This is a genomic window from Micromonospora costi (genome assembly GCF_003626655.1).
GTDB classification, from domain to species: Bacteria; Actinomycetota; Actinomycetes; order Mycobacteriales; family Micromonosporaceae; genus Micromonospora; species Micromonospora costi.
In genome coordinates this window covers 1-56,212 of record NZ_RBAN01000003.1, presented here as the reverse complement: position 1 = coordinate 56,212, position 56,212 = coordinate 1, and the positions used below count along the sequence as shown (strand labels likewise).

Annotated in this window: 53 protein-coding genes, 2 tRNA genes and 1 rRNA gene (1 of these 56 cut by a window edge); 38 read left to right on the top strand and 18 right to left on the bottom strand. The window is 72.8% G+C overall.

The window, feature by feature from the left end:
* Positions 1 to 456 carry the 3' portion of a GNAT family N-acetyltransferase gene (locus D7193_RS16805; protein WP_120780481.1) on the top strand. Its footprint begins 114 nt before the window's first position, so 456 of the gene's 570 nt are visible here — the last part of the coding sequence; its start codon lies beyond the left edge, outside the window; it ends in the stop codon at positions 454 to 456.
* Between the two features lie 115 nt (positions 457 to 571).
* Here D7193_RS16805 and D7193_RS16800 read toward each other — a convergent pair whose 3' ends face one another.
* A complete protein-coding gene (locus tag D7193_RS16800) occupies positions 572 to 2,704 on the bottom strand; it encodes a transglycosylase domain-containing protein (RefSeq protein WP_120780480.1) in 2,133 nt (710 codons plus the stop codon).
* Positions 2,705 to 2,836: 132 nt separating this feature from the next.
* On the opposite strand from D7193_RS16800, the gene cobC reads away from it, so the two are divergent.
* The 3 genes from cobC to cobA are packed head-to-tail and all read left to right on the top strand — an operon-like array spanning position 2,837 to position 6,319.
* Positions 2,837 to 3,940: an Rv2231c family histidinol phosphate aminotransferase CobC gene (gene cobC / locus D7193_RS16795; protein ID WP_120780479.1), complete on the top strand. Its 1,104-nt coding sequence runs from the start codon at positions 2,837 to 2,839 to the stop codon at positions 3,938 to 3,940.
* Positions 3,940 to 5,031 carry a nicotinate-nucleotide--dimethylbenzimidazole phosphoribosyltransferase gene (gene cobT, locus D7193_RS16790; protein WP_120780478.1) on the top strand — a complete coding sequence of 364 codons (1,092 nt, stop codon included), beginning with the start codon at positions 3,940 to 3,942 and terminating at the stop codon, positions 5,029 to 5,031. Before cobC ends, cobT begins: the two co-directional genes overlap by 1 nt.
* 52 nt (positions 5,032 to 5,083) lie before the next feature.
* Positions 5,084 to 6,319, top strand: a complete 1,236-nt coding sequence (gene cobA / locus D7193_RS16785) for a uroporphyrinogen-III C-methyltransferase (RefSeq protein WP_120780477.1) — start codon at positions 5,084 to 5,086, stop codon at positions 6,317 to 6,319.
* Positions 6,320 to 6,383: 64 nt separating this feature from the next.
* Here cobA and otsB read toward each other — a convergent pair whose 3' ends face one another.
* Together otsB and D7193_RS16775 are read right to left on the bottom strand one after the other, a co-directional pair.
* Positions 6,384 to 8,945, bottom strand: coding sequence for a trehalose-phosphatase (otsB, locus tag D7193_RS16780; RefSeq protein ID WP_120781329.1), 2,562 nt, complete (start codon positions 8,943 to 8,945; stop codon positions 6,384 to 6,386).
* A gap of 41 nt (positions 8,946 to 8,986) precedes the next feature.
* Complete coding sequence (locus tag D7193_RS16775; protein WP_120780476.1) at positions 8,987 to 10,387, bottom strand: alpha,alpha-trehalose-phosphate synthase (UDP-forming); 1,401 nt, start codon at positions 10,385 to 10,387, stop codon at positions 8,987 to 8,989.
* Between the two features lie 325 nt (positions 10,388 to 10,712).
* Between D7193_RS16775 and ettA the strand changes: the two genes are divergently transcribed.
* The 4 genes from ettA (at position 10,713) to D7193_RS16755 (ending at position 14,435) form a co-directional block, all read left to right on the top strand.
* Positions 10,713 to 12,389: an energy-dependent translational throttle protein EttA gene (ettA, locus tag D7193_RS16770; RefSeq protein ID WP_120780475.1), complete on the top strand. Its 1,677-nt coding sequence runs from the start codon at positions 10,713 to 10,715 to the stop codon at positions 12,387 to 12,389.
* A 23-nt stretch (positions 12,390 to 12,412) separates the two neighbouring features.
* On the top strand, positions 12,413 to 12,859 hold the full coding sequence (locus D7193_RS16765) for an acyl-CoA thioesterase (protein ID WP_120780474.1): 447 nt from the start codon (positions 12,413 to 12,415) through the stop codon (positions 12,857 to 12,859).
* Positions 12,860 to 13,059: 200 nt separating this feature from the next.
* Positions 13,060 to 13,719: a DUF8185 domain-containing protein gene (locus D7193_RS16760; protein ID WP_241563150.1), complete on the top strand. Its 660-nt coding sequence runs from the start codon at positions 13,060 to 13,062 to the stop codon at positions 13,717 to 13,719.
* 131 nt (positions 13,720 to 13,850) lie between these two features.
* A complete protein-coding gene (locus tag D7193_RS16755; RefSeq protein ID WP_120780473.1) occupies positions 13,851 to 14,435 on the top strand; it encodes a type III secretion system chaperone family protein in 585 nt (194 codons plus the stop codon).
* Between the two features lie 61 nt (positions 14,436 to 14,496).
* Here the strand turns inward: D7193_RS16755 and D7193_RS16750 are convergent, their stop codons facing one another.
* From D7193_RS16750 to D7193_RS16740, 3 genes are all read right to left on the bottom strand, one after another.
* A complete protein-coding gene (locus D7193_RS16750) occupies positions 14,497 to 14,916 on the bottom strand; it encodes a globin (protein WP_120780472.1) in 420 nt (139 codons plus the stop codon).
* 106 nt (positions 14,917 to 15,022) lie between these two features.
* Positions 15,023 to 16,438 carry an MFS transporter gene (locus D7193_RS16745; protein WP_120781327.1) on the bottom strand — a complete coding sequence of 472 codons (1,416 nt, stop codon included), beginning with the start codon at positions 16,436 to 16,438 and terminating at the stop codon, positions 15,023 to 15,025.
* Between the two features lie 234 nt (positions 16,439 to 16,672).
* Positions 16,673 to 17,722, bottom strand: coding sequence for a mechanosensitive ion channel family protein (locus D7193_RS16740; protein WP_120781326.1), 1,050 nt, complete (start codon positions 17,720 to 17,722; stop codon positions 16,673 to 16,675).
* 313 nt (positions 17,723 to 18,035) lie between these two features.
* Between D7193_RS16740 and D7193_RS16735 the strand changes: the two genes are divergently transcribed.
* A complete protein-coding gene (locus D7193_RS16735) occupies positions 18,036 to 18,569 on the top strand; it encodes an HNH endonuclease (RefSeq protein WP_120781325.1) in 534 nt (177 codons plus the stop codon).
* Positions 18,570 to 18,580: 11 nt separating this feature from the next.
* Here D7193_RS16735 and D7193_RS16730 read toward each other — a convergent pair whose 3' ends face one another.
* The 3 genes from D7193_RS16730 to D7193_RS16720 all read right to left on the bottom strand — a co-directional run bounded on the left by D7193_RS16730 (position 18,581) and on the right by D7193_RS16720 (position 20,550).
* Complete coding sequence (locus tag D7193_RS16730; RefSeq protein WP_377456125.1) at positions 18,581 to 19,354, bottom strand: class F sortase; 774 nt, start codon at positions 19,352 to 19,354, stop codon at positions 18,581 to 18,583.
* 84 nt (positions 19,355 to 19,438) lie between these two features.
* Entirely contained in the window at positions 19,439 to 19,978 is a 540-nt protein-coding gene (locus tag D7193_RS16725) for a hypothetical protein (protein ID WP_241563148.1), read from the bottom strand.
* Between the two features lie 92 nt (positions 19,979 to 20,070).
* Positions 20,071 to 20,550, bottom strand: coding sequence for an Lrp/AsnC family transcriptional regulator (locus tag D7193_RS16720; protein WP_120780470.1), 480 nt, complete (start codon positions 20,548 to 20,550; stop codon positions 20,071 to 20,073).
* 145 nt (positions 20,551 to 20,695) lie between these two features.
* Between D7193_RS16720 and D7193_RS16715 the strand changes: the two genes are divergently transcribed.
* The 14 genes from D7193_RS16715 to D7193_RS16650 are packed head-to-tail and all read left to right on the top strand — an operon-like array spanning position 20,696 to position 33,666.
* Positions 20,696 to 21,598, top strand: a complete 903-nt coding sequence (locus D7193_RS16715) for a tryptophan 2,3-dioxygenase (protein ID WP_120781323.1) — start codon at positions 20,696 to 20,698, stop codon at positions 21,596 to 21,598.
* A 19-nt stretch (positions 21,599 to 21,617) separates the two neighbouring features.
* The gene (gene kynU / locus D7193_RS16710) at positions 21,618 to 22,925 is read left to right on the top strand and encodes a kynureninase (protein ID WP_120780469.1); all 1,308 of its coding nucleotides are present in this window, start codon (positions 21,618 to 21,620) and stop codon (positions 22,923 to 22,925) included.
* Positions 22,922 to 24,259 (top strand): FAD-dependent oxidoreductase, encoded by a 1,338-nt coding sequence (locus tag D7193_RS16705; RefSeq protein ID WP_120780468.1) that lies wholly within the window; start codon positions 22,922 to 22,924, stop codon positions 24,257 to 24,259. Before kynU ends, D7193_RS16705 begins: the two co-directional genes overlap by 4 nt.
* Positions 24,260 to 24,282: 23 nt before the next feature.
* Positions 24,283 to 25,764 carry a 2-hydroxymuconic semialdehyde dehydrogenase gene (locus D7193_RS16700; RefSeq protein WP_120781322.1) on the top strand — a complete coding sequence of 494 codons (1,482 nt, stop codon included), beginning with the start codon at positions 24,283 to 24,285 and terminating at the stop codon, positions 25,762 to 25,764.
* A 58-nt stretch (positions 25,765 to 25,822) separates the two neighbouring features.
* On the top strand, positions 25,823 to 26,617 hold the full coding sequence (locus tag D7193_RS16695; protein ID WP_120781321.1) for a 2-keto-4-pentenoate hydratase: 795 nt from the start codon (positions 25,823 to 25,825) through the stop codon (positions 26,615 to 26,617).
* Positions 26,614 to 27,546, top strand: a complete 933-nt coding sequence (locus D7193_RS16690) for an acetaldehyde dehydrogenase (acetylating) (protein WP_120780467.1) — start codon at positions 26,614 to 26,616, stop codon at positions 27,544 to 27,546. Before D7193_RS16695 ends, D7193_RS16690 begins: the two co-directional genes overlap by 4 nt.
* Positions 27,543 to 28,604: a 4-hydroxy-2-oxovalerate aldolase gene (dmpG, locus tag D7193_RS16685; RefSeq protein WP_120780466.1), complete on the top strand. Its 1,062-nt coding sequence runs from the start codon at positions 27,543 to 27,545 to the stop codon at positions 28,602 to 28,604. The genes D7193_RS16690 and dmpG overlap by 4 nt, the downstream gene beginning before the upstream one ends.
* On the top strand, positions 28,601 to 29,374 hold the full coding sequence (locus tag D7193_RS16680; RefSeq protein ID WP_120780465.1) for a 2-keto-4-pentenoate hydratase: 774 nt from the start codon (positions 28,601 to 28,603) through the stop codon (positions 29,372 to 29,374). Before dmpG ends, D7193_RS16680 begins: the two co-directional genes overlap by 4 nt.
* 41 nt (positions 29,375 to 29,415) lie before the next feature.
* Positions 29,416 to 29,844 carry a RidA family protein gene (locus tag D7193_RS16675; protein WP_120781320.1) on the top strand — a complete coding sequence of 143 codons (429 nt, stop codon included), beginning with the start codon at positions 29,416 to 29,418 and terminating at the stop codon, positions 29,842 to 29,844.
* Positions 29,841 to 30,365, top strand: coding sequence for a 3-hydroxyanthranilate 3,4-dioxygenase (locus tag D7193_RS16670; protein WP_120780464.1), 525 nt, complete (start codon positions 29,841 to 29,843; stop codon positions 30,363 to 30,365). The genes D7193_RS16675 and D7193_RS16670 overlap by 4 nt, the downstream gene beginning before the upstream one ends.
* On the top strand, positions 30,365 to 31,393 hold the full coding sequence (locus D7193_RS16665; RefSeq protein WP_120780463.1) for an amidohydrolase family protein: 1,029 nt from the start codon (positions 30,365 to 30,367) through the stop codon (positions 31,391 to 31,393). Before D7193_RS16670 ends, D7193_RS16665 begins: the two co-directional genes overlap by 1 nt.
* A gap of 49 nt (positions 31,394 to 31,442) precedes the next feature.
* Entirely contained in the window at positions 31,443 to 32,906 is a 1,464-nt protein-coding gene (locus D7193_RS16660; RefSeq protein ID WP_120780462.1) for an amidase, read from the top strand.
* Between the two features lie 57 nt (positions 32,907 to 32,963).
* Positions 32,964 to 33,269 (top strand): aa3-type cytochrome oxidase subunit CtaJ, encoded by a 306-nt coding sequence (gene ctaJ, locus D7193_RS16655; RefSeq protein ID WP_446686215.1) that lies wholly within the window; start codon positions 32,964 to 32,966, stop codon positions 33,267 to 33,269.
* Positions 33,256 to 33,666, top strand: a complete 411-nt coding sequence (locus D7193_RS16650) for a DUF5130 family protein (protein ID WP_120780460.1) — start codon at positions 33,256 to 33,258, stop codon at positions 33,664 to 33,666. The genes ctaJ and D7193_RS16650 overlap by 14 nt, the downstream gene beginning before the upstream one ends.
* 131 nt (positions 33,667 to 33,797) lie before the next feature.
* Here D7193_RS16650 and pepN read toward each other — a convergent pair whose 3' ends face one another.
* Positions 33,798 to 36,347, bottom strand: a complete 2,550-nt coding sequence (pepN, locus tag D7193_RS16645) for an aminopeptidase N (protein WP_120780459.1) — start codon at positions 36,345 to 36,347, stop codon at positions 33,798 to 33,800.
* Positions 36,348 to 36,567: 220 nt separating this feature from the next.
* Between pepN and D7193_RS16640 the strand changes: the two genes are divergently transcribed.
* The 4 genes from D7193_RS16640 (at position 36,568) to D7193_RS16625 (ending at position 39,884) form a co-directional block, all read left to right on the top strand.
* Complete coding sequence (locus D7193_RS16640; protein WP_120780458.1) at positions 36,568 to 37,194, top strand: mycothiol-dependent nitroreductase Rv2466c family protein; 627 nt, start codon at positions 36,568 to 36,570, stop codon at positions 37,192 to 37,194.
* Positions 37,195 to 37,457: 263 nt separating this feature from the next.
* Entirely contained in the window at positions 37,458 to 38,042 is a 585-nt protein-coding gene (locus D7193_RS16635) for a hypothetical protein (RefSeq protein WP_120780457.1), read from the top strand.
* 103 nt (positions 38,043 to 38,145) lie between these two features.
* Positions 38,146 to 39,345 (top strand): DUF1015 family protein, encoded by a 1,200-nt coding sequence (locus D7193_RS16630; protein WP_120780456.1) that lies wholly within the window; start codon positions 38,146 to 38,148, stop codon positions 39,343 to 39,345.
* 71 nt (positions 39,346 to 39,416) lie between these two features.
* The gene (locus D7193_RS16625) at positions 39,417 to 39,884 is read left to right on the top strand and encodes a ribose-5-phosphate isomerase (protein WP_120780455.1); all 468 of its coding nucleotides are present in this window, start codon (positions 39,417 to 39,419) and stop codon (positions 39,882 to 39,884) included.
* 169 nt (positions 39,885 to 40,053) lie between these two features.
* On the opposite strand, the gene D7193_RS16620 is transcribed toward D7193_RS16625, so the two are convergent.
* The gene (locus D7193_RS16620) at positions 40,054 to 40,407 is read right to left on the bottom strand and encodes a hypothetical protein (RefSeq protein ID WP_120780454.1); all 354 of its coding nucleotides are present in this window, start codon (positions 40,405 to 40,407) and stop codon (positions 40,054 to 40,056) included.
* Positions 40,408 to 40,597: 190 nt separating this feature from the next.
* On the opposite strand from D7193_RS16620, the gene D7193_RS16615 reads away from it, so the two are divergent.
* Positions 40,598 to 41,140 (top strand): hypothetical protein, encoded by a 543-nt coding sequence (locus tag D7193_RS16615; protein ID WP_120780453.1) that lies wholly within the window; start codon positions 40,598 to 40,600, stop codon positions 41,138 to 41,140.
* A 157-nt stretch (positions 41,141 to 41,297) separates the two neighbouring features.
* Here D7193_RS16615 and D7193_RS16610 read toward each other — a convergent pair whose 3' ends face one another.
* Both D7193_RS16610 and D7193_RS16605 read right to left on the bottom strand, forming a co-directional pair.
* The gene (locus tag D7193_RS16610; protein ID WP_120780452.1) at positions 41,298 to 41,564 is read right to left on the bottom strand and encodes a hypothetical protein; all 267 of its coding nucleotides are present in this window, start codon (positions 41,562 to 41,564) and stop codon (positions 41,298 to 41,300) included.
* Positions 41,565 to 41,662: 98 nt separating this feature from the next.
* The gene (locus tag D7193_RS16605) at positions 41,663 to 43,810 is read right to left on the bottom strand and encodes a M14 family zinc carboxypeptidase (RefSeq protein ID WP_120780451.1); all 2,148 of its coding nucleotides are present in this window, start codon (positions 43,808 to 43,810) and stop codon (positions 41,663 to 41,665) included.
* Positions 43,811 to 44,049: 239 nt separating this feature from the next.
* On the opposite strand from D7193_RS16605, the gene D7193_RS16600 reads away from it, so the two are divergent.
* A complete protein-coding gene (locus D7193_RS16600) occupies positions 44,050 to 45,090 on the top strand; it encodes an L-dopachrome tautomerase-related protein (RefSeq protein ID WP_120780450.1) in 1,041 nt (346 codons plus the stop codon).
* A 25-nt stretch (positions 45,091 to 45,115) separates the two neighbouring features.
* On the opposite strand, the gene D7193_RS16595 is transcribed toward D7193_RS16600, so the two are convergent.
* On the bottom strand, positions 45,116 to 45,700 hold the full coding sequence (locus D7193_RS16595; protein WP_120780449.1) for a GNAT family N-acetyltransferase: 585 nt from the start codon (positions 45,698 to 45,700) through the stop codon (positions 45,116 to 45,118).
* A gap of 55 nt (positions 45,701 to 45,755) precedes the next feature.
* Positions 45,756 to 46,439 (bottom strand): hypothetical protein, encoded by a 684-nt coding sequence (locus D7193_RS16590; protein ID WP_120780448.1) that lies wholly within the window; start codon positions 46,437 to 46,439, stop codon positions 45,756 to 45,758.
* Between the two features lie 204 nt (positions 46,440 to 46,643).
* Between D7193_RS16590 and D7193_RS16585 the strand changes: the two genes are divergently transcribed.
* Positions 46,644 to 47,093 carry an SRPBCC family protein gene (locus D7193_RS16585; protein WP_120780447.1) on the top strand — a complete coding sequence of 150 codons (450 nt, stop codon included), beginning with the start codon at positions 46,644 to 46,646 and terminating at the stop codon, positions 47,091 to 47,093.
* A 379-nt stretch (positions 47,094 to 47,472) separates the two neighbouring features.
* Here the strand turns inward: D7193_RS16585 and D7193_RS33270 are convergent, their stop codons facing one another.
* A complete protein-coding gene (locus D7193_RS33270) occupies positions 47,473 to 48,189 on the bottom strand; it encodes a hypothetical protein (RefSeq protein ID WP_147434417.1) in 717 nt (238 codons plus the stop codon).
* Between the two features lie 169 nt (positions 48,190 to 48,358).
* On the opposite strand from D7193_RS33270, the gene D7193_RS33940 reads away from it, so the two are divergent.
* Positions 48,359 to 48,910 (top strand): tyrosine-type recombinase/integrase, encoded by a 552-nt coding sequence (locus D7193_RS33940; protein WP_338324090.1) that lies wholly within the window; start codon positions 48,359 to 48,361, stop codon positions 48,908 to 48,910.
* Between the two features lie 89 nt (positions 48,911 to 48,999).
* On the opposite strand, the gene D7193_RS16575 is transcribed toward D7193_RS33940, so the two are convergent.
* A tRNA-Gly gene (locus D7193_RS16575) sits at positions 49,000 to 49,073 on the bottom strand.
* 290 nt (positions 49,074 to 49,363) lie between these two features.
* On the opposite strand from D7193_RS16575, the gene D7193_RS16570 reads away from it, so the two are divergent.
* The 6 genes from D7193_RS16570 (at position 49,364) to D7193_RS16545 (ending at position 54,810) form a co-directional block, all read left to right on the top strand.
* Positions 49,364 to 49,437, top strand: a tRNA-Pro gene (locus D7193_RS16570).
* Between the two features lie 145 nt (positions 49,438 to 49,582).
* A complete protein-coding gene (gene tig, locus D7193_RS16565) occupies positions 49,583 to 50,935 on the top strand; it encodes a trigger factor (protein WP_120780445.1) in 1,353 nt (450 codons plus the stop codon).
* 172 nt (positions 50,936 to 51,107) lie between these two features.
* Positions 51,108 to 51,749, top strand: coding sequence for a ClpP family protease (locus D7193_RS16560; RefSeq protein ID WP_120780444.1), 642 nt, complete (start codon positions 51,108 to 51,110; stop codon positions 51,747 to 51,749).
* Between the two features lie 10 nt (positions 51,750 to 51,759).
* Positions 51,760 to 52,422 carry an ATP-dependent Clp protease proteolytic subunit gene (locus D7193_RS16555; RefSeq protein WP_120780443.1) on the top strand — a complete coding sequence of 221 codons (663 nt, stop codon included), beginning with the start codon at positions 51,760 to 51,762 and terminating at the stop codon, positions 52,420 to 52,422.
* A gap of 208 nt (positions 52,423 to 52,630) precedes the next feature.
* Positions 52,631 to 53,923: an ATP-dependent Clp protease ATP-binding subunit ClpX gene (clpX, locus tag D7193_RS16550; protein WP_120780442.1), complete on the top strand. Its 1,293-nt coding sequence runs from the start codon at positions 52,631 to 52,633 to the stop codon at positions 53,921 to 53,923.
* An 89-nt stretch (positions 53,924 to 54,012) separates the two neighbouring features.
* On the top strand, positions 54,013 to 54,810 hold the full coding sequence (locus tag D7193_RS16545; RefSeq protein WP_120780441.1) for a carbon-nitrogen hydrolase family protein: 798 nt from the start codon (positions 54,013 to 54,015) through the stop codon (positions 54,808 to 54,810).
* A 112-nt stretch (positions 54,811 to 54,922) separates the two neighbouring features.
* Here the strand turns inward: D7193_RS16545 and D7193_RS16540 are convergent, their stop codons facing one another.
* Positions 54,923 to 55,150 (bottom strand): hypothetical protein, encoded by a 228-nt coding sequence (locus tag D7193_RS16540; protein ID WP_120780440.1) that lies wholly within the window; start codon positions 55,148 to 55,150, stop codon positions 54,923 to 54,925.
* 965 nt (positions 55,151 to 56,115) lie between these two features.
* On the opposite strand from D7193_RS16540, the gene D7193_RS16535 reads away from it, so the two are divergent.
* Positions 56,116 to 56,212, top strand: a 16S ribosomal RNA gene (locus tag D7193_RS16535); the annotation flags it as partial.

Sequence of the window (56,212 nt, the reverse complement as noted above, 5' to 3'; positions counted from 1 at the left end):
GACAAGCTGACCCGGCGCTGGCTGCCGCTCGCAGACGACTCCGGCCCGATCGACGGCCACGCCTGGTGCACGGACCTCGCCCGGCAGCGGCGGGACAGCGGCGACGGCGACCACTACGGGGTGGTCCGCCGGGAGGACGCGCGGCTCGTGGGCTGCCTCTGGACCCGGCGCACCGACTGGGGCGCCCGGCTCACCGAGATCTCGTACGCCATCGCGCCGGACGCCCGGGGTTTCGGCCTCGCCGCGGAGGCGGTGGACGCCGTGGCCATCGCGCTGATCCTCGAACACGGCTTCCAGCGGGTCGAGCTGCGCGTGGCGCCGGGGAACACCGCGTCGCGCCGGGTGGCCGAGAAGGCCGGCTTCAGCTACGAGGGGCTGCTCCGCAACGCCGGCTACGCCCGGGGCGCCCGCGTCGACCTGGAACTCTGGTCGTTCGTGGCGGCCGACCTCCGCTGACCCCCGTTCCCACCCGGTGATCAAGAGGTTCGCGTCAGGATCGGCCCGGATCCTGACGCGAACCTCTTGATCACCACCGGCGGACCGGGCGGGCAGGGCCGGGTCCGCCGGGGCGTCAGCCGACTATGGCGTCGGAGGGTGGGGTGAACTCACGGGTGGGTTTGCCCTTCAGGGCGTCGCGCAGGGTCTCCGCCACCGCCGCGATCGGCACCTGGGACTGCCCGTCACCGACCGCGTTGAACGGGTTGTCCGGGTCGGAGATGAAGCTCGCCGCGGCCAGCTCCGGCGTGTAGCCGACGAACCAGGCCGACCGGGTGCTGTCCGTGGTACCGGTCTTGCCGGCCACCGGCCGCCCGACGGTGCCGCGGACGCTGTCCGCCGTCGACCAGCCGCCGCAGCCACCCTTGGCGGGGGTGTCCCCGGTGGGGCAGCGGGCCGCGTCGGTGGCCGCCCGGGCCGCGTCCGCGCTCACCACCTGCCGGCAGCGCGGCTTCGCGACCTCCCGGGTGATCCCGCCGGCGGTGGCGTACGTCGCCGGCGTCCCGTCCCGGTTGTAGATCGCCTGCACGGGGATCGCCTCGCAGTACCGGCCGTCGGCGGCGACCGCCGCGTACGCGTTGGCCATCTCCAGCGGTGTGGCGTCCGAGACGCCCAGGGTGAAGGCGCCCCACTTCTTCGCCTTCGCGGGGGAGGCCTGGTCGCGGTCGACGTCGGTACGCCAGCGCAGCCCGAGCTGCTCGGCGAGCCGGATGCCCGCCTCGGAGCCGATCTGCTCCTCCAGCCACACGAAGTACGTGTTGACCGACTTGCCGAATCCGGACCACATCGTCTGCTGGCCGGTCATGGCGCCGCTCGCGTTGGTCGGCGCCCACCCGTCGAAGACCTTCGACTGGTAGCGGTACGGGGCGTTGAACGAGGTGGAGAGGGGCAGCCCGGCGTTGAGCGCGGCGAGCATCGGGAACATCTTGAACGTCGACCCGGCCTGGTACCCGGGCAGGTCACCGCCGCCGAGCAGTGGCGCCACGGTGTTCGGGTAGCTGGCCTTCACCTTCGGCCCCGCCTCGGGGTTGGAGCTGAGCGGGTTGTCGCTGAGGTCCAGCGAGTACGTCCGGTTCACGGCCATGGCCTTGACCCGCCCGGTGCCCGGTTCGGAGACCACGATGCCGTTGGCGAACGGGCTACCGGTGGCGTCCTTGGCACCCACGTTGTTCTCCGCCGCCTGCTGGATCTTCGGGTCGAGGCTCAGCACGATCCGGTAGCCGCCGCGGCGCAGCTTGTCCATCCGCTCCAGCCGGTTCTCGCCGAACGCGGGCTGCGAGCTCCACCAGTTCTTCAGGTAGTCGCAGGCGAAGCCCCAGCTGTTGAACTTCTCCGGGATGGCGGCGCAGTCGTTCGGCGGGTTGGTCAGCTTCAGCCGGATCGGTTCGGCCTTGGCGGCCGCGACCGCGTCCGGTGACAGGTAGCCGAGCTGGGCCATCCGGTCCAGGACGTAGTTGCGCCGGCCGGTGGCGTCCTTCTGGTCGGACGACGCCGGGTCGTACTCGCTGGGGGACTTCACCAGCCCGGCGAGCGTCGCCGCCTCGACGGGGCTGAGGTCCTTCGGCGTCTTCGAGAAGAAGATCTCGCTGGCCGCGTAGATGCCGTACGCGCGGTGGCCGAAGTACGCGGAGTTCAGGTAGCGCTCGAGGATGTCCTCCTTGCTCAGCTCCTTCTCCAGGTCCAGCGCCAGCCGCATCTCTTTGATCTTGCGCAGGCTGGTCTGCTGGGTGGCCTCCTGGACCTCCTTGGGGGTCGTCGCGCTGTCCCGCAGGGCCATCCGGACGTACTGCATGGTCAGCGTGGAGGCACCCTGGGACACCCCGCTGGACCGGGCGTTGGCCACGAACGCGCGTGCCACGCCCTTCGGGTCGACGCCCTTGTGCTGGTAGAAGCGCGAATCCTCCGCGGCCACGATGGCCTGCTGGATGTTCGGCGACATGTCCTCGATCTTGGTGTACTGCCGGTACTCCTCGTAGAACATCGTCAGCACGGTGCGCCCGTCGGGGGCGTACAGGTAGGACGTCTCGGCCGGCAGGGCCTTGGTCAACAGCTTCGTCTTGTGCTCCGTGGCGTGCGCGGTGGCCTTCGTGCCCAGCCCGGTGAACGCGACCACGGGGTAGGCGACGGCGGCGATCACGATCCCGGCGATCAGCCCGATGCGAAGGAGAGGAATAGCACGACCAGCGGCGGCAAGGGGTCGGTTGCTCACACGGTCAAGCTATGACATTTCCGATTCGGAAATGAGAAGAATTCATAAACACCCGGATGGTGTACCGGTGGTGACGCGTCCCACGCCGTGATCCGCTGTCCCGCGCGCCGCGTTCCCGGCAGGATCGCGGGCATGCGTGGACGGCCGGGCGAGGTGCGGGCGGGCGCCGGTGCACCGGAGGCGCCCGCCGGCGAGCCCGACCTCGGCCATCACGGCGACGCGGAGGTGGCGGAGGGGCTCGTCGATCTCGCCGTCAACGTCCGCCGGGCGCCGCTGCCGCCGTGGCTGGCCGGGCCGATCGCCGCCACGCTGACCGACCTGGCCCGCTACCCCGACCCGGCGGCGGCCCGGGAGGCGCTCGCCGCCCGGCACGGCCGTCCCCCGGACGAGGTGCTGCTCACCGCCGGCGCCGCCGAGGGCTTCGTGCTGCTCGCCCAGGCCCTGCGCGGGGTACGCCGGCCGGTGGTGGTGCACCCGCAGTTCACCGAGCCCGAGGCCGCGTTGCGGGCGGCCGGCCACCGGGTCGAGCGGGTGCTGCTCGACGACGCCGACGGCTTCCGCCTCGACCCCGCCCGGGTGCCCGCCGACGCCGACCTCGTGATGATCGGCAACCCGACCAACCCCACGTCGGTGCTGCACCCGGCGCGGACCGTCGCCGCGCTCGCCCGTCCCGGCCGCGTGCTGGTGGTCGACGAGGCGTTCGCCGACACCACCGCCGTCCCCGGCCGGGCCGGCGAGCCGGAGTCCCTCGCCGGCCGCCGGGACCTGCCCGGCCTGCTCGTGGTGCGCAGCCTCACCAAGACCTGGGGGCTGGCCGGGCTGCGGGTGGGCTACCTGCTCGGCGCGCCGGAGCTGCTGGCCCGGCTCGCGGCGGTCCAGCCGCTCTGGGCGGTGTCCACCCCGGCGCTCGCGGCGGCCACGGCCTGCGCCGGCCCCGTCGCGGTCGAGGCCGAGCGCGCCATCGCCGCGCAGCTCGCGGCCGACCGCGACCACCTGGTGGCGCGCCTGGCCGCCCTGCCCGGCGTACGCGTCGCCGGCCGGCCCGCGAGCGCGTTCGTGCTGATCCACCTGCCCGGCGCCGCGGCCGTCCGCGCCGCGCTGCGTGAGCGCGGCTGGGCGGTACGCCGCGGCGACACCTTCCCCGGCCTCGGGCCGGACTGGCTCCGGGTCGCGGTGCGCGACCGGGCCACCACCGACGCGTTCACCCGGGTACTGGGCGAGATCCTGGAGGCATGATGCTGGAGACGACCATCGCGGAGATCGGGCCGCTGGACGAGGCCGCCATGGCGGCGGCACGGGAACTGCACGGCCGGCTCACCAAGCCGGCCGGTTCGCTCGGCGCCCTGGAGGAGCTGTCCGTACGCCTCGCCGGCCTCGCGGGCGCCTGCCCGCCCCCGCTGCCCGAGCCGGCGGCCGTGGCGATCTTCGCGGGTGACCACGGCGTGCACGCCCAGGGCGTGAGTCCCTGGCCGCAGGAGGTCACGGCGCAGATGATCGGCAACTTCCTGGCCGGCGGCGCGGTGGTCAACGCGTTCGCCCGGCAGGCGGGCGCCGCGGTCACCGTGGTCGACGTCGGCGTGGCCACCGCGCTGCCCGCGGGCGACGCGCCGGCCGGTGACGGCCCCGTCCTCGACCCCGGCGTGCCGCGGCTGGTCGACGCGCGGGTCCGCCCCGGCACCCGGGACCTCGCGGTGACCGCGGCGCTCACCCGGGACGAGGCCCGGGCCGCCGTCGAGGTCGGCATCCGGGTCGCCCACGAGCTGGTCGATGCCGGCGCCGGGATCCTGCTCACCGGCGACATGGGCATCGGCAACACGACGCCCGCGGCGGCGCTCGTCGCCGCCTTCACGGGCACCGACCCGGCCGGGACGACGGGCCGGGGCACGGGCGTGGACGACCCCACCTACCGGCGGAAGGTGGAGGTCGTACGGGCCGCGCTGGAGCGGCACCGACCCGACCCGGCCGACCCGCTGGGCGTGCTGGCCGCGGTCGGCGGACTGGAGCACGCGGCGCTGGCCGGGCTGATCCTCGGTGCCGCCGCGCGCCGCGTCCCGGTGCTGCTCGACGGGGTGATCGCCTGCTCCGCCGCGCTCGCCGCCGCCGCGTTCGCGCCGGACGCGGTGGGCGCCATGGTGGCGGGTCACCGGTCCGCCGAGCCGGGCGCCACGCTCGCGCTGCGCCGGCTCGGGCTCGACCCGCTCATCGACCTCGGGCTGCGCCTCGGCGAGGGCACCGGCGCGCTGCTCGCGCTGCCCGTGGTCACCGGCGCCGTCCGGGTGCTGCACGAGGTCGCCACGTTCGACGCCGCCGGGGTGTCCGAGAAGTGACCGGGCACGGCGGGGCGGCGGCGTGAGCGGGCGGACCGGTGGGCCGGAGGACGTGCCGGGCGGCAACCCGTACCCGGTGGGGCTGCGCCTGCACGGGCGGCGGGTGGTCGTGGTCGGCGGTGGAACCGTGGCGACGCGGCGGGTGCCGGCGCTGCTGGACGCTGGCGCGGACGTCCTGCTGGTCGCCCCGGAGCTGACCCCGGCGCTGCACGCGCACGTCGACGCCGGCCGGCTGCGCTGGGAGCGGCGCCGGTTCACGCCCGCCGACCTGGACGGGGCGTGGCTCGTGCAGGTGGCGGTGGACGACCCGGCCGCGGCCGCGGCCGTGAGCGCCGCCGCCGCGGAGCGGCGCGTGTTCTGCGTACGCGCCGACGACCGGAACGCGGCGACGGCCTGGACGCCGGCGGTGACCCGGCACGGGCCGGTGACCGTGGCGGTGCTCGGCGGTGGCGACCCCCGGCGGGCGATGGGCGTGCGCGACGCGGTCCGGGACCTCCTGGCGGGCCGGCCGGGCCCGTCGGCGGCGCGCCCGGCGGCGCCGGAGCCCTCGGCCGTCGCGCCGGGTGGGCGGGTCGCCCTGGTGGGTGCCGGCCCGGGTGACCCGGAGCTGATCACCGTGAAGGGGTGGCGGCTGCTCACCGGGGCGGACGTGGTGGTGGCCGACCGGCTGGTGCCCGGCCTGCTCCTGGACGAGCTGCGCGCCGACGTGGAACTGGTCGACGCTTCCAAGATCCCGTACGGGCCGGCCCGGGCCCAGGAGGAGATCAACCGGATCCTCGTCGACCGGGCGCTCGCGGGGCGGTTCGTGGTGCGGCTCAAGGGCGGCGACCCGTACGTCTTCGGTCGGGGTGGGGAGGAGCTGCTGGCCTGCGCGGCGGCCGGCGTGCCGGTGACCGTGGTGCCCGGGGTGACGAGCGCGGTCGCGGTGCCCGCGGCGGCCGGCATCCCGGTCACCCACCGTGCGGTGGCGCACGAGTTCACCGTGGTGTCCGGGCACGTGGCGCCCGACTCACCGGCCTCGCTGGTGCGCTGGGAGGCTTTGGCCGCCCTGCGCGGCACGCTGGTGGTGCTGATGGGGCTGAAGAACCTCGCGGCGATCGCCGGGACCCTCGTGGCGCACGGGCGGCCGGCGGCGACGCCGGTGGCCGTGGTGCAGGAGGGCACCACGGACGGCCAGCGCGTGCTCCGCTCGACGCTGGAGGCGGTCGCCGCCGACGTGGTGGCCGCCGGACTGCGGCCACCCGCCACCGTCGTGATCGGGGACGTGGTGGACGCCCTCGCCCCCTGACCGCCGCCCCCCGTCGATCATGAAGGTGTCGGCACCTTCATGATCGACGGCTGGGGTCGCCGGCTTACTGCTTGAGCATGTTGTCCAGGAGGAGCGCGCAGCGGACGAGGCCGAGGTGGCTGTAGGCCTGCGGGTGGTTGCCCAGGCCGCGCTCGGCGAGCGGGTCGTACTGCTCGGGGAGCAGACCGGTCGGGCCGGCGGTGTCGATCATCTGGGCGAACAGCTCCTCGGCGTCCACGCGCCGTCCCGTGCGCAGGTACGCCTCGATGAGCCACGCCGTGCAGATGTGGAAGCCGCCCTCCCGGCCGGGGAGCCCGTCGTCCCAGTGGTAGCGGTAGACCACGGGGCCGCTGCGCAGGTCCGCCTCGATCTTGAGGACGGTGGAGAGGAAGCGCGGGTCGTCACCGGGGAGCAGCCCCGAGAGGCCGATCCAGAGCGACGAGGCGTCCATGTCCTCGTCGCCATATGCGACGCTGTACGCCTCGGCGTGCTCGTGCCAGCCGTGCTCGAGCACGTTGGCGGCGATCCGGTCGCGCAGGTCGACCCACTCGGGCCGGTCCTCGCCGCCGTGCTGGCGCATGACGTGCAGCGCCCGGTCCACGGTCATCCAGCACATCACCTTCGAGAAGATGTGGTGCCGCGGCGGGAGACGGGCCTCCCAGATCCCGTGGTCGGGCTCGTGCCAGCGGCGCTGGACGGCCTCGACCATGTTCTCCAGCACCCGCCACTCGGTCTCCCGTACCGAGCCGCGCAGGTCGGCCACGGCGGCGATGAGGTCGGCGACCGGGCCGAACACGTCCAGCTGGAGCTGGTGGTTGGCGAGGTTGCCGACCCGCACCGGCCGGGAGCCCGCGTAGCCGGGCAGGGTGTCGATGACGGCCTCGGCGCCCAGTTCGTAGCCGTCGACGGTGTAGAGCGGGTGCAGCCGCTCGGGGTGGCCGCCGGTGCGCTCGACGACGCCGTCGATCCACCGCAGCAGACCCTCGGCCTCCTCGGTCGAACCGAGGTCGACCAGGGCCCGGGCGGTCAGCGCGGCGTCACGCAGCCAGCAGTACCGGTAGTCCCAGTTGCGGACGCCGCCCAGCTCCTCGGGGAGCGAGGTGGTCGCGGCGGCCAGGATCGAGCCGGTCGGCTCGTGGCAGAGCCCGCGCAGCGTGAGCGCGCTGCGGACCACGAGGTCGCGGGCGGTGGTGGGGAGCCGGAGCGTGGCCACCCAGTCCTTCCACGGCTGCTCCGCCGCGGCCTGCCGCTCGTGCACCGGGAGCTGGTGGTGCTCCAGGCTGTGGGTGCCGAAGCGCAGCTCCAGCACGACCTGCCCGCCCGCGGCCCGCAGGTCGACGACCGCCTTGGCGCTCTCGTAGACGCCGTCGCTCGTGACCTCCCACTCGACGCCGGGGGAGTAGAGGGCGACCGGTTCGTTCGAGCCGAGCACAAGCAGGCCGTCGTCGAGCGGTTGCAGCTGCACCGCCACCTGACCGAACTCGGGGCGCGGCGCGAACTCGATCCGGGCCCGGCCGGTGCCGGTGAGCACCCGGACGAGGGTGGAGTCGCCACTCATCACCGCCGGCCCGTCCGGGGTGGTCTCGTGCGCCGGCAGGTCCAGCCAGTCGGTGACGGTGAGACCGGACCACCGCGTCTCCACGGTCATGGTGCCGGTGCGGTAGCGCTGCCCCAGCGGGATGCCGCCGCGCTCGGCGGACACGCTGAAGTGCCCGGCCGGGCTGCCGCCCACGAGGTCGGCGAAGATCGCCGCCGAGTCCGGCTTGGGGTGGCAGAGCCAGGTGACCTTGGCTTCGGGGGTGAGCAGGGCGACCGTACGGCCGTTGGCCAGCATCGAGTGGCGCTCGATGGGCACCGCCCGCTCGCCGAAGAGCCAGTGCCGCCGGGTCTCCAGCAGCAGGCCGAGCGCCCGCGCGGCCTCGATGGGCTCGGCGACCCGGTAGTCGGCCCGGGTGTCCCCGGGGCCGATCTTGATGCCGACGTCCGGCCCGTGGAGGTTGCCGAAGCCGTTCTCGTCGGTGACGTCGTCGCCGATGAAGAGCACCGCGCTCGCGGAGAGCTGGGTGCGCAGCTGGTCGATGGCGATGCCCTTGTGCGTGGCGACCACCGACAGCTCGATGACCTCCTTGCCCTGGGTGACGGTGACGCCGTCCCAGGTGGCGGGGCCGCTGCGCACCGCCTCGATGGCGGCGGCCGCGATCTGCGGGTCGACCCCGCGGGTGTGCACCGCCACGCTCGCCGGCTTGCGCTCCAGCCGGATGCCCGGGTGCTCCGCCGCGATCTCCCGCAGCGCGTCGCGCAGGCGGGTGCGCACCGCGATCAGCTCGGGGGACAGGCGCTCGACGAAACCGATGTCGAACTCGGAGCCGTGGCTGCCGACCAGGTGCACCTCGCTGGGCAGCCGGGAGAGCGCGGCCAGGTCACGCAACGCCCGGCCGGAGATCACCGCCACGGTGGTCTGCGGCAGGGCGGCCAGCGCGCGGATCGCGGCCACCGACTCGGGCAGCGGCACGGCCTTGCTCGGGTCCTCGACGATCGGCGCCAGGGTGCCGTCGTAGTCGCAGGCCACGAGGAGCTGCGGGACCCGCGCGATCCGGCCGATGGCCGCACGCAGCTCGGGGTCCATCACGTCGGTGGCGACGGAGACGCCACCGGAAACGGGGGTGGTCACGCGGCCTCCGCCTCCGGCACGCCGAGCTCGGTGAGGAACGACTTGGCCCAGTGGCCGACGTCGTTGGTACGTAGGTGGCGTTGCATTGTCCGCATGCGGCGGCGAGCCTCCGGCTTCTCGACGTGCACGGCCCTCAGCAGGGCGTCCTTGACCGCGTCGGGGTCGTGCGGGTTGCACAGGAACGCCTGGCGCAGCTCGGTGGCGGCGCCGGCGAACTCACTGAGCACGAGGGCGCCACCCTGGTCGGTGCGCGAAGCCACGTACTCCTTGGCCACCAGATTCATTCCGTCTCGCAGCGGGGTCACCATCATTACGTCGGCAGCGACGTACATCGCGGCCAGCTCGCTGCGACTGTACGACTGATGCAGATAATGCACTGCGGGCACGCCCACCCTGCCGAATTCGCCATTAATCCGACCAACCTCGCGCTCGACCTTGACCCGGAGCGCCTGGTAGTGCTCGACCCGCTCCCGGCTCGGCGTGGCGACCTGCACCATGACCGCGTCGGGCACGGTCAGCTTGCCGTCGGCCAGCAGCTCGCGGAAGGCCTTGAGGCGGAGTTCGATGCCCTTGGTGTAGTCCAGCCGGTCGACGCCCAGGATGATCGTCCGGGGGTTGCCCAGCTCCTCGCGGATCTCCTTGGCCCGGGCCTGGACCGCCGGGTCGGCGGCCATCCGCTCCATCTCCCGGGTGTCGATCGAGATCGGGAACGCCCCGGCCTTCACCCGCCGGCCGTCGACCTGGATCATCTGCCCCTCGTAGCGCAGGCCGAGCAGGTGTCGGGCCAGCCGGACGAAGTTCTGCGCGGCGAGCCGCTGCTGGAACCCGACCAGGTCGGCGCCGAGCAGGCCCCGCAGGATCTCGGTGCGGAACGGCATCTGCATGAACAGCTCGATCGGCGGGAACGGGATGTGCAGGAAGAAGCCGATCCGCAGGTCCGGCCGCAGCTCGCGGAGCATCGCGGGCACCAGCTGGAGCTGGTAGTCCTGCACCCAGACCGTCGCGCCCTCGGCCGCCACGTCCGCGGCGGCCTCCGCGAAGCGGGCGTTGACCAGGCGGTACGTCTCCCGCCAGCGGCGCTTGTAGACCGGGGTCTCGACCGCGTCGTGGTAGAGCGGCCAGATCGTCGCGTTCGACTGCCCCTCGTAGTAGCGCTCCAGCTCCTCGGCGCTGAGCGGGACCGGGTGCAGCCGGATCCCCTCCAGGTCGAACGGCTCGGGAGCGGCGCCGGTGCCACCGGCCCAGCCGACCCAGGTGCCCTTGTGCTCGGCGAGGACGGGGTGCAGAGCGGTCACCAGCCCTCCCGGGCTGCGCCGCCACTGCCGCCCTTCGGGTGTGCTCACCTCGTCGACCGGCAGGCGGTTCGCCACTACGACAAAGGAGCTGCGGACGGTCACGTTCGGCCACCTCCGGTGCTGACGGGTCAACCGCATGAGCGTACTGAGCGTAGCTGCGGCCTCTGGGCCCCCGTGCCGGAGTTCCCTACCCGTCCCACGCTCGCCGAATCCCCATGGTGATCTTGTCAACACGGGTCCGGCCCCGTGCCCCGTTTCCGCGACGCGGACGCACGTGGGCGGGGTGATGTGGGCGAGACGCCGCGTACCTGTCAGGATTGACGACGGCGTGCGTGCGGCCGGCACCTGGCCGGCGCCGCGGAGGCACCCGCCGCCCGCGCCCCCGCCCGCCGGCTCCCAGTCGCAATCTACGGAGGTAGCCCGCACCGTGGCCCAGTTCATCTACGTCCTGGAAAAGGCGCGCAAGGCGCACGGCGACAAGGTCGTGCTGGACAACGTGACGCTGAACTTCCTGCCAGGGGTCAAGATCGGTGTGGTCGGGCCGAACGGTGCGGGTAAGTCCAGCCTCCTCAAGATCATGGCAGGGCTGGACCGGCCGAGCAACGGCGAGGCCCGGCTCATGCCCGGCTACACCGTGGGCATGCTCGCCCAGGAGCCCCCGCTCAACGACGCCAAGACGGTGCTCGGCAACGTCGAGGAGGCGGTCGCCGAGACCAAGGCCAAGCTGGAGCGGTTCAACAAGATCGCCGAGCAGATGGCGACCGACTACTCCGACGAGCTGATGGAGGAGATGGGCAAGCTCCAGGAGGAGCTGGACAACGTCGACGCCTGGGACATCGACTCCAAGCTCGAGCTGGCCATGGACGCGCTGCGCTGCCCGCCGCCGGACGCCGACGTCACCCAGCTCTCCGGTGGTGAGCGCCGCCGGGTGGCGCTCTGCAAGCTGCTGCTGGAGGCGCCCGACCTGCTGCTGCTCGACGAGCCCACCAACCACCTGGACGCGGAGAGCGTGCAGTGGCTGGAGCAGCACCTGGCCAAGTACGCCGGCACCGTCATCGCCATCACCCACGACCGGTACTTCCTCGACAACGTGGCCAACTGGATCCTCGAGCTGGACCGTGGCCGGGCCTACCCGTACGAGGGCAACTACTCCACGTACCTGGAGAAGAAGGCGGCGCGGCTCTCCGTCGAGGGCCGGCGCGACGCCAAGATGAAGAAGCGGCTCGCCGACGAACTGGAGTGGGTGCGCTCCAACGCCAAGGCGCGGCAGACCAAGTCCAAGGCCCGGCTCGACCGGTACGACGAGATGGCCGCGGAGGCGGAGAAGACCCGCAAGCTGGACTTCGAGGAGATCCAGATCCCGCCGGGCCCCCGCCTGGGCAACACGGTCATCGAGGCGCACAGCCTCACCAAGGCCTTCGGCGACCGGGTGTTGATCGACAACCTGTCCTTCTCGCTGCCGCGCAACGGCATCGTCGGCATCATCGGCCCGAACGGCGTCGGCAAGACGACCCTGTTCAAGACCATCGTCGGGCTGGAGAAGCCGACCGGCGGCGACGTCCGGGTCGGCGAGACCGTCTCCCTGTCGTACGTCGACCAGAACCGGCAGGGCCTGGCCGGCGACAAGACGGTCTGGGAGACCGTCTCCGACGGGCTGGACCACCTCATGGTGGGCAAGGTCGAGATGCCGTCGCGGGCGTACATCGCGGCGTTCGGCTTCAAGGGGCCGGACCAGCAGAAGCCGACCAAGGTGCTCTCCGGTGGCGAGCGCAACCGGCTCAACCTGGCGCTGACCCTGAAGATCGGCGGCAACGTCATCCTGCTCGACGAGCCGACCAACGACCTGGACGTGGAGACCCTCTCCAGCCTGGAGAACGCGCTGCTGGACTTTCCCGGCTGCGCCGTGGTCATCTCCCACGACCGGATGTTCCTCGACCGGGTCGCCACGCACATCCTGGCGTGGGAGGGCGACGACCAGAACCCGGCCAAGTGGTTCTGGTTCGAGGGCAACTTCGAGGCGTACGAGAAGAACAAGATCGACCGGCTCGGGGCGGAGGCGGCCCGGCCGCACCGGGTGACGTACCGCAAGCTCACCCGTGACTGAGAGCCCACGACCGGTGCCCGACCATGAGTGACCGTTTCGTGTACCACTGCACGCTGCGGTGGTCGGACCTGGACGCCTACGGTCACGTCAACAACTCGCGCTTCCTCACCCTCTACGAGGAGGCCCGGGTGGCGTTGATGTTCGCCGGCGGCCGGGCGTGGGGTGTCGACTCGTTCGCCGAGGGTGTCGTGATCCGCCGGCACGAGGTCGATTACCTGCGCCCGGTCGACTACTCCCTCGACCGGGCGAGCAGCGAGGCGGCGCCGACCGTCCGCATCGAGCTGTGGGTGGAGGAGATCCGGGCGTCCCGGTTCACAGTGGCCTACGAGCTGTACGACGGCGACGTGCTGGCCGGGCGGGCCCGTTCGGTGCTGGTGCCGTTCGACCTGGGCCGGCAGGTGCCCCGGCGGCTCACCGCGGGGGAGCGGGAGTTCCTGCTGAACTATGCGCCGACGGGCGGAACGCCGTGACCCGGCCGGGTCCGGCCCGCCCGGAGGCGGCGCTGACGCCGTCCGAGGGCGCGCGCCCGCCCGGTCGGGCCGTACCGCCGCCCGAGTCGCCCGCTCCGGCGGTGTCGCGGGCCGAGGGTGGGTCGGCGGAGGCCCCCGGCCCGGCGGGCTCTCCTGAACGGTCCGGGGGGCCGGTGCCGCCCGCCGCCGGGGGGCACGGGATGGTGGCGGTCGCCGACGCCGGGGCCTTCCTGGCCCGGCTGGTCCGGCTGGATCCGGGCGCGCCCGTGCGGCTCCGGCCGGCCGGGTCGGACCGGACCGCGCTCTGGGCGCGGCTGCCCTGGAACGTCCTGGTGGTGCGGACCGTGACCGGACGGGGCCCGGGCGACGTCGCGGTGGCGGCCGCCGAGCTGCTGGCCGAGCTGGAGCGGTCCGGCGCGGGGTTGCCGCCCCGGCGGGACGCCCAGTGGCGCTGGCCGCTGCCGCCGGCGGCGAGCCGGCCGGTGGAGACGCTGCCCGCCGACGAGCTGTGGCGGATCAGCCGGGCCGCGGCGGGCACCCTGCGTACGGCCAGCGAGCACGGCGTGGGTGGCCGGGCGGTGGGGCAACGGGCCCTGCGTGATGCCCTCCTGGACCACGTGGCGGTCGTCGTCACCCCGGACGACCCGCCCGGGCCGCCGGTCGAGGTGCCGCAGCGGCTGGTGCAGGGGCTGGTCCGCATGGGCTTCCTGGGCCCACCGGACGGCCCCCGGACGGCCACCGACGTCCAGGTGCGCGTCGCCGGCCGATGGGTCGGTCTTGTGGGGCCGTACGGGGCGGCCTGGCTGCAGAAGGGCAGTGATCTTGGCTTGACGCCCCTCATGAGTCGTCCGAAAGTATGACCCTCACTCATCCTTCTAGCCTGGGGCGGTCGTTGGGGGGATGCTTCAACCCGGCTGTCCGGGTACCGTCCATGCTCGGATCCAACGCACGGTAGGCGGCTGGATCCGCTGGGGAGTGAGGTGCGCGAGCGATGCCGTGGTGGTCATGGCGCCCGGGTCCCGCCAACGGCGGCGATCAGGAAACCCGAACCGGGATCACAGTGGAAGGCACCGTCCGGGTCGGACCCCCGACCCCGCGCCAGCCAGGCGACGACTGCACGGCCAACGAACGGCCCGTGCTCGCCGAGATGCCGGCCACGGTCGCGCCGGTCACGCTCGGCCGGGTCTGCGACGCGCTCGATCTGCTCGACGTGCGCTACCTGGCCGACGGCGACGGGAACCTGCTGGCCATGTGGGAACGGCATGCCGTGCTGGTCACGCTCGAAGGGCCGGAGGACGAGATCCTCGTGATGCGGGCGCGTCCACACGCGACGGTGCCGCCCGACTGGGCCGACCGGGCCTACCGGGTGGTCAACGAGTGGAACCACACCCGCCGGTTCTGCAAGGCGTACATCGGTGACCCGACCGAGCGCGGGCAGCTGCCGATCTACGCCGAGCTGCAGGTGCCGCTGGGCGCCGGGACGCACGACGCGCTCCTGGTCGAGATGCTCGACTGCGGCGCGGCCGTGGCCACCAGCTTCGTCGACTGGCTGCACGACGAGGGCGCGCTGCTCTGAGCGCGCGACCGGTGCCCAGGGGGTCGTCGCCCAGGCCGCGGCGTACGCCCCCCGCCGGCCGTCAGGCCGGGTCCTCCATGACGTTGACCATGAAGAACGCGGCCCGCTCCAGGTAGGCCCACAGCGCGGTGGCGTGTTCCTGCGGCAGGTCGAGCCGGTCGACGGCCCGACGCATGTGGCGCAGCCACGCGTCGCGCTCGGCCACCCCGATCCGGAACGGCGCGTGCCGCATCCGCAGACGAGGGTGCCCACGCTGCGCCGAGTACGTGTTCGGCCCGCCCCAGTACTGGATCAGGAAGAGCGTCAGCCGGTCGGCCGCGGGCCCCAGATCCTCCTCGGGATACATGGGCCGCAGCAGGGGGTCGGTGGCGACACCGGCGTAGAACTCGTCCACGAGCTTGCGGAACGTGGGTTCGCCGCCGATCGCGTCGAAGAGGGTCGCCGACGGCCGGGAACGGTCGGATTCGCCTGCGGGGTTCACCGCTCCATCCTGCCAGGTGCCCGTGGCGCCGACGGTACGGAGGACGCCGTGATGGCTGTGCGCCCGGTCACGGCCGGCCCGGCCCGGCCCCTGGGCCCCGCGGCTCTCAGGTGACCGCGTGGCGGCGCCGCCCGCCGTCCGCGGGCGGCCTGCCCGCCGTCCCGGCGGCCGGGTCCGGCTGCTCGCCGGCCGGGGCGCCCGGGGCCGCCTGCTCGGGGACCACGCTCCGTACCGCCCCGCCGGTGGCGCCGGCGGCAGCCGCCGCGACGGCCGCCTCGACCGTCCGCGGGGCCGGCCAGCTCAGGGCGACGAGCAGCATCAGCAGCACGCCCGCGAGGCTCCACACGCCGACCACCGACGGGATGGCGAAACGCTCGGCGAGAAGGCCGGTGACCAGCACCGCCGACCCCTGGATCACCTGGACGCCGGTGCCCATCACGCCGAACGCGCGGGCCCGGAACGCGTCCGGCAGCGCCTGGACGAACAGCCCGTTCGCCGTCGGCAGCATGCCCGCCACCGCGAAGCCGCAGGCGGCCGCGAGGAGCGCCACCACCAGCGGCGACGGATCGAGGAGAGCGGGCACGAGCGTCAGCGGGGCGAGTACGGCCAGCGGCCGCATGAGCGCCAGCCGCCGGGACGGGCCGAAGGCGCGCCCGATCAGCAGCCCGCCGAGGATGAAACCGACCGGGTTGGCGGCCATGATGACCGCCTGCGCCACGCCCGTGTCGAGGGTGTCGCCGGCGCTCTCCTTGGCCCAGGCGGCCGCGAGGCCCTCGGGCACGATCGAGAAGAGCATAGCGCTGAACACGAGCACGGCGATCGACCGCAGCACCGGGGTGCCGAAGACGATCTGGAACCCCTGTGCGGTCTCCCGGAGCAGGTGGGTCTGGTGTCCCGGGGCCAGCGCCGCGGGGCGCTCACGGACGCCGAAGCGCACCAGGACCGCCGACACGGCGAAGGTGGCCGCGTTGATGAGCAGGGCGATGACCGGGTCGATGCCCGCGATGGCGGCCCCGATGAGGTAGCCGACGACCTGCGCGGCCTGGGCGACGCTGGAGTGCAGGGACAGCCCGACGACGAGCCGGTCACCGGTGAGGATCTTCGGGATGAGCGCGGACTTGGCGGCCTGGCTCGGCGGATTGGCCAGCGTGGTGAGGAAGAGCAGGCCCAGCACGGCCGGGGCGGGCAGGCTCGGGATGGCGATGAGCAGCATCAGCACCATCCGGATGAGGTCGCAAAAGACCATCACCCGCCGGTAGGGGTGCCGCTCGGCGACGGCGGCGAGCAGCGGGCCGCCGACCAGCCACGGCAGGTAGCTGACCGCGAAGGCGGCGGCGGAGAGCGCGACCGACTCGGTCTGCTCGTAGATCAGGAGGGTGACCGCGGCCTTGGCGAGATAGTCGCCGACCCAGGACAGCGCGCTCGCCGTGAAGACCGCCCCGAACTCCCGCTGGGCGAAGACCTCGCGGAAGGTCGCTGGACCTTCCGGTGAGGGTCGCTCGTCGGACACCGTCGCCTCCATCGTTCCCCAGGCGGCCACTGGTGGCGGCGCCGGCCCGGGAACTCTCGTCAGATCTGCGGATCAGCGAGGACGCAGCACGCTTCTGGCGGGAACGCGTGCCCCGGATTCTGCCCGATCGTCTGACAACTGGCTAGGGCGAACGGATAGATCGTCGCATCTCCGACTGAACGAACGGACGATACCTGAGGGGCCGGGCGGCCGCGACCCCCCGGATCGATGGACAGTCGGACGCCGTCAGGTGGCGCCGCTCTGGCCCGTCTCGCCGCCCGCCGGTGGGCGGGTCGGCGCGGTGAAGAGGCGCGCGGCGGCGATCTGCGCGGTGATCCCGGAGTTCTCCAGCGCCTCGGCCAGCCGGCGGCGCAGCTCCCGGCCGACCGCGAACTGGCCTTCGGCCGTCGTCTTCACCACCGTACGGATCACGGCGCCGTCGACGGTCATCTGTTCCACGCCCAGCACCTCGGGCGCCTCGACGATCTCCGGCGACAGCTCCGGATCGACCGCCACCGAGGCGGCCGCCGTACGCAGCACCGCCGTCGCCTCCTCCGTGCCGGCGAACCCGATCGGCAGGTCGACCACGACCAGCGCCCAGCCCTGGCTCTTGTTGCCGACGCGGACGATCTCGCCGTTGCGGATGTACCAGAGCACGCCGCGCCCGTCCCGGACGGTGGTGACGCGCAGCCCGACCGACTCGACCACACCCGTGGCCTCGCCCAGATCGACGGTGTCGCCGACGCCGTACTGGTCCTCGATGAGCATGAACAGGCCGGCGAGGAGGTCCTTCACGAGGCTCTGCGCGCCGAAGCCCAGCGCCACGCCGGCGATCCCCGCGCTGGCCAGCAGCGGGGCGAGGTCGAAGCTGAACTCCCGCAGGATCATCAGCAGCGCTATGCCGAAGACGAACGCGGTGGTGAGGCTGCGCAGGACCGAGCCGATGGCCTCGGCCCGCTGCCGTCGCCGTTCCGGCACGAACTCGCCGGGCTCGACCGCCGCCGTCGGGATCCGCTCGCGCAGCGGGCGCAGCATGGTCGGCACGCCCGCGTCGCTCGTCGTGCGGACCAGCCGGTTGATGGTGCGGTGGACGGCCCAGCGGGCGAACACCGCGAGCAGCAGGATCAGGACGACCCGCAGCGGCTTGACGAGAATCCAGTAGCTGCCCTCGGCGAACCAGACCGAGTGGGTGAGCTTCCAGACGGCGTTGCACACCGCCTCGTTCAGGCAGTCCGGGCTCGGCGTGTCCTCCTGGCCGGAGGGCGGGGCGGCGGACGCGGTCGCGAGAAGCGTCAGGGCGGTGGCACTCACCCTGTCTTCGTACCGCAACCACCCTGGGAGGCCGCTGTCGACCCACCGCCGGGTGACGTGCGCGGGAGCCGTGTCCGGCGGGCGGGTGAACGGACGGGTGCGAAACCGGTCATCTTGCCATGGGCGGAAAATGCTTCATGAGGGACCCCGGATTAGTACGTGCAATCCGGGGTCCGATCAGGGACTATTGGCGCAACGGACGTCGGTGATCCGACCGGCGTCGACCGTGGTGGCCCTGTGCCCCGGTCCGGTCGGCGGCGCGCGCGGAGGTGGCCGCTGAACCGGGAGGGTGATCGCGATGCCTGACATACGACCCACGGTGGGCTCCGGTGCGCTGGTCCTCAACGCCACCTACGAGCCGCTGTGTGTCGTGTCGGTGCGTCGTGCCGCGATCCTCGTCCTGTCCGCCAAGGCGGTCTGCGTCGCCGACGGCGACGGAATCCTGCACAGCGCCCGGGATGCGCTCCCGGTGCCCTCCGTCGTCCGGCTCACCCGGTACGTCCGGGTGCCCTACCGCACCCACGTGGGGCTGTCCCGCCGGGCGATCTTCGCGCGGGACGGCTGGCGCTGCGCCTACTGCCGGGGCCCGGCCGAGACCATCGACCACGTGTTCCCCCGCAGCCGGGGCGGCCGGCACGCGTGGGAGAACGTGGTGGCCGCCTGCGCCCGGTGCAACCACACCAAGGGTGACAAGACCCCGGCCGAGCTGGGCTGGCGGCTGCACGCGCTGCCGGCGGCGCCGAAGGGCACCGCGTGGCGGGTGCTCGGCCACCGGGCGCCCGATCCGCGCTGGGCCGACTGGCTCGACCTGCGCGAGCCCGAGGCGGCCTGACCCGCGGACGGTCACGTCCGGTGCGTCTTGACCAGGGAGGCGAAGACCACCACGTTGTCGGCGTAGCCGGTCTCCCCGCCGACCCAGCGTCCGCCGCAGGTGATCAGGCGCAGGTTGGGCCGGCTGAAGTCGCCGAACACCTCGCCCGCCGGCAGTTCCGACTTGTCGAACCGCTGCACCTGGTTCACCTCGAAGACGGCCACCGTGCCGTCCTCGCGGGTGACCTCCACCCGATCGCCCGCGCGAAGGTCCTTCAGCTCGTGAAAGACCGCCGGTCCGGTGGTGGTGTCGACGTGTCCCACGATCACCGCCGGTCCGTACTGCCCGGGGGTGGGCCCCTGGTCGTACCAGCCGGCCTCCTGCGCCCGGCCGGCGTCGGGTACGCCGATGCTGCCGTCGGCCGCGATGCCCACGCTGTGCACGGGGGCCCGCAGGTCGATGGTGCGGATGGTCAGCTCGACCGGCTCGCTGGCCGGCAGGACCGGGAACTTCTTCGGCGGTGGCCGCAGCCCGGCGGTGATCTGGTCCGGCAGGACGCTGATCCCCGTGACCCGCTCGACGCCGAGCATCGCGATGATCGCCACCATCAGTCCGGCGATGGCGAGCACCGGCAGCCCGGGGCCGGCGCCGGGGGCGAACCGGCGGCGTACCCGGGGCCGCGCCGGCCGCGCGGGCAGCGGCGGGGCCGTCGGGTCGGTGGTCGCCACGCTCGCCCGGAACGTCTGCCGGGCGACGCGGCCCAGCCGGCGGGTGGACCGGGCCGCCAGCCGGCCGGACGCGCGCAGCGTGGAGCGGGTGGCCGCACGGAGCCGGCCCCGATCCGGGCGCCTCCGGCGTGCGGATGTGCGGGCCATGGTGCTGCTCCCGTTTCAGGAACCGGCCCCGGTCCGCCGGCGGCTGCCGGCCATCCCGATGGCCACCGCGGCGCCCGCCGCGGCGAGCCCGCCGACCAGCAGCAGCATGCCGGTGCCCCGCCCGGCGGCGGTGCCACCGCCCCCGGTCGCCGGGCCCTTGCTCGGCTGGGCCATGTTCAGCACGGTCAGCGTGGTGGACGCCGTGTTGCCGTTCTGGCAGCGCAGGTTGACCGGGAAGTCACCGGGTTCCTTGTTTCCGGGCACGGTCGCCGAGCCGGTCAGAAAGCCGTTGTCGGGCCGCAGGGTCACCCGGCCGAACGCGTCCGAGTCGACCTGCGCCTGACGGTTGTTGTTGTTCTCGCAGCTGGCCCGGAGGTGCACCCGGCTGCCGGCCTGGACGCTGTTCGGCGTCACCTCGATGAAGACGTTCTCACCCGCGCGGGCGGGCGCGGCGCCGATCAGGACGAACGCCGCGAACAGCGCGAACGCACCGAGCAGCTTGACGATGGTCGACGGGGCGGGAAAAACGCCACCGTCCGGTCGCAGACCCCGCATGATCCTCCCTCCCGGCACCGGTGTACCGGTCCTGCTGGGGCGACCCGCGGTGTTTTCCCCCTCGGCTGCCGGCAAACCCGGCGGCCCTCCGGTCAGCGGCGGCGGCTGCCGGCGCCCGCGTCGGGATCGGCGCGCCGGGGGAGCGGGGTGACGGGGTGCCAGTCCAGCGGGGTGGAGAGCACCATGGTGCTGGACGGCTGGCCGTACGGGGCGAGCCGGTCGATCACCCGCTCGAACTCGTCGATCGACCCGGCCGCCACCTTCAGCATGCTGCACGCGTCCCCGGTGATCCGGTGGATCTCCAGGATCTCCGGCCAGGTGGGCACCGCGGGGTCGTAGAGGATGCACCGCGACCCGTAACAGGACATCCGGATCAGCGCGACCACACTGCGCCCGGCCCGGCTCAGGTCGACATGGGCGTGGTAGCCGGTGATCACTCCCGACTCCTCCAGCCGGCGTACGCGCTCCGCGACGGCGGGCGGCGACAGGTGCACCCGGCGGGAGAGCTCGCTGAAGGAGAGGCGGGCGTCGGCCTGCAGCTCGCGCAGCAACGCCCAGTCCATGTCGTCCATGAGGCGACCTTACTTTCCTGAACCGGAATGGCCCTCATGCCTTCGGTCCGGCAGGCCGGCGCCGCTCAGTCCCGTTGATCGGGCATTCCGTCGGGCGATCCGCGCGCGACATCATGGCGGGACCCGGCTCATGGAGGAGACGACGGTGAAGCAGACGGAGCTGCGGGGGCACACGCTGACCGCGGCGGTGCGCCCGGTCACGCCCACGCAGCGTGAGGCCAGGGCGGCAAGCACCGGCGGCGAGCCCACCCTGGAGTTCGACGACCGCGTGCCGTACGACGTCTACACGCACGCGAGCACGCTGCACCAGCTGCAGCAGCCACTCAGCGACGATCCCGGCGAGATGTCCTTCCTCATGGTCAGCCAGATCATGGAGCTCTACTTCGGGCTGACCCGCTACGAGCTGCTCCAGGCCCAACGGCTGATCCGGGCCGACCGGGTGTGGGACGCGTTGGCGCCGTTGCGCCGGGCCGGCCTGCACCTGGAGGCGCTCAACGCGGCGTGGCGGGGCCTGCGCTGGATGACCCCGGCCGACTTCAACCGGTTCCGCGACCTGCTCGGTGAGGCGTCCGGGTTCCAGTCGGCCATGTACCGGCAGCTCGAATTCCTCCTCGGGCTCCGCGACGCGGCGTTGATCCGGCCGTTCCGGCGGCAGACCGACGTGTACGCGGAGCTGCGCGACACGTTGGCCGCACCGAGTCTCTGGGACGACGTGGTCGCCCTGCTCGCCCGCCAGGGCTTCGACATCCCCGCCGAGGTCCTGGAGCGGGACGTCTCCGAGGAGCACGAGGCGCACCCCGGGATCGAGGCGGCCTGGGTGCGGGTCTACGCCGACAGCGGCCCCGAGAACCACCTCCGGATGCTCGGGGACGCGCTCACCGAGGTGGCCGAGCAGTTCGGCGACTGGCGGTGGGAGCACGTCAAGGCGGTGCAGCGCACCATGGGCGCGAAGGTCGGCAGCGGCGGCTCCGCCGGTTTGGCATGGTTGCAGCGCAGCATGGCCCGGGTGGTCTTCCCGGAGCTGTGGTCGGCCCGCACCAGCATGTGACCGGAAGCGAGACACCCCGATGAACGCCCCGCACCCCGCCCGACCCCGCCTGTCCGCCCCCGAGGACGAGGCCCACCGGCGCGACGCCGACGACCCCGGGCACCGCCACCTGTTCCACGTGCCGCCGGCCGACGGCGGCCGCTACCCCGAGGCCGCGTACCTGGCCGGCAACTCGCTCGGCCTGCAACCGCGGGCCACCCGCGACGAACTCCTCGCCGACCTGGACGCCTGGAGCCGGCTCGGCGTCGAGGGGCACCTGGAGGCCGAACGGCCCTGGCTGCCGTACCACGAGCCGCTCACCGCGCCGGCCGCGCGACTGGTCGGCGCCCTGCCGGCGGAGACCGTGGTGATGAACTCGCTCACGGTGAACCTGCACCTGCTGATGGTCAGCTTCTACCGCCCGGCCGGCCCGCGTACCCGCATCGTCATCGAGGACAGCGCGTTCCCCTCCGACAGCTACGCCGTGCGCAGCCAGGCCCGGTTCCACGGGCTCGACCCCGACGAGACCGTCGTGCGGCTACGGCCGCGCCCGGGCGAGGACACGCTGCGCACCGAGGACGTGACGGGCTACCTCGCCGCCGAGGGTGACCGCGTGGCGCTCGTGCTGCTCGGCGGCGTCAACTACCTCACCGGCGAGCTGCTGGACATCCCGGCCATCACGGCAGCCGGCCGCGCGGCGGGCGCCGTCGTCGGCTGGGATCTCGCGCACGCCGCCGGCAACGTGCCGCTCCAGCTCCACGAGTGGGGCGTGGACTTCGCCGCGTGGTGTTCGTACAAGTACCTCAACTCGGGGCCGGGCGCGCTGGCCGGGGCCTTCGTGCACGAGCGGCACCTCGGCGACCCGTCGCTGCCGCGCTTCGAGGGGTGGTGGAGCACCGAGGCGGCCACCCGGTTCGAGATGACCCCGGTGTCCCGGCCACCGGCCACGGTGGACGCCTGGCAGATCTCCAACCCGCCGATCTTCTCGATGGGCCCGGTGCGCACCTCGCTGGAGCTGTTCGACGCGGTCGGCATGCCGGCGCTGCGCGAGCGCAGCCTGCGCCTGACCGCGTACCTGGAGCGGCTTCTCGACGAGGTGACCGCGGACCGGCCGCTGGCCGTGGTCACCCCGCGCGACCCGCACCGCCGTGGCTGCCAGCTCTCGCTGCGGATCGGCGCCGGCAGCGCCGCCGAACTGGCCAAGCGGCTGCGTCACGAGCACGGGGTGGTGGCCGACGCCCGGGAACCGGACATCGTCCGGTTCGCCCCGGTGCCGCTCTACTCCACGTACCACGACTGCTGGCGGGTGGCCGACGCGCTGGCCGCGACGGTGGAGGCCACCTCATGAGCACCGAACGTGACGAGATCGCGGTGGTGGGCGCGGGCCTCGCCGGTTGCCTGCTCGCCTGTTTCCTGGCCCGGCGCGGCTACCGGGTGGCGCTCTACGAGCGGCGGCCCGATCCGCGTACCGGGCGGGTCGAGCGGGGCCGCTCCATCAACCTGGCCCTCTCCGAGCGCGGCCTCGACGCGCTGCGCCGGATCGGCCTGGACACGCAGGTGATGAGCGACGCGCTGCCGATGCGCGGCCGGATGATCCACCCGGTCGCGGGGCAGCCGCAGTTCCAGTCGTACAGCGCCTCCGGCGACCGGGCGATCAACTCGATCAGCCGGGGCGCGCTGAACAACGCCCTGCTGGACGCGGCCACCGCGCTGCCCGGCGTGCGCATCGCCTTCGACCACCGGCTGGTCGGTCTCGACCCGGCCTCCGGCGAGATGACGTTCGAGACCCCGCAGGGCAAGGTCACCGAAACCGCGCCGGTGGTCCTCGGCACCGACGGCGCCGGCTCGGCGGTACGCGGGCAGCTGCTCGCCCACGGGCTGCTCACCGAGAGCCTGGACTTCCTCGACTACGGCTACAAGGAGCTGACCATCCCGCCGCTGGGCGGCGATTTCGCGCTGGAGCCGGACGCCCTGCACATCTGGCCGCGCGGCACCTCGATGATGATCGCCCTGCCCAACCCGGACCGCTCCTTCACGTGCACGCTCTTCTGGCCCACCCACGGCACCGCGGCCTTCGCGTCGCTGGGCAGCCCGGCGGCGATCGAGCGGCACTTCGCCGAGCACTACCCGGACCTGATCCCGCTCGCGCCGAACCTCGTCGACGACTACCAGCACAATCCGGTCGGGGTGCTCGGCACGGTCCGTTGCACGCCGTGGCAGGTGGACGGCCGGGTCGGCCTGCTCGGCGACGCGGCGCACGCGATCGTCCCGTTCTACGGCCAGGGCGCGAACTGCGCGTTCGAGGACGTGGTCGAGCTGGACCGCTGCCTGGACGAGAGCGACGACGACTGGGCGGTGGCGCTGCCGCTGTTCCAGCGGCGCCGGCAGGACAACGTCGAGGCGATCGCCCGGATGGCGCTGGCCAACTTCGTGGAGATGCGCGACAAGGTCGCCTCGCCGCTGTTCCAGCTCGGCCGCCGCGTCGAACACGCTCTGGAGCGGGCGCTGCCCGGGCGGTACGTTTCCCGGTACGAGATGGTCTCGTTCTCCACCACCCCGTACGCCGAGGTGGTCCACCGGGTCCGCCGGCAGCACCAGGTGCTCGGTGCGGTCGCCGCGGGCGCGGCGGCGCTGCTGGCCGGCGTGGCCGGCGCGGTGCTCAGCCGAGGGAGGCGTCGATGACGGTCACCTGGGATCCGCGGCTGATGGCCGGTCGGGCCCCGGCCGGGCCCCACCTGCTGCGCAATTTCGTGGGCGGCGAGTTCGTGGCCGCCGGGCGGCGGTTCACCAAGGCCAGCCCGGTGACCGGCGAACCGGTCTTCGAGGTCGTCGAGGCCGACGCGTCCTGTGTGGACGACGCGGTGGCGGCCGCCCGGGCGGCGATGCGCGGCCCGTGGGGGCGGACGGGGGAGCGGGAGCGCGCCGAGGTGCTGCGCCGGATCGCCGACGAGCTGGAGCGCCGCTTCGACGACCTGGTGGCCGCCGAGGTGGCCGACACCGGGAAGTCCATCTCGCAGGCCCGTACGCTCGACATCCCGCGCGGCGCCGCGAACTTCCGGGCGTTCGCCGAGATCGTCGCCACGGCGCCCACCGAGTCGTTCACCACCGTCACGCCGACGGGCGGGCGGGCCCTGAACTACGCCGTCCGCAAGCCGGTCGGCGTGGTGGCCGTCATCGTCCCGTGGAACCTCCCGCTGCTGCTGCTCACCTGGAAGGTCGCGCCGGCGCTGGCCTGCGGCAACGCCGTGGTGGTCAAGCCCAGCGAGGAGACGCCCGCCTCGGCGACGCTGCTCGCCGAGGTGATGGAGGCCGCCGGCGTGCCGGCCGGGGTGTTCAACCTCGTCCACGGCTTCGGGCCGGGCTCGGCGGGGGAGTTCCTCACCCGGCACCCCGGGGTCGACGCCATCACCTTCACCGGCGAGTCGGCCACCGGCAGCGCCATCATGCGCGCCGCCGCCGACGGGGTGAAGGCTGTCAGCTTCGAACTGGGCGGCAAGAACGCGGGGCTGGTCTTCGCGGACGCCGACCTGGACGCCGCGGTGGCCGGCTCGGTGCGGTCCAGCTTCACCAACGGCGGCCAGGTCTGCCTCTGCACCGAGCGCATCTACGTGCAGCGGCCGGTGTTCGAGGAGTTCACGGCCCGGCTCGCGAAGCGGGCCGGCGAGCTGGCGTACGGCTGGCCGACCGACGAGGCCACCGCGACCATGCCGCTCATCTCGCACGGCCACCGGGCCAAGGTGCTCGGCCACTACGACCTGGCCCGGGCCGAGGGCGCGCAGGTGCTCGCCGGTGGTGGCACACCGGCGTTCGGCGACGCCCGCGACGGCGGCGCGTACGTGGAGCCGACCGTGCTCACCGGGCTCGGTCCGGACGCCCGGACCAACCGCGAGGAGATCTTCGGCCCGGTGGTGCACGTCGCGCCCTTCGACGACGAGGAGGAGGCGTACGCCCTCGCCAACGGCACCGAGTACGGGCTCGCGGCGACCGTGTGGACCCGGGACGTGGGCGTGGCGCACCGGGCCGGCGCCCGGCTGGACGCCGGCATCGTCTGGGTGAACACGTGGTTCCTGCGGGACCTGCGGACGCCGTTCGGCGGTGTGAAGGCGTCCGGGATCGGCCGGGAGGGCGGCGTGCACTCCCTGGACTTCTACTCCGAACTCACCAACGTCTGCGTGGACCTCTCATGAGCGCGCGCAGCGGGGAGCCGGCATGAGCGAACGGAGCGAGCAGGGTGGCGGGCAGAGCGTGAACGTGGACCTGGAAGCCGCGAACCGGGAGCTGGCCGAGGCCCGCCGCACGGGGAAACCCTGCCCGCCGCTGCGCGGTCGGCTGCTGCGGGAGGGGGACGTCGAGTCGGCGTACCGCGTGCAGCAGCTCCAGGCGCGGGCCTGGCAGGGGCGCGGCGAGCGCCGCGTGGGCGCGAAGATCGGGCTGACCTCGCGGGCCGTGCAGGAGAGCCTCGGCGTCTTCCAGCCGGACTTCGGGATGCTGACCGACGCCATGGCGGTCGGCGACGGGGTCGAGGTGTCGATCGACCGGCTGCTCCAGCCCCGGGTGGAGGCGGAGATCGCGTTCGTGCTCGGCGCCGACCTGACCGACGACCGGGTCGCCACGGCCGACCTGATCCGCGCCGTCGACCACCTGCTGCCGGCCATCGAGATCGTCGACTCCCGGATCGCCGACTGGGACATCTCCATCGTGGACACGGTGGCCGACAACGCCTCCAGCGGCCTGTTCGTGCTGGGCACCTCGCCGCGCCGCCTCGCCGACGTGGACCTGCGGCTGTGCGGCATGGTGCTGGAACACGCGGGGGAGCCGGTGTCGGTGGGCGCCGGCGCGGCCTGCCTGGGCAACCCGCTGCACGCCCTCGAATGGCTGGCGCGCACGATGGCCCGCTCGGGCGACCCGCTGCGGGCCGGCGACGTGGTGCTCTCCGGGGCGCTCGGCCCCATGGTGCCGGTCACGCCCGGCGCGGCGTACGAGGCCCGGATCTCCGGTCTCGGCTCGGTACGGACCTGCTTCACGAGGGAGGCCCAGTGACTGTCGGGGTGGCGGTGATCGGTTCCGGCAACATCGGCACCGACCTCATGATCAAAGTGCTCCGGCTCGGCGCCGGCCTGCGGATGGTCGCCATGGCCGGCATCGACCCGGCCTCCGACGGCCTGGCCCGGGCCCGGCGGCTCGGTGTGGCCACCACGGCCGACGGGGTGGACGGGCTCGTGGCGATGCCGGAGTTCGCCGACGTCGAGGTGGTCTTCGACGCCACGTCGGCCGGGGCGCACCGGCACAACGACGCGGTGCTGCGTGCCCACGGACGCACGGTGATCGACCTGACGCCGGCCGCGATCGGCCCGTACGTGGTGCCGCCCGTGAACCTCGACGAGCACCTGCACGAGCCGAACCTCAACATGGTCACCTGCGGCGGGCAGGCCACCGTGCCGATCGTCGCCGCGATCCGCCGGGTCACCCCCGTGGCGTACGGCGAGATCGTCGCCTCGATCGCCTCGAAGTCGGCGGGCCCGGGCACCCGGGCCAACATCGACGAGTTCACCGAGACCACCGCCCGGGCCATCGAGGTGGTCGGCGGCGCCGAGCGGGGCAAGGCCATCATCGTGCTCAACCCGGCCGACCCGCCGCTGCTCATGAGGGACACGGTCTACTGCCTCTGCCCGGACGGGGACGCCGACACCGCGGCGATCGCGGCGTCGGTGGCCGGGATGATCGCCTCCGTGCAGGAGTACGTGCCGGGCTACCGGCTCAAGCAGGACGTGCAGTTCGACCGCGTGGACACGTACGTGCCGACGCTGGGCCGTCACCTGTCCGGGCTGCAGGTCTCCGTTTTCCTGGAGGTCTCCGGCGCCGGGCACTACCTGCCCGCGTACGCCGGCAACCTCGACATCATGACCTCGGCGGCGCTGCGGACCGCCGAGCGGCTGGTCGCGCTCCGCGGCGAGGGGGTGCCCGCATGACCGACCTGTACATCCAGGACGTGACGCTGCGCGACGGCATGCACGCCATCGCTCACCGGTACACGGTCGACCAGGTGCGGACCATCGCGGGGGCGCTCGACTCGGCCGGCGTGGCCGCGATCGAGGTGGCGCACGGCGACGGGCTCGCCGGCTCCAGCGTCAACTACGGCCACGGCGCGGCCAGCGACGCCGAGTGGATCGCGGCGGCGGCCGAGGTGCTCACGAACGCGAAGCTCACCACCCTGCTGCTGCCCGGCATCGGCACCATCGCCGACCTGAAGGCCGCCCGCGCGCTCGGCGTGACCAGCGTCCGCATCGCCACCCACTGCACCGAGGCGGACATCTCCGCCCAGCACATCTCGTGGGCCCGCGAGAACGGCATGGACGTCGCCGGGTTTCTGATGATGTCGCACATGAACGACCCGGCCGGGCTGGCCGCGCAGGCCAAGCTCATGGAGTCGTACGGCGCGCACTGTGTCTACGTCACCGACTCCGGCGGCCGGCTGCTGATGAGCGACGTGGCCGAGCGGATCGACGCGTACCGGCAGGTGCTGGAGCCGGAGACGCAGATCGGCATCCACGCGCACCACAACCTCTCGCTCGGTGTGGCGAACAGCGTGGTGGCGGTCGAGCACGGGCGGATCGCCGGAGCGGGCCCCGCGGGCCGGGAGGCGCCGCACGGCCGGACGGTCCGGGTGGACGCCTCGCTCGCCGGCCAGGGCGCCGGCGCCGGCAACGCACCGCTGGAGGTGTTCGTGGCGGTCGCCGAACTGCACGGATGGAAGCACGGCTGCGACGTGTTCGCGCTGATGGACGCCGCGGACGACCTCGTCCGGCCGTTGCAGGACCGGCCGGTGCAGGTCGACCGGGAGACGCTGTCGCTGGGCTACGCCGGCGTGTACTCGAGCTTCCTGCGCCACGCCGAGCGTGCCTCCGCGAGGTACGGGGTGGATGTCCGCTCGATCCTGGTCGAGCTGGGCCGGCGCCGGATGGTCGGCGGCCAGGAGGACATGATCGTCGACGTGGCGTTGGACCTGGCCGCGAAGGAGAAGCCATGATCGGGCCGGACGTCGCAGGGATCGCCGAGAAGCTGGGCGTGGCGGCCGACACCGTGACCGCGATCGGCCAGCTCGCCGCCGAGACCGGCCTCGACGTGGACGCCGCGTACGCCGTGCAGACCGCGCTGCTGCAACGCCGGCTGGCCCGGGGCGAGCGGCTGGTCGGGCTCAAGATGGGGCTCACCAGCCGGGCGAAGATGGCCCAGGTCGGCGTGGACGAGGTGATCTGGGGACGGCTCACCGACGTCATGCGGGTGCCCGACGGGGGGACGGTCGACGTCGGCGCGTACATCCACCCGCGGGTGGAGCCGGAGGTCGCGTTCCTGCTGGACCGCCTCCCGGAGCCCGGCGAGCCGGTCGGCGCCTTCACCGACGCGGTCCGCGCGGTGGCCCCCGCCATCGAGCTGATCGACTCCCGGTACGCCGACTTCCGGTTCTCGCTGCCCGACGTGATCGCCGACAACACCTCGGCCGCGGCCTTCGTCGTCGGCCCCTGGTCGCCGGTGCCGGACGGGTTGGAGAACCTGGGCGTCCTGCTGGAGATCGACGGGCGGGTTGCCCAGGTCGGCTCGACGGCGGCCATCCTGGGGGACCCGCGCCGCGCGCTCGACGAGGGGGTGCGGCTGGCCGGCCGGCACGGGGTGCGGCTGCGCGAGGGCTGGGTCTTCCTGGCCGGCGCCGCGACCGCCGCCGTGCCGCTGCGTCCGGGCGCGCACGTCCGGGCCGTCGTCGAGAAGCTGGGCACCGCGTCGCTGCGGGCGGCGTCGTGACCGCGAACGGCGAGCCGGCTCTGCCGTCGCCGACCGGCGACCTGCTGGGCGGGGCACGCGTCGTCGCCGGCAAGGCCGTGCCGCGCGGCGCCTTCCCGCACGTCAAGGTGGCCGGTGGCTTCGTCTTCGTCTCCGGTACGTCGTCGCGCCGCCCCGACAACACGTTCGCCGGGGTGCGGGTCGACGAGTTCGGCACCACCGACCTGGACATCCGCGCGCAGACGCGGGCGGTCATCGAGAACGTCCGGGACCTGCTGCGCTCGGTCGGCGCGGACCTGTCCGACCTGGTCCAGGTGACGTCGTACCTGGTCAACATGAATGACTTCGGCGGCTACAACGAGGTGTGGGCGGAGTTCTTCGACGCGACGGGGCCCACCCGCACCACCGTCGCCGTGCACCAGTTGCCGCACCCGCACCTGCTCATCGAGATTCAGGCCGTGGCCCTTCTCCCCTCCGGAGGTCAGTCGTGAGCGAGATCGCCGAACCGTTCAGCTTCCCGGGCTGGATCGCGGACAACCAGCACCTGCTCAAGCCCCCGGTGGGCAACAAGGAGATGTTCCCGGGCGGCGACGACTTCATCGTGATGGTGGTCGGTGGGCCCAACCAGCGCACCGACTTCCACGTCGACCCGTACGAGGAGTTCTTCTACCAGGTCAAGGGCAACATGCACATCAACCTCATGCTCCCCGAGGGCCCGCGTACGGTGCACGTGCGCGAGGGGCAGATGTGGATGCTGCCCCGCAACACGCCACACTCGCCGCAGCGTCCCGAGCCCGGCTCGATCGGCATGGTGGTCGAGCGGGTCCGCGAGGAGGGCACGCTGGAGAAGTTCCAGTGGTACTGCCCGCAGTGCGGGCACAAGGTGCACGAGGTCGAGTTGCAGGTACGCGACATCGCCGCCGACCTGCCCCCGGTCTTCCAGGCGTTCTACGCCGACGAGAAGGCGCGTACCTGCACCGCCTGCGGCACGCTGCACCCGGGCAAGGGCTGATGGGGGCAACCACCCCGGCGTCACCGGTCGTGGACGTGCACACGCACGTCGTACCGAAGGGATGGCCGGACCTGGCCGCCGCGTGCGGCGGGTCCGGCTGGCCCTGGCTGCGGGTCGACTCCGAGCGCGCCGCCATGATCATGGTGGGCGGTACGGAGTTCCGGCCGGTCGGCGCCGAGTGCTGGGACGCGCCCACCCGACTGGCCGACATGGACGGCGACGGCGTCGACGTGCAGGTCGTCTCACCCACACCGGTCTTCTTCAGCTACGACCGGCCCGCCGACCAGGCGGTGAAGGTCGCCCGGATTTTCAACGACCTGACCCTCGAGGTGACCGCCGCCGGCGGGCAGCGGCTGGTGCCGTTCTGCCAGGTCCCCTTGCAGGACCCGGCCGCCGCCTGCGCCGAACTGGACCGCTGTCTCGACGCCGGGCACGTGGGCGTGGAGATCGGCAACCACGTGGGCGACCGCGACCTCGACGACGGCGGCGTCGTCGAGTTCCTCACCCACTGCGCCCGGGTGGGCGCCCCGGTCTTCGTCCACCCGTGGGACATGCCCGGCGGCCCCCGCCTCGACCGGTGGATGGCGCGCTGGCTCACCGGCATGCCGGCCGAGACGCACCTGTCGGTGCTCGCGATGATCCTCGGCGGGGTCTTCGACCGGGTGCCCGACACGCTGCGGATCTGCTTCGCGCACGGTGGCGGCAGCTTCCCGTTCTGGCTCGGCCGCGCCGACAACGCCTGGCACCGCCGCGGCGACCTGGTCCGCGGCGCGTCCACCGCGCCGCCCGGCACGTACGTCGACCGGTTCCTCGTCGACTCGGTCGTCTTCGACCCGGCCGCCCTGCGGTTGCTGGTCGACACGATGGGGGAGGACCGGGTGGTGGTCGGCAGCGACTACCCGTACCCGCTGGGGGAACGTCCCGCCGGCCAGGTGGTCCGCACCGCGGACTTCCTCACCGCCGGCCAGCGCGAGAAGCTGCTGTCCCGCAACGCCCTGCGCTTCCTCGGCCGTCCCCAGCCCGACTGACCGGCCGTGTCTGCGCACCCGACGGCCGGCGGGCGGGCAGGATGAGGGCATGGCCGAGCCGCACGACCTGACCGCGTTGGAGCAGGCCGCCGCGATCGCCCGCGGCGAGCTGTCCAGCGTGGAACTCGTCGAACACCACCTGCACCGGGTGGACGCGCTCGGTGACACCGTCGGCGCGTTCGTCACCGTCACCCCCGAGCAGGCCCGGGACGCGGCCCGCGCCGCCGACGCGGCCCCCGTGGACGGCCGGGGTCCACTGCACGGCATACCGACCGCGATCAAGGACCTGACCCTGACCGCCGGGGTGCGGACGACCTTCGGCTCCGCCGCCTTCGCCGACTTCGTGCCGCCCGTCGACGCCGACGTGGTCCGGTTCATGCGGGCGGCCGGGATGGTCAGCCTCGGCAAGACGACCACCTCCGAACTGGGCTGCTCGCTCTACTCGGAGGGTCTGGTGGCGCCACCGGCGCGCAACCCGTGGGACCTCGCGTACACCGCGGGTGGTTCCAGCGGCGGCGCGGCGGCGGCCGTGGCGGCCGGGCTCGTGCCGGTGGCACAGGGCTCCGACGGCGGCGGCTCGCTGCGCATACCCGCGGCGCTGTGCGGCCTGGTCGGCTACAAGCCGAGCCGTGGCCTCGTCTCCGGCGGCCCGGTCGGCTTCGGCGCGTTCGGGCTGCCCACGCACGGCCCGATGGGCCGCACGGTGACCGACGTCGCCGCCCTGCTCGACGTGCTGGCCCAGCCGGTGATGGGCGAGCCCTACCTGCCGCCGCTGCCGCCGCCGGACGGCTACCTGGGCGCGGCCCGCGCGGCCGCCCCGGGCCGGCTGCGCATCGGCCGGTTCACGACGCCCATGCTCGCCGAGGAGCCGGTCCACCCGGACTGCGCGGCCGCCGTGGACCGGGCCGCCGAACTGCTGTCCGACGCAGGCCACGAGGTGGTCGACGTGCCCGCACCGCTCGGGCCCGCCGCGTGGCCGCTGTTCGAGGTCGTCTGGTACGTGCTGGCGCTCGCCCCCGTGCCGCCCGAGCGGGAGAGCCAACTCCTGCCGTTGACCCGCCTCCTGCGGTCCCGGGGCGCGGAGATCAGCGCGGGGGTGCTGTCGGCCACGCTGGGCGAACTCCAGGCCCAGGTACGCCTCGGCGCACGCCGCACCGCCGGCTGCGACCTGCTGCTCTGTCCCACCCTCGCCGCGCCGCAGGCCCCGGTGGGCTGGTTCACCGCCGACGGCGACCCGGCGGCGGATTTCGACCGGCAGCGCCGGTTCTCGCCGTACTGCGCCATCTTCAACGTGACGGGCGAACCGTCCGTCTCGCTGCCCGTCGGCGTCACCGGGGCGGGCCTGCCCGTCGGGGTGCTCCTCACCGGCCGGTACGGTGACGACGCGCGGCTGATCGCCACCGCTGCGCAACTGGAGAACGCCAGTGGCGGGTGGGATCACCACCCCGCAATCTGGCGGGCCGTCGACTCCGCTAACGTGAAAGGCAGCGGAGTCGGGCGGTCGACGCCCTGACCCTGTCCACCCGACCTTGATGCACGAGGTCCCTTCTTCCGCCTGGGGGCGTTGGGATTGTCTGTTACCGACACGTTGCTGGTCTTCGTCGGCATCCCGGCGGCAGCCGTACTGGTGATCGGCGGTCTGGCGTACGCGGTCAGCCGCGGCGGCGGCGGTGGCGGCGCGAAGCGCTACCGGCCGGGCCGGGCCTTCGACTTCACTCCGGTCTGGTTCCTGGCCCGTCCGGAGCAGCTGGCCGACTCGGCCGGCACCGCCCTGGCAGCGGGCGCGCAGGCGCCGGCGCTGACCAGCCGCAAGCAGGAGCAGGCCGGCCGTGAGGCGCCGGCCGGTGGAACCGGAGGCGCAAGTGACCGTTGGTGAGACGACGCAGGTCGGCACGGGCAACCCGCCGGAGGTGCTGGACGGCCCGTTCTCGACTCGCCAGCTGCTGCGCATCGACGAGGCGCTCCGCCTGGCCGACCAGGGCACCGGGCTGGTCTTCTCGGTGTTCGTGGGCGGTCTAGACGAGCCGATCCGGGAGCACGCCGAGCGACTTCACCGGCAGCTCGCCGACCCGGACCGCTCGGTGCTCATCGCGGTCTCGCCCAACCAGCGGCAGCTGGAGATCGTGACCGGCCGGCACGCGCGCAAGCGCATCCCGGACACGTACGCCAAGCTCGCCGCGCTCTCCATGGTGGCTGCGTTCGGCGGCGGTGACCTGGCCGGCGGGATCATCAACGGCCTCGACCAGCTCGCCAGCCACGCCGGCAAGGGCTGAGCCCCTTCCCGTACGACGAAGCCCGGCCCGCGTACACGGGCCGGGCTTCGTCGTAGCCGGCCACACGGTAACGGCCCGGGGTCGGCACGGGTCTCACCCACGCCGGCCCCGGGCCGCCCACCATCGTCGCGTCAGGCGCTGCGCGCGTCCCTCTCGCGGGCCTTCAGGGCCCGGACCACACCGTCGCGGCCCTCGGCCACCAGCCGGCGCAGCGGCGCCGGGTTGCCGTCACCGGCCAGCCAGGCGTCGGTGGCCGCGACCGTGTCGTCGTCCACCAGGTACGCCGGGTAGGCGAGCTGCGCGAACTCCTGCGCCGGCTCGCTGTCCCGGCTGGCCCAGACCTGGCCGACCGCGGCGAAGTACCGCTCCCGGTACGGCGTCACCAGCTCGACCTGGGTCGGGTGCGTGAAGCCCTGGAGCAGCGCCCGGTTACGCCAGTTCGGCAGGGCCTCGGGCCCGGTCAGCTGGGCCCACACGGCCGCCTTGTTCTCCGCCGTCGGCACGAGCGCGTGCACGTACGCCGCCTCCCGCTCGCCGCTGGCCGTGCGGTCCCGCGCCAGCTCCGCCTCGACGTCGTCGGGCCCGGCCGCGCCGTTGGCGACCAGCGACGCGAGCACGCCCCAGCGCAGCTCGGTGTCGATGACGAGGCCGGCCGGGACGCCGGTGCCGTCCAGCCAGCCACGCAGGACGGCCAGGTCCTCACTGCCGCGGGCCGCCGAGGCGTACGCCCGGGCCCAGGCCAGCTGGAACCCGCTGCCCGGCTCGGCGGCGGCGAGCGCGGTCTTCGCGGTCCGCGCCAGCTCGGCCCAGCCGACCGGCGCCCAGGCCGGGTCGGCGTAGAGGGTGAGGGTCGTGGTGGCCTGCCGCAGGGTCGCGGTGACCAGGTTGATGTCGGTCTCGGCCGGAAGCCCGGCCAGCACCAGCGCCACGTAGTCGCGGGCGGCGAGTTCGGCGTCGCGGGTCATGTCCCAGGCCGCGGTCCAGCACAGCGCGCGCGCCAGCGACGAGTCGAAACCCGCGATGTGCTGCACGACCGTGGCCATCGAGGCCTCGTCGAGCCGAAGCTTCGCGTACGTGAGGTCGTCGTCGTTGAGCAGCAGCACGTCGGCGGCGCGGACGCCCGCGAGGTCGCCCAGCTCGGTGCGCTCGCCCGTGACGTCCACCTCCAGCCGCTCCCGGCGGACCAGGCGCCCGTCGGTCAGGTCGTAGAGGCCCACACCGATGCGGTGCGTCCGCAGCGTGGGGTGACCGGCCGGTGCCTCCTGGCGGACCACCACCTGCTGGTACGTGCCGTCGGCGCCGACGGACACCTCCGGCCGCAGCGTGTTGACCTGGGCCGTCTCCAGCCACTGCGCGGCGAACTTGCGCAGCTCCCGGCCCGAGGCCGCCTCCAGCTCGGACAGCAGGTCGTCGAAGGTCGCGTTGCCCCACGCGTGCTTGTCGAAGTACGCGCGAAGACCGGCCAGGAAGGGCTCCTCCCCGACGTACGCCACCAGCTGCTTGAGCACGCTCGCGCCCTTGGCGTACGTGATGCCGTCGAAGTTGACCTCGACGGCCTCCATGTCCGGCATCTCCGTGTAGACCGGGTGGGTGGAGGAGAGCTGGTCCTGCCGGTAGCCCCAGTTCTTCCGGATGGACAGGAACGTCGTCCACGCCTCGCGGAAGCGGGTGGCGTTGGTGTTGCACCAGTGGCTGGCCCACTCGGCGAACGACTCGTTGAGCCACAGGTCGTTCCACCAGCGCATGGTGACCAGGTCGCCGAACCACATGTGGGCCAGCTCGTGCAGGATCGTGTTGGCCCGCTGCTCGTACTCGAAGTCGGTGACCTGCGAGCGGAAGATGTAGTGCGACTCGGCGTGCGTGACGCAGCCGAAGTTCTCCATCGCGCCGGCGTTGAAGTCCGGTACCCAGAGCTGGTCGTACTTCGGCAGCGGGTAGCGGACGCCGAACTGCTCGTGGAAGAAGTCGAAGCCCTGCTTCGTGATGAGGAACAGGTCGTCCGCGTCCATGTACTGCGCCATCGAGGCCCGGCAGAACACGCCCAGGTCGATGCCGTCGTGGTCGGCGCGCACCTCGTGGTACGGCCCCGCGCAGAGCGCCGTGATGTAGGTGCTCATCCGCACCGACTGGGCGAAGTGGACGGTCTTCAGGCTCTCGTTCGCCGGCTCCTCCCGCTCCACCGGCATGTTGGACACCACCCGCCAGTGCTCGGGGACGGTGGCGTGCCAGGTGTAGACGCTCTTGAGGTCGGGCTGGTCGAAGCAGGCGAACACCCGCTGGGCGTCGGCGGTCTCGAACTGGCTGTAGAGGTACGTCTCGCCGTCGACCGGGTCGACCGTCCGGTGCAGGCCCTGGCCGCTGCTGGAGTACGCGAAGTCGGCGTCCACGAGGAGCGTGTTCTCGCTCTGCAGGTCGGTGAGCGTGAGGCCCTTCTCGGCCGACCAGCCGGAGAGGTCCACGGGGGCGCCGTTCAGCGTGGCCGACCGTACCGATTCGGCGGCCACCTCGATGAACGTGCTCGCGCCCGGCTCGGCGCAGCGGAACCGGACCTCCGTGGTGGACCGGAACGTGCGGCCCTCGGCCGCCTGCACGGCGGTCGACAGGTCCAGACTGATGTCGTACCCGGTCACCTCGAGCAGGCGGGCCCGTTCGGTCGCCTCGACCTGCGTCAGGTTGCGCACTCCCGGCACTGTTCGTCTCCATCCCACTCGCGTGTACGCCGCGGCGGCGCCGTCCACCGACCGGCTTCTGGCGGTCGGCCCGGGATCGAGTCTTCCATGCAGCGGCACCCCGCGGTGGCCGAGGTCACGCTCTCATTACCCTGCCGGTCGATGTGTCCCGGGGTGAAGATCGGGGAAGGCGCCAACGGTACGGCGCCACCCGTCGTGAAGGGACCGCACCGTGAGCGAACGCATCGCCGTCGACATGTGGTTCGACCCGGCCTGCCCGTGGGCCTGGATCACCTCCCGCTGGCTGCTGGAGGTCGAGAAGGTCCGTGACGTGGACGTCCGGTTCCACGTGATGAGCCTTGCCGTCCTCAACGAGGGCCGCGACCACCTGCCGGAGGAATATCGGGAGTTCCTGAGCACCGCCTGGGGCCCGGTGCGGGTCTGCATCGCGGCGGAGCAGCGGTACGGCGGCGACGTGCTGCGCAAGCTCTACACGGCGCTCGGCACCCGGATCCACCTCGCCAAGGAGAAGCGGGGACCGGAGCTGTACGTCGCCGCGCTGACCGACGCCGGCCTGGATCCGGAGTTGGCCGCGGCCGCCGACAGCACCGAGTACGACGAGGCCCTGCGGGCCAGCCACGAGGCCGGCATGCGCCCGGTCGGCCAGGACGTGGGCACCCCCGTCGTGCACGCCCCGGGCCCGGACGGCCGCAGCGTCGCATTCTTCGGCCCCGTGGTCACCCCGGCGCCGAAGGGTGAGGCCGCCGGCCGACTCTGGGACGGCGTCCTGCTGGTCGCCGGCACCCCCGGCTTCTACGAGCTCAAGCGGACCCGCGACCTCGACCCCATCTTCGACTGAGCCGGAGGGGTCCCAACGCGCCCGCACGGCCCCACCCACCCTGGTGATCATGAAGTTGTTGCCCGGTCGCACGGCGTGTCGTGGCAATAACTTCATGATCACCGGGGCGGCTCCGGCCAGGGGGCCTGTGGTGTTCCGGTGCTGCCGGGGCCTCTGTTAACACCGTGACAGCGCCCGTCACCGGGGTGCCGCCGATCTCGTTTGGCCCGATGTCCGCCGCAGCAGTTCGCAATCCGTAATCCGCAGCTCGTGGAGGCATCTCGATGGCCAAGCACCGCCGCGTGTCCGGTGACGATCCGCTGATCCAGGAGGAGGCGTCCGAGACGCCCGCGTACTGGTCGGTCGACGACTCCCGCTGGCCGGCGGTCCGGCCCGACCTGCCCGAGCACGTGGCCGACCTGCTCGCCCCGCCCATCGTGGTGGGCGTGGCCCGGGTGGCGGCCACGTCCCGGCTCACGCCGCCCGGAGCGACGCCGTCCCGGCCCACGCCTCCTGGACTGGTCCCGTCCCGGCCCACGCCGCCCGCAGCGATCCCGGCTCGCCGCACCCCGCCCACACCGGCCACCCGTACCCCGGCCGGTGCCATGGCCCCCGCGGGAGGGCGCGGGCCGGTCGGTCTGACAGGTCCGCTGGCCGGGGCCAACTCCGGCCCCTCGGGCGCGGCCGCCTCCGGTCCGGTAGGCGCGGCCAACGCGGGCCCGGTGGGCGCGGTCACCTCCGGCGCGCGGAGCGCGGCCAACGTGGGCCCGGCCGGTGCGGGCCCGCTGGGTGGCCGTCCGGTCGGCGGCGGGCCCGTCGGCGCGGGTTCCGCGGGCCGGCACCGCCGGGCCGCCGAGCGTGGCCGCTGACCGTCCGGTCGCGACGGCGAGGCCCGGGCCGGCGCTTTCACCTGGTGGACGACGGCCCGGGTCCGCGTACCCGGCGGGTGCGGCGACGGTAGCGTCAGCGGGCATGACGATCGTGCATCCGATCGCCCGGGCCTGGATCACCACCGGCGGCACCGGCGCGCAGAACTACGACGAGTTCGCCGACGACGCGGAGATCACCGCGATCATCGAGGGGAACCCGCACAGTGCCCTCGGCATCGAGATGCCGCACCGGGCGCCGGAGAGCCTCGGGAAGTCCTTCCTCGACGCGCTGCCCGACGCGGTCGCCCGGCTCGCCGAGGCCAAGGCCGACGGCAGCTACACGCCCGCCGAGCAGGTCGTCGTGCTCTACCGGATCACCGCGCCCGGCGAGGAGCCGGCGTACGGGCTGTTCGCGACGGTGGACACCGACCAGATCTCGACCCGCGCCGACGAGCCCGGGCTCGTGATCCGCAACGAGGACGTCTTCATCGCGAAGGTCCGGGAGCGGGTCGCCCTGGCCGACGCGCTCGGGCACCTGCTCTCGCCGGTGCTGCTGCTCCAGACCGGGCGGGGCGAGGAACTGCACGAGGCGCTCGCCGCCGCGACCGAGTCGGCCGGCGCGCCCGCCGCCACCGACACCGACCAGGCCGGGCGTACCCACGCGATCTGGCTGGTCGGCCCGGGCCCGGAGCAGGACGAGCTGACCGCGCTGGCCGGCGGGGGCGAGCTCGTGGTCGCCGACGGCAACCACCGCAGCCTCGCCGCGCAGACCGGCGGCCTGCCGCGCTTCCTGGCGGTCGTCACCACGCCGCGGTCGGTGGCCATCCAGCCGTATAACCGGTTGGTCAGCGAGCTGACCACCAGCGGCGACGAGCTGCTCGACCGGCTCCGCGCGAGCGGCGCGCAGATCACCCCGATCGACGGACCGGTCGGGGTGCCGGCCGCCGGCGGCACCGTCCATCTCCGGCTCCCCGGCCGGGGGTACGCGGTGACCCTCCCGCACGTCGGCGGAGGCCGGCTGGAGAACCTGGACCACGCCCTTGTCGAGCGGCTGGTGCTGCGCGACGCGCTCGGCCTCGACCCGGGCGACAAACGGATCACCTACGTGGGCGGCGACTACCCGGCGAGCTGGCTGACCGGCGAGGTCGACGCCGGCCGCGCCGAGCTGGCCATCCTGATCGCCCCGGTGACCGTGGACGACTTCGTGGCCGTGAACCTGGCCCGGGAGAAGATGCCGCGCAAGAGCACCTGGTTCACCCCGAAGGCACGGGGTGGGCTGGTCGTCGCCGAGCTGCCCCGCTGAGCTGTGACGAATCCGCCCCGGGGGCGCCGCCCGCGCGCCGCCCCCGGCGGCGGCCTGACAGACTGCGCGGTATGCGCGTCTACCTGGGTTCCGACCACGCCGGCTACGAGCTGAAGGTGCACCTGGCCAGCTACCTGGCCAACCAGGGGTACGAGGTGGTGGACGTCGGCCCGCACGTGTTCGACCCCGACGACGACTACCCGACCTTCTGCTTCCACACGGGCGACCGGGTGGTGGCCGACGCGGGCAGCCTCGGGGTGGTCATCGGCGGCTCGGGCAACGGCGAGCAGATCGCCGCCAACAAGATCGCGGGGGTGCGGGCGGCGCTGGCCTGGAGCACCGAGACGGCGCAGCTGGCCCGGCAGCACAACGACGCGAACATCGTCGCCGTCGGCGCCCGCCAGCACACCCTCGACGAGGCGACCGCCATCGTCGAGGCGTTCCTCACCACGCCGTTCTCCGGCAACGAGCGGCACGCCCGGCGCATCGCCCAGGTCGGCGCGTACGAGACGAGCCACGAGCTGCCACCGCTGCCCTGACCATCGGGCCGGCCGCACGCTGGGCCGCGCCGCACGCCGGGCCGCGCCGGGCGCCCGGCCGGGCCGTGCGCTGGGCTGCGCCGCCCGACGGTGCGCGTTCGCGCTCTCGTGTCCGGAGCGGTCGCGTGCGTGCGGGCCGCGCGGATGCGGGCGCCCGGGCGGCCGGGTGTCAGCGCGGTGAGCGGGGCAGGTCCTCGCGGGGCACCCAGTTGCGGCGTACGACCACGACCCGGGCCTCGGCCTCGGCCAGGTCCTCCTCGGTCGGCCGGGCGGCGTCGCGGGCGCGGAGGGCCGCGCTCAGCCCCACCTGGGACGAGCCGGAGCCGACCAGGCCCCGTAGGCCCCGTTCGCCCTCCCGCTCGTCGCCGGCCGGGCCGCGCCGCCGGGGTGGCTCGCCGTCGTGCACGCCTGCGGTGGCCGCCGACGCCCCGCCCGCGCCCCCGCCGGACGCGCCGTCGTCACCGTGATGCCGCAACCGCCTCCGCCGCCGCTCAGAGTCTCCCGCGCCCCCACCCGAACCCACCCCCCGACCGTACCGCCGAACCCCGCGCACCCCGCCCCCCTCGTCCCGCGATCTTGCAGTTTCGGCCCTTGTTCTGTGCCTTTCGCGCGTTATGCCGGGGCGGAAAGTGCAAGATCGCGGGGGTCGGACGGGCGGGCTACCCTCGGATCCATGGCGCCGGTGGCGCCGTCCGGTCAGGGGAGGGAACGAGATGGCGGACCAGACACAGCCGTGGGCGGAGCGGACCGTCGAGGTGCCGCCGCAGGCGGGTGTCGTGCCACCGCAGCGGGACGGGTTCCGCCGGGGCGTGGCCTCCGTCGGCGAGCCGCGGGCGCCGCGTACCGAGCCGTTCCCGGTGGTCGAGCAGGCGCCGACCGGCACCGGCTGGCCGGGGGAGCCGGCACCGCGCCGGCCGATGAGCTGGCACCTCGCCCAGCTCCGGCGGGGCGGCGAGTGGAGCACGGCCGGCGCCCTCTTCGCGTTCGTCTGCTGGGGGATCTGGGCGATCTCCGGGGGCGGCAACCTCACCGGCCCGTTCCTGATCCTCGTGCTCAGCCTGCTGGTCGCCGTCGGGCTGTTCGCGCTCTCCCGGCTGCTCGGCCGCGTGGTCCTCGAACGGCAGCTGGGCCGGGTCCGGCGCAGCGCCCGTGGCGCCCACCTGGTCACGGCGGTGTTCCTCGTCGGGCTGGGCGTCGCCTGGCTCCAGCAGACCGAGTGGGTCGTGTCGGCCTGGAACTGGATCAGCGGGCACTGACGTCGACGGCGCGCCCGGGCGGGCCGGCCCACCGCCGCCCGCCCGGCGCCCGGTCGCGGGTACGCCGCGACTCCCGTCGTCCTCCACCAGGATGGCGCTTCTTACCCGGCCGGCCGCGGTTCATCCGCGGCCGGCCGGTCGCGCTGCGGCGCGTGCGTCAGTGGGTGCCGCCGTGTCCCTCGGCGTCGGCGCGCGGCGAGGCGACGCGGGCCGCCGGGTCCTCGACGCCGGGCTCGCCGCCGTCGGGAGCCACCATGCCGTCGTACGCGTAGACCGTCCCGCCGTCGTCGTGCTGCTTCGTGGTGCGGATGTAGCGGTGGATCATGCCGTCGATCTCCAGCTCGACGAGCGTGTCGCCGCCCGCGTCGTGCGTGCTGCCGTCCCGGGGGCCGCCCACGAGGTGGGCCGTCGTGTTCGTGTCCATGCCGATGCCCTACCCCGGCCATCCCCGCGCAAAACGGACGGCCTCCCGAGCCGGCGCGCGGGCCGGCCGGGGCGTCCCGGCCGGCCCGCACCCGTCCGTCAGCCGGCCTGGGCGGCCGCGTAGTCGCGGGCGACCCGGACCATCTCCACGAGCCCGCCGGCGTACTCCTGCGACTCGCCGTGCGCCTCGTCGAACGGCGGCTGGAAGCCGACGCCCTCCCACTGGCCGGTGGCCGCGTTCCAGCGGTCGTTGCCCACCTCGAAGTCCCAGGCGAAGATCCCCAGCTCGTAGTACAGCTCGTCGGCCGAGTTGCCGGCGGCCGAGTAGAGCACGTCCGCGACGGGACCGGTCTGCGACGGCCACGTCACCGTGCCCCGCTCCTGGGCGATGGCGCCCACGATCCGCCGGGCGCTGTCGAGGAAGAGCTTCGACTCGTCGATCGACGGGCGCGGCAGGGTGACCCGCCCGTCGGCCTTGTACGCCCCCGGCGGCCACATGAAGTACCCGCCGTACGAGTGCACGTTCATCGCGAACCGGATGTTGCTGTGCTCCCGGGCCAGCGCGATGACGTTGCGGCTCTCCGCCTCGGACAGTTCGCTCGTCCCCGAGTACGTGCCGGAGAGGCAGTTGCCGCTGCCGCCCACGTACCCGTCGAAGTAGGAGCCGACCGTGTAGTTGCGGTTGAGGTCGACGCCCCACGAGTTGCGGTTACGCGGGTCGCGGCTGGTGCCCGTGCAGTGGTTCACCAGGTTCTTGCGCTGGAAGTTGTAGTCGTGGAAGGAGTAGTTCGCGCCGTCCGGGTTCACGGTCGGGATGACGAAGATGTCGACCTGCTCCAGCAGTTCGCGGGTGGCCGCGTCGGTACGCGAGTTCGCCAGCATCCGCTCCGCGAACTCCAGCGTGACCAGCGGCGTCGCCCACTCCCTGGCGTGCTCCTGGGAGTACGCCAACACACCGATCTTCGACCCGTCGCGGTGGACGCCGATGCGCAACGCCTGGACCGTCCACGGCTTGGTCGGCACCTCGGTGCCCTGGAGCCCGTCGTCCAGGCGGACCGGCCCGGCCACCGGCATCGGCAGCCCCGCCGAGCCGTCCTCCACGAACGCCTGGAACCGGTCGCCGAAGCGGCCGTTGATGGCCGCCACCACCTGGTCGGTGGTGCTGGTGACCGCGCCCGCGGCGTCGGTGGCCAGGGAGACGGTCAGGACCCGGTCCCGGTACGAGACGCTGAGCGGCCGGTTCGCCCGGCCCGGGTCGACGCTGCGGACCTGGACGCCGTTCATGTTCTGGTCGCCGAAACGCACCGACTCGACGACGATGGCCGAGGCGGCCGGGTCGCCGAGGTACGCGACGGCCGTACGCCGGTAGCCCTGCGTGCGGTACGGCAGGTCGATCACGTCCACCAGGTCGCGGTACTGGCGGGCCAGCCGCTTGATCCGCGCCTGGATGTCGACCGGCGTCAGGTACGCGTCGATGAAGTCCTTCTGGTAGCCCTCGGGCAGCGGCGGGGGCGCCGCGTTGGGCCAGACCGTCGGGGTGACCGGCCGGGTGACCCCGCCCAGGCTGGACGTGGCGGTCACCTGCACCGGCTTGGCGGGCACCGGCTGGGGGAGCGCGTAGTGGTACTGGTAGTCGCCCGAGTCCTCGAACCGGAACAGCGGGAACGAGCCCGTCCGGCCGTCGGCGGTCCGCCAGGTCACCGTGATCTCGACGTCCGGGTCGTCGGTGGCGGTCGTCGCCACCTCGGTCTGCACGAACGTCTGCCCGCCGCTGGTCCACCAGTACGCCTGGAGGAACTGCAGGGTGTCCGTCGCGGCGGTGGTCGCGTCGGCCGTACGCTGACCGGCCGCCGGGGCGCGGAGCCCCGCCTTGGTGCGGGACTCGGCCGCGCGGAGGCTGTCGGCGAAGTTCCGGGCCCCGTCGCCCGCGCGCTGCACGATCTGGAGGGCGGTGGCGCCCTGCGCGGTCAGCTCGGCGAGCTGCGCGCCGGTCAGCACGAGGTCGGCGAGCACGCGCCCGTCGGCCCTGCGGGGACGGTTGGCGAGGTCGGCGCCGCGGGCGACGAGCTGGTCGAGCTGGGCCTGGTCGCGGAGCTGCACGCGGACCACGGCGGTCTCGCCGCTGGCCAGGGTGACCGTGGGTCGTGGCGCGGCGGGGGCGGCCGCGCCGGAGACGGGTTGGGACAGGACCCCACTGACCAGGATCGCTGCGGTGGCGGCGGCGGCCCACCGTCGTCGGACGATCATGTGCCCTCCTGACGGATGTCGATGTCGGTGCCTCCCCACACCAGTCGATGGATCGATCTCTGTCAAGAAGGTGTCCGGTGAGCCGCGGTGTTTCGCCGGGCCGCACCGGGGAAGGCTGCGCCGCAAGCCACCCGTGCGCCGCGAGCCACCCGTGCGCCGGGAGCCACCCGGCGCCGCGAGCCACCCGTGCCCGGGGGGCGCCCCGCCCCGCCCCGTACCGCAGCCGCCGGGAGAACCTCATGTCACTGCCGACCACGCAGGACCCGCGCGTGCAACCGGTGGTCGCCAACGACCGGGTGTGCACCGGAGTGACGACCCTCGACGGGCGCATCTTCGTGAGCTATCCCGGCGCCGACTCGCCGGGGATCCAGGTGGCCGAGGCGTTGCCCGACGGCCGGCGGGTGCCCTGGCCGGACGAGTCGTGGAACGCCGTACGCGACGACCACCGGCCCGACGGGGCGTACGTGCACGTCAACGGCCTCCGCGTGGGCCCCGACGGGCGGCTGTGGATCATCGACGCCGGTGCGCCGGGACTCGGCCGGCTGCAGGTCCCCGGGGGCGCGCGGCTCATCGTGGTCGACCCGGCCACCGCCGCGGTGACGCGCGTCTACGACCTCGCGGCCGCCGTGCGCGACACCAGCTACGTGGACGACGTGCGCTTCAACGGCGGTACGGCGTACCTCACCGACGCGGGCGCGCCCGGGCTCATCGTGCTCGACCTGGCGTCCGGGAACGCCCGCCGGGTGCTGGACGGGCATCCGAGCACCGTGGGTCGCCCCCTCGTCGCCGACGGGGAGGTGCTGCACGGCCCCGACGGCGCCGAGGTCGTGGTGCACGCCGACCAGCTCGAGGTGTCCCCCGAGGGACGCCACCTGTACTACCAGCCGGCGTCCGGCGGCCTGTCCCGGATCGAGACCCGCTGGCTGGACGACCCGGATGTCACCCCGGAGACGGTGGCCGCGCACGTCGAACCGTGGGTCGACACCCCCACGACCGGCGGCACGGCCATCGACGCGGCCGGCACCATCTACCTCAGCGACGCCGAGCGGCGACGCGTCCTCACCATCACGCCCGACCGCGAGGTGGCCACCCTGGTCACCGATCCGCGCCTGGTCTGGGTGGACGCCATGTGGATCGACGCCGACGGCGACCTCTGGCTGCCCGCCGCGCAGCTGCACCGCACCCCGGGCCTGGCCGGCGGTGAGCAGCGCGTCGACTATCCCGTCTGGATCTACCGGATGAGCGTCGGCACCCCGCCCGCGCCCAACGACCACGCCTGAGGGCGGAGCCCCTGCCGCCCCGGTCTCAGCCGGCGGTGGCGGCCGGCGCCGTGCGGTCGGCCAGCCACTCACGCCGGGTGAGGGCGTACTCGACCTCGCCCTCCTCGGCGCCCGGCAGCGGGTCGTCGAAGTCGAGGTGGAACGTGCGGACGTACCGGAGGCCGACCGACGCCATCGTGGCCCGGGACCCGGCGTTCACCGTCATCGTCTCCGCGAAGATCCGCTCCAGGCCCAGATCCTCGAAGCCGTGCCGGATCAGCTCGCGCGCGCCCTCGCTGGCCAGCCCCTGACGCCAGTACCGGCGCAGCAGCCGGTAGCCCAACTCGGCCTGGCCCTCCACCGGGCCCTGGTCGGCGCGCTCGGGCGGTTCGAGGATCCACCAACCCACGAACTCGCCGTCCACCAACCCGGCCCAGAAGCCCAGGCCCGGCACCCGCTGCGCCGCCGCGAGCCGCAGGCGGTGGGCGGCCTCCACCTCGGCCCGGGTACGCGGCGGCCCGAGGTACCGCATGACCTCGGGGTCGGCGTCGAGTTCGACCTCGTGTTCGAGGTGCTCGTCGGCGAGCGGGACGAGCTGGATCCGGGCGGTACGCAGCGTGGCCTGAGACATGGCGGGATTCTCGCGCGCCCCGCCTGGGCCGGCAGCCGAATATCCGAGGGTGGGCTCACCGGTTACCGGCCGTTGGACAGCCCAGACGAAACCGGGCTGCGAGGTCCTCGACGAGGTCGGACACGTCGCGTGAGCCGTCGACGGGTACCACCGGCAGGTGGAGTTCGGCTGCCTGGCGCCGGACCTCGGCGTCCCACAGGTCGTCGCGAGCCAGTCGCCGGGCGAGCGCCTCGCTGTGGTCGCTGTCTCCCCAGTTCGCGCGGGCCCTCGCGCCGTCGGCGAACCGGGCCCGCAACGCCCGGTCCCGGAACTGCCGCGTGGGTACGAGGAAAGCCGCCTGTTCCGGCCACGTCAGCAGCGGCGAGACCTCGCGGGGCAGGGTGCGGAAATCGTCGACCAGGACCGGACGCCCGGTGGGCATCGCCAGCAGGTCGTCGACAACGAAGCCGAACGTCTCCCCGTGCAGGCTCGGCATCGACTCGAAGATCTCCCGGGCGCTGCGGCCGTTCCACGTCCGCGCCACCGGAGCCTGCAGCAACGCCCAGAGGTACGGCTGCCCGTGCGCGGTGCAGCGGCCGACGTAGTCGCGCTCCGCGCGGTCGCCGTCGTAGACCAGCACGTCGTAGCGCTCGGCCAGGGCGCGGGCGAGAGTGCTCTTGCCCGACCCGGTGCCCCCGGCGAGCCATCGAACGTGCGACAGGCGGCGAGCAAGGTCTACGCCGTGGTTGTCAGCGGCCATGCCCGACAGACTGCCGATCCTGTGGGCGGAAAGACAGTCTCAGATCACGGCCGGCTCGGCATCTCCTGGCCTCAGCCGGCAGCGCTCGAACTCCTGAGGAGGGGATGAGGACCGCCAACGGCACCCGTGAGGGCCCAACCGGCCCTCGTTTGCCTCTGCCCAGGCAGGGAAGGCGTGTGGCCCGGCCGGCGGTGAGGAGATGCGATGATCGAGGTCTGCCGAACCATCCGCACCCCACCCGACCGGATCTTCGCTGTGCTCGCGGATGGCTGGAGCTATGCCAGCTGGGTGGTCGGCGCCGCCCACATAAGGGCCGTCGACGACGGCTGGCCCGCGGTGGGCTCCCGAGTCCATCACCGGGTGGGCCCATGGCCGCTGCAGGTCGATGACCTGACAGTGGTACGCAAGATGGAGCCGGACCGGCTACTCGAACTCGACGCACGCGCCGGCCCGCTCGGTATCGCTCGTGTCCGCCTCGTGTTGGAGCCGGTCTCGGCCACGACCACCCGCGTACGAATGGGCTGGAGAGCCGCCGCCGGGTTCGCCCGCCTCGTCCCGGAGGCAGTGCTGTCGCTGATGTTGCGCCCGCGCAACTCAGAAACGCTGCACCGTGTGGAGGACCTCGCCATGCACCGACAGCTTCCCGCACCGTAGGTGCGGCTGCTGTTCCCCGTCATCGCCCTCTTTCCGGCACTGATTGCGCGCTCTCGAAGCGGCACGATCCGACGTGGGGGAGAAGCGAACGGCCCAGGCGCCGCGATCATGCGGTCGACCTGGGCTTGTGGGTGGAGCGGGCGACGGGAATCGAATCCGCACCGTCAGTTTGGAAGGACGAAGATCACGGTCGACAAGGACCTGGTGGGGCAGGCCAGCCGGCGGATGTGGGGACCGTTCGTGCCCGCTGGTGACCGCCGGGGGTACGGGCTACTGGCACGTGGATGGCACGGATGGCCTACGCATCACGAGATCAAGCTGCCCATCTCGGTCTACCTGCCCTAGCCTCGCCTGGCCTGCTGAAGTCCTAATCTTCCCCTCAGGCCTCGTGTCCACCAGCGCGCCGTTTGATCCGTTCCGCCAGCTCGGCGACTTCAAGAGCTTGGGCCTCATGCTCAGCATCGGTTGCGCTACGCCATGCGCCTGTCTGCGGATCCTGCACAAGCATTGGCTGACGGAGCCGCCCACGGAGCCACCGGCTCAGCCATTCCGTGAGAGAGATCCCCTCGGGGAAGAACGACCGCCCGGGTAGGCCCGAGTTGGGATCGAAGCCCCACATCATCGCCGATGGCTCGGAACAGTCGACGTACGAGTAGATCGCACATCCCCAATAGGCGACGGGAAAGAGGCCCGGCGGCTCTCGTGGGTCGAGCCGATCGACTGCCGTTCTCTCCAGGTCGTCCGTGTATCCGCCAGCTACACCCAGCACGCCGGGACCGAAGCCGCCATTGGCAATCTCAAGGTAGATGCGGCGCAGCAGCGGCGGCAACGGATGGCCGAGCAGTCGTTCGGCGTCTCCAACGGCCTCGGCGGAGGCGGGTTCGAGCGGCGGCAGCGGATCGACGGCACCAACCGCCTTGGCTGCAAGATGCGTCTGTGACCCACGCTCCTCTAGCCATCGAACGTCATCGGCAAAAGGCGTCAGTGCCCAGCGGCCATCTGCATCGAGGTGGCCAGGACGGACGAAGACTTCATCGCTGTAGTCGAGGGCGGCCACGCGATCGGCAATCGCCTGGAAGACTTCGTCTTCGTTCATTCGCCGAGTATCCGCTCTGCGAGCGTTGGTGGAATCAGCGGATCTCCCCGTCCGGGGAGGCTGGTAGCCCTTGTGGTGCCCGATGAGGTGAGCCGCGGGCGGCATCTCTGAGGAGGGTCGGGGTTCGGGGCGGAGCCCCGAGGTCTTCGAGGTCCTGTCGTCCCCATGCGTGGCCGGCCGGCCCGGCCGATGCCGGCCGGAGGTCGCCAGCAGGCCGGGGCCGGGCCGGCGCGGCCCGCTTGCGGGCCGCCTTGACGCCGCGACCGTGCGGGTGCCCCGCAAGCTCGCCGCGCTGAAAGATCGCCTGGAGTTTGGGCCGCCGAAGTCTGCCGCCGGTGTTCGTGTCGTCGCGCTGCCGGCGGCTGCGGTGGAGTCTCTGCGAGAGCACTTGGCCGAGTACGTCGAGGGCGGTCCGGATTCGCTGATCTTCACCGGGGCGAAGGGCGCGCCACTACGTTCCAGCAACTTCGGGCGGGCCGTCAAGTGGACCAAGACGGTCGCCTCGGTGGGCCTGGCCGGCTTCCACTTCCACGACCTGCGCCACACCGGCAACACCCTCGCCGCAGCCTTCGGGGCCAGCACGCGGGAGCTGATGCACCGCATGGGGCACGCCACCATGCGCGCGGCCCTGATCTACCAGCACGCCACCAGCGAAAGGGACCGCGAGATCGCCTCCGCGATGGACCGCCGGATCGCCGGTGAGGGCCGACGCCGCCGGTGAATGGCACGCGGATGGCACGCAAGATCGAAGGTGGGAGAGATGCGGAAGGCCCAGGCGCCGCGATCATGCGGTCGACCTGGGCTTGTGGGTGGAGCGGGCGACGGGAATCGAACCCGCACCGTCAGTTTGGAAGACTGAAGCTCTGCCATTGAGCTACGCCCGCGTACGCCCCGACACGCAGGGGACGCGCCGACAGCGTACCGAATCTCCCTCTGCCGCGCGCAGCCCGGCCCGCCCGCGGCGGCCCGCCCCGCGGCGGACCCGGCCGTGGCCCGCGCACCGGCGCGGGGAACGGCTTCCCCGACCGGCGGGCGGACAGCACCGTCCGGGAACCGCACCACCCGACGCCGGCCCCGACCGGACGGGCCTCCCGTGCCGAAGAGGGCGAAGTGTCGGGTTGGCCGTGCCCCGAGGCCCGAGCCGGGTCGCGACGGCATACACTCTTCGTCGCCACGGGGTGTGGCGCAGCTTGGTAGCGCACTCGCTTTGGGAGCGAGGGGCCGTGGGTTCAAATCCCGCCACCCCGACTGTCGTCCGCGGCCGGGTCGCCCCGGGCGCCGCCGAATTCTCGCGCGGTTCCCGGGCGCTGCCGGAGTGCCAGGCCGGCTCGCCTACACTCGATGGGCTGAATCCACGCCCACACTCAACTGAGATCCGTCAAGGAGTACGCCTGTGAAGAGCACCGTCGAGACTCTGAGCCCGACGCGCGTGCGGCTCGCCATCGAGGTGCCGTTCGTCGAGCTCGAGCCGAGCCTCAGGAAGGCGTACCGCGAGATCGGCCAGCAGGTCCAGGTTCCCGGCTTCCGCCGGGGCAAGATTCCGCCGGCTGTGATCGACCAGCGGGTGGGCCGGGGCACCGTCCTCAACGAGGCGGTGCAGGAGGCCATCCCGGAGAACATCCTGGCCGCGGTGCGCGAGCACGACCTGAAGACGCTCGGCCGCCCCGAGGTCGAGATCACCGAGTTCAATGACGGTGACTCGCTGAACTTCACCGCCGAGGTCGACGTCCGCCCGGAGATCACCCTGCCCGACCTGGCCACCGTCGAGGTGACCGTGGACGAGCTGCAGATCGACGAGAGCGAGATCGACGAGCAGGTCAAGAACCTGCGCGAGCGGTTCGCCACCCTCAAGACCGTCGAGCGGGCCGCCCAGGAGGGCGACTACGTCCAGATCGACCTGAACGCCACCGTCGACGGCGAGGACGTGCCGGGCGGCTCGGCCACCAACATCTCCCACGAGGTCGGCAGCAAGCAGCTCCTGCCGGGCCTGGACGAGGCCGTGGTCGGCCTCGCGGCCGGCGACAGCACCACCTTCAGCACGCAGCTCGTGGGCGGCGACTTCGCCGGCCGGGACGCCGACGTGGCGGTGACCGTCCGCACGGTCAAGGAGAAGGAGCTGCCGGAGCTCAACGACGAGTTCGCCCAGATGGCGAGCGAGTTCGACACCATGGAGGAGCTCCGCAACGACCTGCGCGAGCGGGTGAGCCGGGGCAAGCAGGTCGAGCAGATCTACGCGGCCCGCGACAAGGCCCTGGAGCAGCTGGTCGCCGCCGCCGAGGTGCCGGCGCCCGAGGGGGTCGTCCGCGAGGAGGTCGCGAGCCGCAAGCAGGCCATGATCGACCAGCTCGAGCGGATCGGCGCCACCCTGGAGGACTACCTCGCCTCCGAGGAGAAGACCGAGGAGCAGATCGACGCCGAGCTGGCCGAGGCCGCCACCGAGGGCGTCAAGGTCCAGCTTCTGCTGGACACCCTCGCCGACGCCGAGGACGTCCAGGTCTCCGACGACGAGTTCGGTCACGAGATCGTGCACCGGGCCCAGCGCGCCGGGATGGCCCCGCAGCAGTACTACGACCAGCTGGTGCGCTCCGGCGCGGCGCCCGCCGTCTACGGCGACGTGCGGCGCGGCAAGGCGCTGGCCTCGGTCATGGAGCGGATCACGATCAAGGACGCGGCCGGTAACGAGGTCACCCTCGACGCGCTGCGGGCCGCCAGCGAGGCCGAGCACAACCACGACCACGAGCACTGACACGTCGGGTGGGGCCGCCGTCCGCCGCGCACGGCGGAGGGCGGCCACATCCCTTTTCGGGGTACGTCCCGACGGTGGCTGCGCTGTGAGCGAACAGTGCCACGACCGGGACTCTGCCGCCCGACCGAGCGGTTAGTGTCGGGTAGGACGGTACGGAGAGCGAAGGGCTGCCATGACCGACATGCACATCCCACCGAAGCCGCTCCGGGCGATCGACGCCCGAGGTGGCGACACCATTGGCAACCTCGACGACTCGGTCTACAACCGGTTGCTCAAGGAGCGGATCATCTTCCTGGGCAGCGAGGTGACCGACCAGGTCGCCAACCGCATCTGCGCGCAGCTGCTGCTGCTCGCCGCGGAGGACCCGGACCGCGACATCAACCTCTGGATCAACTCGCCGGGTGGCTCGGTCTACTCCGGCATGGCGATCTACGACACCATGCAGTTCATCGACAACGACGTGTCGACCGTCGCGATGGGCATGGCCGCCTCGATGGGCCAGTTGCTGCTCTGCGCGGGCACCAAGGGCAAGCGTTACGCCCTCCCGCACGCGCGGATCATGATGCACCAGCCGTCGGGTGGCATGGGCGGCACCGCCGCCGACATCGCGATCCAGGCCGAGCAGATGCTCTACACCAAGCGGATGTTCCAGGAGCGGGTCGCGCACCACACCGGTCAGAGCCCCGCGCAGATCGAGGCGGACTCGGACCGCGACCGTTGGTTCACCGCCCAGGAGGCCGTGGACTACGGCTTCATCGACAAGGTCATCACCGGAGCCACCCAGGTTCCGGAAGGTGCCGGGACCCTGAGCTGAGGAGCTGACGATGACCGACCTGAGTTTGCCGCCCCAGTTCGCGGCCGTGCACAACCGCTACGTGCTGCCGTCGTTCGTCGAGCGCACGTCGTACGGGATCAAGGAGTCCAACCCGTACAACAAGCTCTTCGAGGACCGGATCATCTTCCTCGGCGTGCAGGTGGACGACGCGTCGGCCAACGACGTGATGGCCCAGCTGCTGACGCTGGAGGGCACCGACCCGGACCGCGACATCATCATGTACATCAACTCGCCGGGCGGGTCGTTCACGGCCATGACGGCGATCTACGACACCATGCAGTACGTCCGGCCGGACATCCAGACGGTCTGCCTCGGCCAGGCCGCCAGCGCCGCCGCCGTGCTGCTCTCGGCGGGCACTCCGGGTAAGCGGATGGCCCTGCCGAACTCGCGGATCATCATCCACCAGCCGGCCACCGAGGGCGGCTACGGGCAGGGCTCGGACATCGAGATCCAGGCCCGGGAGATCCTGCGGATGCGGACGCAGCTGGAGGAGATGCTCTCGCGGCACTGCAACCAGCCGGTCGAGAAGGTTCGCAAGGACATCGACCGTGACAAGATCATGACGGCTGAGGAGTCCCGCGAGTACGGCCTGGTCGACACCATCCTGACCAGCCGTAAGAAGGGCCTGCTGGCCGCCAACGCCGCCAGCTGAGCCGTACCGGGTCGGAGGTCGGCCGGGGCGACGATCCCGGTCGACCTCTGACACACCCGTTTTGGGGGTCGGAGAAAACCCCGCCAGCGGGTAACGTCGGTTCCGTACCGCTTCGCCGGTCGGCCGGCGGAGTGAACAAGACGGGCGGGGCGTAGCCTCCGCGGGTCATGGCCGGGCCTCCGGCCGGTTGAGTGCAGGGAGAACGTAGGTGGCACGGATCGGTGACGGCGGCGACCTACTGAAGTGCTCCTTCTGCGGTAAGTCGCAGAAGCAGGTCAAGAAGCTCATCGCGGGGCCTGGGGTCTACATCTGCGACGAGTGCATCGATCTCTGCAACGAGATCATCGAGGAGGAGCTGGCCGAGTCCGGCGAGGTGAAGTGGGAAGAGCTTCCCAAGCCGATGGAGATCTGCCAGTTCCTCGACAACTACGTCGTCGGGCAGGACCAGGCCAAGAAGGCGCTCGCCGTAGCGGTCTACAACCACTACAAGCGCATCCAGGCCGAGGCGGCCGGCGCGCCGGGCTCCGGCGAGGCCGTCGAGCTGGCGAAGTCCAACATCCTGCTGCTCGGCCCGACCGGGTGCGGCAAGACCCACCTGGCGCAGACCCTGGCCCGGATGCTGAACGTCCCGTTCGCGATCGCCGACGCCACCGCGCTGACCGAGGCGGGCTACGTGGGTGAGGACGTGGAGAACATCCTCCTCAAGCTCATCCAGGCCGCCGACTACGACATCAAGCGCGCCGAGACCGGCATCATCTACATCGACGAGGTCGACAAGATCGCCCGCAAGTCGGAGAACCCGTCGATCACGCGGGACGTCTCCGGCGAGGGCGTCCAGCAGGCGCTGCTCAAGATGCTGGAAGGCACCGTGGCGAACGTGCCGCCGCAGGGCGGCCGGAAACACCCGCACCAGGAGTTCATCCAGATCGACACCACCAACGTGCTGTTCATCTGTGGTGGCGCCTTCGCCGGGTTGGATCAGATCATCGAGGCACGCACCGGGCACGGCGGCACCGGCTTCGGCGCCCGGCTCCGGGCCGTCTCCGAGCGGTCGACCGACGACATCTTCAGCCAGGTGATGCCGGAGGACATGCTGAAGTTCGGGCTGATCCCCGAGTTCATCGGCCGGCTTCCCGTGATCACCAGCGTGCGCAGCCTGGACCGCCAGGCCCTGGTCCGGATCCTCACCGAGCCGCGCAACGCGCTCGTCCGGCAGTACCAGCGCCTCTTCGAGCTGGACGGCGTCGAGCTGGAGTTCGAGCAGCCGGCGCTGGAGGCGATCGCCGACCAGGCCATGCTGCGCGGCACGGGCGCCCGGGGGCTCCGGGCGATCATGGAAGAGGTCCTGCTCTCCGTGATGTACGAGGTGCCCAGCAACCCCGACGCCGCCCGGGTGCTCATCACCCGTGAGGCGGTTCTCGAGAACGTCAACCCGACGATCGTGCCCCGCGAGTTCACGGGCCGGCGTGCCCGACGCGACCGCGAGGAGAAGTCCGCCTGACCCGGCGATGAGGGGCCGGAGCGGCAGCCTGTTGGCGGCCCGCGTCCGGCCCCTGTCCCGGTGCCTGTGGCCCCCGTACGCTGAGATGCATGCGCGTCGCCGTCTGCCAGCTCAACTCCCGGGATGACCGCAAGGCGAACCTCGCCGCCGCGGAGGCGCTGCTGGAGCGCGCCGCCGCCGGCGGCGCCGACCTCGCGGTCCTCCCCGAGTACGTGGACTACCTCGGCCCGGCGGCGGGCCTGCCCGAGCCCGAACCCGTCGACGGGGAGGTCGGTCAGTTCTTCGCCGGCGTCGCGCGCCGGTTGGGCATCTGGGTGCTGGCCGGCTCCTTCCACGAGGCCGGGCCGGATCCCGAACACACCTGGAACACGTCGCTGGTCTTCGACCGCACCGGCGCGCTCGCCGCGAGCTACCGCAAGATCCACCTGTACGACGTGGAGATCCCCGGCCGTGTCTCCTACCGGGAGTCGGCGACCGTGGCCCCGGGCGAGCAACCCGTGGCGGTGACGGTCGAGGGCGTCCGGATCGGGCTGTCGATCTGCTACGACCTGCGCTTTCCCGAGCTGTACCGCCGCCTCGCCACCGAGGGCGGCGCCCAGGTGCTGGTGGTGCCCGCCGCGTTCATGGCGCACACCGGGCGCGACCACTGGGAGGTCCTGCTCCGGGCCCGGGCGATCGAGAACCAGTGCTACGTCCTGGCCGCCGGCCAGATCGGTGACCACGAGCCCGGCCGCACCTGCTTCGGTCGCAGCATGGTGGTCGACCCCTGGGGGACGGTGCTCACCCAGATGCCGGACGAGCCCGGCGTCGCCTTCGCCGACCTGGACCTCGACCGGCTCGCGACCATTCGTGCCGAGCTGCCCAGCCTCGCCAACCGGCGTCTGTGACCGGCGGCCCTGTCCGGGCGTCTCTGACCGGCGGCCCTGACCGGCGGCCCTGTCCGGCGGCCCTGTCCGGGCATCTGTCACCGGCGGCCCTGACCGGCGGCCCCGCTGGGGGTCAGCCCTGCAGGAGTACGCCCACCAGCGCGAAGCCCGCGATCGCGGCGGCCGTGACCAGCAGGGCGGTCGTCATCCGGGACCGCCCCCGCCGCGCGAGACGGCCGATCGACAGCACCACCACGACGAGCACGAACGCGCCGATCACCAGCTGCCAGAACGGCAGGAGGAGCCCGAGCAGCGCCTCTTCGGCGAGTGGGGTGGCCGGCAGCCGGGACGCGACATCCATGCCAGACACTCTGGCACGCCGAGCCCCCCGTGAGCAGGGCCGCGCGGTCCGCGTCGCGGATCCGCTCGTGCCCGGGGTACGGAGGTGGCCCGGGTGTGCCCGTGGCTGATCGACTCCGTTTCGCCGATGTGGCGGGGCCGTGGTGGGTTGGAGGCCGCGATCTCGGCGATCTGGTGTGGATCATGCCTGGCGGCGCGGGCCGACGGGGCGTCGCCGTGGTCGGCGTCGGCGCCCAGGGTGATCGACTCGGGTTGCGTGGTATCTCGCGGTGTCCAGCCGCGGATGATGCCGCGACTTCAGGGATCCGGAGTGGACCAACCCGCCAGGCACGGGGACCCGGTCCGAGGGGGCGTGCCGCGGCCCTGGGGAAGGCTGGCATCCGCCGGCGCCACGCCTGGCGTCCACTCAACGATCAGCGTTGATTTGCCTTCTCCGGGCCATCCGCGTAACTTTCTCTCTGCACGCGGGAGGCCGGACAAACCGGCCGACAACGGGCGCCAGCTTTACCGGCGGAAACGCCGAGCGAGGCTGAGATCGGGCGGTGCGGGAGTTCCGGGAAATCCGGGGTTGCGAACGCGAAGCCGACCGGGTAGAGTTCTGAAGCCGGCAGGAGCCGGGCGGATGGCCGCGAAGCGGCCTCGGCCGGTCTGCGGTTTCCCACGACAGCAACGACCGTCGAGTTTCGGCGTGCGTTAGCGTGGGTCCGGAACCAACCATTGTTGATCACCTCCGAGCGAGGTTGACGACGCGGGTGGCTCCGGGTAGAGTAGAGAGGTTGCCCCGAGAGGGGGTCCCGCAGTGCGGGGCTGCTGATCGGTGTGTGGTTGTTCTTTGAGAACTCAACAGGGTGCTTGATAAGCCAGTGCCAAATTGATTTATTACCCCGGGCTGGTTGGTTCTTCGGAGCTTTCCGGCTGGGATTCCTTTGGCAACAATTTTTGTTGCTGGGATGATTTTCCAAGTTTTTGTTGGAGAGTTTGATCCTGGCTCAGGACGAACGCTGGCGGCGTGCTTAACACATGCAAGTCGAGCGGAAAGGCCCTTCGGGGTACTCGAGCGGCG

Excerpts from the sequence above, each read along its gene's own strand:
- cobC (WP_120780479.1), top strand. The coding sequence starts at position 2,837 with ATGCGTGGACGGCCGGGCGAGGTGCGGGCGGGCGCCGGTGCACCGGAG.
- cobT (WP_120780478.1), top strand. The coding sequence starts at position 3,940 with ATGCTGGAGACGACCATCGCGGAGATCGGGCCGCTGGACGAGGCCGCC.
- otsB (WP_120781329.1), bottom strand. The coding sequence starts at position 8,945 with ATGGACCCCGAGCTGCGTGCGGCCATCGGCCGGATCGCGCGGGTCCCG.
- D7193_RS16765 (WP_120780474.1), top strand. The coding sequence starts at position 12,413 with ATGAGTGACCGTTTCGTGTACCACTGCACGCTGCGGTGGTCGGACCTG.
- D7193_RS16760 (WP_241563150.1), top strand. The coding sequence starts at position 13,060 with ATGGTGGCGGTCGCCGACGCCGGGGCCTTCCTGGCCCGGCTGGTCCGG.
- D7193_RS16755 (WP_120780473.1), top strand. The coding sequence starts at position 13,851 with ATGCCGTGGTGGTCATGGCGCCCGGGTCCCGCCAACGGCGGCGATCAG.
- D7193_RS16745 (WP_120781327.1), bottom strand. The coding sequence starts at position 16,438 with ATGGAGGCGACGGTGTCCGACGAGCGACCCTCACCGGAAGGTCCAGCG.
- D7193_RS16735 (WP_120781325.1), top strand. The coding sequence starts at position 18,036 with ATGCCTGACATACGACCCACGGTGGGCTCCGGTGCGCTGGTCCTCAAC.
- D7193_RS16725 (WP_241563148.1), bottom strand. The coding sequence starts at position 19,978 with ATGCGGGGTCTGCGACCGGACGGTGGCGTTTTTCCCGCCCCGTCGACC.
- D7193_RS16720 (WP_120780470.1), bottom strand. The coding sequence starts at position 20,550 with ATGGACGACATGGACTGGGCGTTGCTGCGCGAGCTGCAGGCCGACGCC.
- kynU (WP_120780469.1), top strand. The coding sequence starts at position 21,618 with ATGAACGCCCCGCACCCCGCCCGACCCCGCCTGTCCGCCCCCGAGGAC.
- D7193_RS16705 (WP_120780468.1), top strand. The coding sequence starts at position 22,922 with ATGAGCACCGAACGTGACGAGATCGCGGTGGTGGGCGCGGGCCTCGCC.
- D7193_RS16700 (WP_120781322.1), top strand. The coding sequence starts at position 24,283 with ATGGCCGGTCGGGCCCCGGCCGGGCCCCACCTGCTGCGCAATTTCGTG.
- dmpG (WP_120780466.1), top strand. The coding sequence starts at position 27,543 with ATGACCGACCTGTACATCCAGGACGTGACGCTGCGCGACGGCATGCAC.
- D7193_RS16680 (WP_120780465.1), top strand. The coding sequence starts at position 28,601 with ATGATCGGGCCGGACGTCGCAGGGATCGCCGAGAAGCTGGGCGTGGCG.
- D7193_RS16665 (WP_120780463.1), top strand. The coding sequence starts at position 30,365 with ATGGGGGCAACCACCCCGGCGTCACCGGTCGTGGACGTGCACACGCAC.
- D7193_RS16660 (WP_120780462.1), top strand. The coding sequence starts at position 31,443 with ATGGCCGAGCCGCACGACCTGACCGCGTTGGAGCAGGCCGCCGCGATC.
- D7193_RS16635 (WP_120780457.1), top strand. The coding sequence starts at position 37,458 with ATGGCCAAGCACCGCCGCGTGTCCGGTGACGATCCGCTGATCCAGGAG.
- D7193_RS16630 (WP_120780456.1), top strand. The coding sequence starts at position 38,146 with ATGACGATCGTGCATCCGATCGCCCGGGCCTGGATCACCACCGGCGGC.
- D7193_RS16625 (WP_120780455.1), top strand. The coding sequence starts at position 39,417 with ATGCGCGTCTACCTGGGTTCCGACCACGCCGGCTACGAGCTGAAGGTG.
- D7193_RS16615 (WP_120780453.1), top strand. The coding sequence starts at position 40,598 with ATGGCGGACCAGACACAGCCGTGGGCGGAGCGGACCGTCGAGGTGCCG.
- D7193_RS16610 (WP_120780452.1), bottom strand. The coding sequence starts at position 41,564 with ATGGACACGAACACGACGGCCCACCTCGTGGGCGGCCCCCGGGACGGC.
- D7193_RS16605 (WP_120780451.1), bottom strand. The coding sequence starts at position 43,810 with ATGATCGTCCGACGACGGTGGGCCGCCGCCGCCACCGCAGCGATCCTG.
- D7193_RS16600 (WP_120780450.1), top strand. The coding sequence starts at position 44,050 with ATGTCACTGCCGACCACGCAGGACCCGCGCGTGCAACCGGTGGTCGCC.
- D7193_RS16595 (WP_120780449.1), bottom strand. The coding sequence starts at position 45,700 with ATGTCTCAGGCCACGCTGCGTACCGCCCGGATCCAGCTCGTCCCGCTC.
- D7193_RS16590 (WP_120780448.1), bottom strand. The coding sequence starts at position 46,439 with ATGGCCGCTGACAACCACGGCGTAGACCTTGCTCGCCGCCTGTCGCAC.
- D7193_RS16585 (WP_120780447.1), top strand. The coding sequence starts at position 46,644 with ATGATCGAGGTCTGCCGAACCATCCGCACCCCACCCGACCGGATCTTC.
- D7193_RS33270 (WP_147434417.1), bottom strand. The coding sequence starts at position 48,189 with ATGAACGAAGACGAAGTCTTCCAGGCGATTGCCGATCGCGTGGCCGCC.
- D7193_RS16560 (WP_120780444.1), top strand. The coding sequence starts at position 51,108 with ATGACCGACATGCACATCCCACCGAAGCCGCTCCGGGCGATCGACGCC.
- D7193_RS16555 (WP_120780443.1), top strand. The coding sequence starts at position 51,760 with ATGACCGACCTGAGTTTGCCGCCCCAGTTCGCGGCCGTGCACAACCGC.
- D7193_RS16545 (WP_120780441.1), top strand. The coding sequence starts at position 54,013 with ATGCGCGTCGCCGTCTGCCAGCTCAACTCCCGGGATGACCGCAAGGCG.
- D7193_RS16540 (WP_120780440.1), bottom strand. The coding sequence starts at position 55,150 with ATGGATGTCGCGTCCCGGCTGCCGGCCACCCCACTCGCCGAAGAGGCG.